This is a genomic window from Microbulbifer mangrovi, assembly GCF_002009015.1.
Classification (GTDB): Bacteria; Pseudomonadota; Gammaproteobacteria; order Pseudomonadales; family Cellvibrionaceae; genus Microbulbifer; species Microbulbifer mangrovi.
In genome coordinates this window covers 1-57,323 of record NZ_LZDE01000337.1, presented here as the reverse complement: position 1 = coordinate 57,323, position 57,323 = coordinate 1, and the positions used below count along the sequence as shown (strand labels likewise).

Genomic DNA, 57,323 nt, shown 5'->3' with positions numbered 1-57,323 from the left:
AGCGGTCCTGAAAAGCCGCACCCAGTGCTCCACCGCCACCGGGCCAGCTTCAGAACCCATTTTGCGAGCTTAATTTTTCTTGGTAGGGCGCTGCCAGCCACTGATATTGCGCTGCTTACCACGGGCCACGGCCAGTTCGTCAGCGCTCACTTCGCGGGTGATGGTGGAGCCGGCACCCACAGTGGCACCGGCACCGATTTCAACCGGCGCGACCAGGGCGGAGTTGGAGCCGATAAAGGCACCGTCGCCGATCACAGTCTTGGATTTATTCACGCCGTCGTAGTTGCAGGTAATGGTGCCGGCACCAATATTGACGCCTTCACCGACCTCCGCGTCGCCGATGTAGGAGAGGTGGTTTACCTTGCTGCCGAGACCGATTTTCGCTTTCTTGGTCTCGACGAAATTGCCCACCTTGGCCCCGTTGGCCAGCTCGGTACCCGGGCGCAGCCGCGCAAACGGGCCCACGGTACAAGCCTCGCCCACCATCGCATCCTCAACAATCGAGTTGGCCTCCAGCACCGTGCCCGCCGCCAGTTCGCAGTTCTTCAGCAGGCAGTTGGGGCCGATTTTGACACCGGCGCCGAGCTTCACCCGGCCCTCGAAGATGCAGTTGATATCAATACTTACATCGCTGTCGCATTCCAGCTGGCCGCGGATATCGATCCGCGCCGGATCCAGCAAGGTCACACCGGACACCATCAGCGCCTCGGCTAGCTCCCGCTGCAGTGCGCGCTCCAGCTCCGCTTGCTGGGCGCGGCTATTAACACCGGCGACTTCGTCGGGATCGTCGGCGATCACGCCAATAACGTCTATGTTCTCGCTTACCGAGCGGGCAATCACATCGGTCAGGTAGTACTCACCCTGGGCATTGTCGTTGGACAGCTCCGGTAGCCACTGGGTGAGCAAATCGGCGGGAGCAGCGAGGATCCCGCTGTTGATTTCGGTGATCCTGAGGGTCTCTGCATCAGCATCTTTCTGCTCGACAATCGCCAGCACCTTGTCGCTCTCATCACGGACAATACGACCGTAACCACTGGGATCATCCATCACAACTGACAGTAGTGCGGGACCGCTGCTGGAGGCCTTGAGCAGGTGCTGCAGAGTCGTGGCTTTCACCAGCGGCACATCCCCGTACAGCACCAGTACGGTGCTACCGGTGCGGAAATTCGGAATCGCCTGCGCCACCGCGTGGCCGGTACCGAGCTGTTCCGACTGTTCGACAAACTGCACGCCGCTGTCGGCAAAACGCTCGCGTACCAGTTCGGCACCGTGGCCAATGACCACAGTAATTGCCACATCCCCGAGCGATTTCGCAGTATCAATCACCCGTCCCAACATCGGCACACCAGCAATAGGGTGCAGCACCTTGGGAAGGTCGGAGCGCATACGGGTGCCTTTACCGGCGGCGAGGATAACTACATCTATGGTCATGGGGTGGCCCGAAAACTCGATTTCAAACTATAAGATAGGAAATTGGCGGCAATTCTGTGGGTAAGTCTCGGCAAACTCAAGGAAGCAGGAAGCAACCGAACACAAAAAACCCGGCCTGTGGCCGGGTTTTTCAAGCGAAAGCTTCCGTGGCTTAAGCGAGAGACTTACAGACCACCCTCGCCACAATCTTCTTGCAAATAAGAAATCATGGACTGGTAAAGGGTCTTCTGGTGATCGTAAAACAGGGTGTTGCTGAAGTGGTCGGCGCCATCCAGCTCTACGTACTTGTATACCTTGCCGCTCTTATCCAACGCCTTGCGGTAGCGTTCCGCATGTTCCGGCGGCACCCGCTGGTCAACACTGCCATGAATCAACAGGATTGGGACATTCACGTTTTCCGCCTGCTCGATAGGGGAAATACTGTCATCCCACATACCCAGCTGTTCGATCTTGCCAGCACCACGTAGACGATCACGGTAGTAGTTCACCTGCATCTGATTGTCGGATACCGCTGCACCCGCTATCACGCACTGATAAATCTGCTTTTCCCGAGCAGCGGCCACCAGGGCGGCGTAACCACCGTAAGACCAGCCAAACATGGCGAGACGATCCTTTTCTGCCAAGCCCTGCTCCACCAGATAAAGCATGCCATCATCTTTATCGTCCTGCATTTTATAGCCACCCTGACCACCATCTTTGAAGGCGGAGGTGTAGTGGTCAAGGCCCAGACCTTTTGAGCCGCGGTACTGGGGCTGCAGAACCAGGTATCCATTGTTAGCCAGGAATTGCGCCCACTCGTCGTAGATCACCAGTTCTGATACAAATGGACCACCGTGTGGCAGCACAATAGCCGGGAAGGGTGGTTCGCCATTGGGTACCGTCAGATAGGCAGGGATGGTACGGCCGTCGCGGGATTTGTATTTGATGTAGCGCACATCGGCGAGTTTCTCCGGCTCCAACAGCGGCTGACGGCTACCAACTTTTGTTAGCTTGCCCTTGTGCAGCAAGTAGTAGCTGCCGGGATCGCGGGGGCCAACATTGTAGATAGTCATGCTCGCGCCGTCGCGGGAGCGGCTGTTAATCCGCAGGTAGTGTGCGTTGGGAATGACCTGCTCCAGCTGTCGCTGGGTCGCCATTTCCACTTCATCAAAGTACTCCACTTCGACATTTTTTTCGGCGTAGACAACACCGGAAATCTGGTCGCGGTTTTCCCAGCTGTTGCTATGCTTGCGCACGCCACTGACGTCTACATCGGTGCGGAGATAAACCAACTCACCAAATTTTTTCGCTTTGACGTCGAACTCCCACAGGCCAACCTTGTCATTGCCATTATTGGCAGTGACAAAGAAAATGTTCGGCTTCTGGGTATCAAAACCCTGCACCGAAAACGTCTCGAAGCTGTCTTCACTCATGCGCTTGAACTCGGTCCAGCGCTTTTTGTCGGTGATACGTTCGTACCAGACGTACTCGCCTTTGGCGACATCGAATCCTCTAGCCAACCAAGGGTTGCCGTCCTCATCAAACTCGACCTGTCCCATTGCCAACTTACCGCGCAACAGCAGCTTCTTGGCGCCGCTTTTCAGATCTAGTTCGTAATAGGTGCGTGGGCGGAATGCCGCAGCGATTCGGCTTTTCTCACCACCAGGCAGGTAGGAGAAAATAATCCGGCGATCGTTGTTGGGCAGAGGGTGATCCAGCTCGGCACCGGCCTGATCATACTTTTTCAGCTTCTTGCGTTTGATATCCACTGAAGCGAGAAGATATTCGTAAACACCCTCGTTGAACCCCTCGATCTTGTCGCGCACTTTCTGGCGCAACTGCATGCCAATCACATCGTTGCTCAACCAGAAAAACTGCTGAATTTCCATCGGGTCAGAGTTGATGCGATAGGGTTCTGCTTCCAGATCCCCGGCTGGGTAGACTTCGATAATCGGGTCGCCATCTTTGGTAGGGATTTTCAACAGAGCCAGATGTTTGCCATCTGGAGAGATAGAGACATTACTGATCACATCGCGCAGTGCCCAGTAATCCAGGGGATAGGGCTTGGCTTCTTTGGCGATCACCTGTGTTGCGACGATCATCGCCAGCACCACGGCCAGACCTTTGATTATTTTCATTTCAAATTCCGCTAGTTTTCCTGCTATTACCTAATTTCCTTGGAAAAAAAAGCCCGCAGTAACTGCGGGCTTTTTCCAACCTGTGAGCGATCAGAAGTTCTTCTGAAGGTTCATGAACAGGGTGCGACCCTGCAGATCGTAGCCGTATCCGATCGGCGTGTTGTTGACCGCAGTAATTTCACTGCCATCTACTTGCGGAGGTGCTTCATTGAACACATTCCGTACACCGAGACCGGCCGTCCAGGTATCTGCGTAATAGTACAGAGATGCATGGTGAATCATATAGTCATCGGCAAAACCGACGTCGCGACAATCAACGCCACCGTTCGCAGCACCGATACAGGTATCGGAAAATACGCCGGTTCCATTGGTGTCGTAGATATCACTGAACTCGTCAATGTACTCATCCGCCTGCTCTACAGCACCCAGGTACTGGGTAGTCCAGGTAAAGCGGTACTTGTCGTATTCAACGCGGAATTCACCACGACCGTTCCACTCGGGGAAGCCGAAGGTGCCCTGATAACGCTCGACGTCCGGAGTACCGTCGTCAGCCACATAGGTCAGAGTGCGTTCCATAACACGGTTGAAGGTCAGGTTCGCGGACAGATCCACGGGCGCGCCGAATATGGTAACGGGCTGCTCGTAACGGATGTTGTAGTCGAAACCACGGGCCACTTCGTTATCACGGTTAACAAATGCCGCGTCGATGTTGTCCAAGAAACCTTCAGCATCACGAGAGAACATGGTGCAGAACGCGCTGTTACCGTTCGGGTTGTTGTAGCAGTCATTGACCAAGAACTGGGCGGACGGTTCGATGATCGAGTTTTCGATATCGATTTCGTAATAGGTCATACCCAGAGTCAGACCGAAACTTTCGAAGAATGGCTGCTCGAATGAGAAACCAAAAGTGAAGGATTCAGAAGTTTCTTCTTCCAGATCCAGGTTACCACCGCGAGCCACTTCCACACTGTATGTGTTAAAGCCACCGTTTTCGAGGGTTGTCGGATCGACACCGTTGGCAAGACAGTTGGACAGCACTTCTGGGGCACGGTTATCCAGTGCCGGGTTATAGCCGCCACTGATCGGATCCAGGGCAGCATCCGGAATCATGCACGGGTCAAAGATGTTATTGAACCCGGTCTGATTCATCAGGAAGTTTTCACGCAGGTTCGGCGCACGGTAAGAGGTACCGTAAGTTGAACGCAGCAGCAGAGATTCCACAGGACGGTAGGCAATCTTGGCAGAATTGGTCCAGGCACCACCGTAGAACTCGTCCTTGGTGTAACGGGCTGACACGTTGGTAGTCAGCTCTTCAGCCAGGAACTTGCCAGCCAGCAGCGGGATTTCCACTTCCGCAAATGCTTCTTTGGTGTCCTTGTTACCAGAAGCACCACCATCAGAGAAGTAACCGAAGAACAGGCCATCACGGGCAATATCATCTGGCAGCGACTTGATACGGTCGTCGCGAAGCTCTGCACCCACGCCAACCGTCAAATCACCCGCAGGCAGGGTTGCAACGGTACCGGTTGCGTAGGCAGAGAATATAGTCTGGTAGTAGGAGGTATCGAAGTCCCGGCTATCAAACAGGTAATCGCGCTCCGCCTGGGTAGCGAAATCGCCGATGACACCCTCGTACAGAGAAGCCGCAAACATATCGATCGGCACACAGGTAGACTCGCCCGGCAGCGGCTCACAGGTGAAAGTACCCGGGTTGTTTGGATCTTCTACGGTAGTAGCCAGAGACTGGGTCAGTCGATCACCGCGGATACCGTAGCGGCTGGATTTACCGTCGGACTTGGTGATGGAGCCAGAAAGCTCGAATGACCAGTCTGACATGGAACCGATATTCAGCATCGGCAGGTCACCGCGCAGACCGGTGACGAAACGCATCTGCGACACTTCCACGTCGGCAGTGGTGCGGTCGCCGCGCACAGATACGATTGGCTGGGTGCCGGCTGCACCGATAGCGCCTTCAAGCAGACCAAATTGCTCTGGAGTTCCACCGTAAACAGCAGCAACCTGTGCTGCAAATTCCGGATTGGTCAACAGCGCGTCATAGGCCAGACCACAGTCAACACCGCGTACGCCATCCGGGTTACAGATATTGAACGGGTTGGTACCGGGTACGGAGGGGAACAGCTGGAAAGCGCCCGAATCGATATAGTTTTCACGCTTGGCGTAACTTGCTTCAAAGAACGGCGTCAGGTTCATATCACCTTCGAAGGTGTATTCACCAAAGGTCATGATACTAGTGCGTTCCTGCTCCGGGAACAAATGAGCAAATGTGTCACGACCGTTGATGTCGTGGTCACGGAAATTGATATCTGTGACGCCATCACCATTTCCGTCTACACCGATACCATACAGGCTGGATTCAGAGAAACCATCCCAACCGCCGTTGGTGCTACCCGGGGTATAGTAGATACTTCCAGAGAATGGCACAGACACGCGGCCCGCAAGAGAACCCAGGGCACAGCCATCAGAGAAGTCCATACCGTAAACTTCACTGTAATAGGCATCCTGAGTATAGATCTTGCCGTCGGTGCCAATTTCCATATTCTTTTCGCATCCCGCGGTCCATTTGCGGTCGGCAAAAGTAACTGCCTGAGCTTCATAGTATTCCGCACCAATTCCGACAAAGCCGCGGTCAAAGTTTTTACCCCAGCTCAGGCTCATGGTGGTTTCTTCACCATTATCCTGTTGCGGACCGGTTCCAAAAACTTCGAAATCAAAACCGTCGAAATCTTTCTTCAGGATGATGTTGGTCACACCGGCGACGGCGTCAGAACCGTAAATGGAGGATGCACCGTCCAGCAGCAGGTCATACTGCTGTACCAGGGAAGACGGGATCAGATTCAGGTCCGCCGCGACCGGTGCACCTTCTACACCTGCCGGTGACAGGCGACGACCGTTCAACAGTACCAGGGTACGGCCAGCACCCAGACCACGCAGGTCTACGGTGGAGGCGCCCGGACCGTTGTCGAGCACGTAGCCGGAGAAGGTCAGGTCGATCTGCTGACCGGAAGCGGCGCCACTGCTCTGCAGGATGGTGGAGGTATCGATTGCACCGGCTTCACGGGCACCTTCGGCATCGATGATTTGCAGCGGTGCGATGCTGGAGAAGGTGTCGCGCTTCAGGCGGGAGCCGGTTACGACAACTTCTTCAACATCACTGTCATCTTCACTCCCCACAATGACAGGTGTCTGCTCTTCTTTAATTTCTACGTTGGTTTCAGTGATCTCGGATTCGCTTTCCTGTGCGAACACGACAGGTGACAGAACGGCTGCCAGCACTGCAGTGGAGACACTTGCCTTAAGTGGCGAGTAAGCGCTTCCTAACAGGTTGTTGAGCTTTATCAATTGGTAACCCCCCAAAGTGGTTGTTTTTTTGCTCTAGTCAAAGCGTAAAAAAGAATTTCTACAGATGCCTAACGAGCAGACAGGCACACCTCCTCAAAGGTAAATGAGACATTTATGACATAAAGTTAAATTTTCCCCGACTTCCTACTGTCATTAGGATAAAACCAGTTAATTATGTTGAATTTAGCGCCAAACTAATAACTACGCCGCTACTCTCATCAGGCTTTTGTACGTCGGACGCCCGAAATTGATACAAGCCCGTGATGTACCGAATGGCGCATGGAAATCGCATCTAGAATTTCGCTGATCCTATCTCTGAGACTCTTTGCAACGGGAACATTGGAACGATGGAAACACGCGGCCTGTGGCTATCAATTGTGGGTTGCCTGTTCATGGCGGGACTGGGATTTGGTTTCGCCCACTGGACCGGATCTACCGCGATCTTTCTAGATGGAGTTTTCTCACTGGTCAGCTTCGTCATGTCGCTGTTAATGCTGGCAGTTTCCCGGCTAATTCGTCGCCGTGCAGACCGTCGCTTTCCGTTTGGTTACGCCAGCTTCGAGCCTGCATTTAACGTCTTGCAGAGCATGGTGATCCTCGGCGTGATGCTGATGGCGCTATCCTCGGCGATTGCCGCTCTGTATCAGGATGGACGCACGCTGGACGCGGGAAGGGCGACGATTTACGCCGCTATCGCCAGTAGCGGCTGTCTTGCCGTGTTTTTAATCCTGCGTCGAATTGCGAAAAAGACCGGGTCAACGCTGATTGAAGTGGACTCATTTGCCTGGATGATGGATGGCATTCTCAGTGGATTGGTGCTGCTCGCGTTTACATTGATTTGGCTATTCGGAGAGGCGCTTGGGGACCAGTTACCGTATGTAGATTCCTGGATGGTCATCATCATGGTGATCATCATGTTGCCGGTACCGGTACGGCTACTGGTACGCAACCTAATGGAAGTACTGCTGGCCGCACCGCCGATAGAGGTACAGCGGAAAATCCGGCGCGCATTTCGCGATGCCATGTACGATATCCCCGGTGAAGACTGGTCTCTCAGCATCACCAAGGCCGGTCGCTCGGTCTATTTGCATGCGCGTATTTTGCTCAGCGAAGCGCACTACACTGCGGGGATTGAGCAGGCGGATGCCTGGCGGGAACAGCTCACCGAGCGTATGGCGGAATTTGTCGCCGAGCAGGAGTTTGACGTGGTGTTTACCACCGACGCCTCGTACATCGGCTGAAAACCCGGTCTCACTGGCCATTGCGCGGAGCGGTAAAGCTGTACTTCACCCGTCCCACAAATATTGAACCACCGATCGTATTCCCAACTGTCGCTATCGCGAGAAACTGCAGTACATCCACAAACCCCACGGTGGTGCTCTTGGCAAACCAGGCACAGAACATACCGACAGCACCAGCAATACAGTGGGGCAAGCCGCCGAGACCGATCACAAAAGTAATAATCGCCACCGCGGCAATACGGCTCATGGTCTCGGTAGACGAGGTCACCATCCACGCCAGCAGGCCCATTAGCCACCCAGCAAATATCGCCCCCAGAAACTGCCCGCTGATGCTATCGGCGGTCATTTTTTGTCCATAGTAGCCAAACACCGACTCATCGAAGCGATCGGTCATCCCCACAAACTGGACAAACAGCGCGCTGAATACGGCGGCGCCCAGCAGGTTGCCAGCGTAAATCAGCACCCAGACCCGCAACAATTGCGGTACCGACTTGCGGCCGTCGAGCACGGGCAGAATCGCGAGGGTGGTGTGCTCGGTGAACAGATCTGAGCGGCCAATGATGACCAGCATAAAGCCGACCGGATAACTCAGCGCCGCCAGCAGATACAACAGCTGGTGGGAAATACTGGCGTGGAAGTGGCTGTAAAAGGCCGCGATCAGGAAGATGCTGAAACCAATTTCCATGCCCGCAGACATCGACGAGAGTATCAGCGCCTTATTGTCGCGCTGATACTCGCGCAGGCTCTCATCCATCTGCTCGGAGAGAATCTGACGGTCACTCTTGGGGCGCGCTCGATCCTTGTGGTGGCTCATAGGTGGTCCGCAACTGGGAAGGTGTCCGGTTGCGGCACCTTTTATCCCAGTTTAGTCAGCGCCCACCGCGGTGCGTTGCCGCGCCCGCTAAGCGCCCAACAGGCAAATGTTCGGTGAGGTACAGATATCCCGATTTTTCTCCTGTTCGGCGCAGATTCGTTGTCTTTTGCCACAGTTGCGGTAATTTGGCGTAACAGTCATTTTTTAAACAGCGCGGCCTACCCCGGCTGTCGCGACCCAAGACAACTCCAGTAATCCAGGAGCCCTGAATGATAAAAACCAAAGTCAGCCAGCTCGCGCGCCTGATCGGCGGCGCCGGCCTCGCTCTGACCCTGCCGTTGGCCGCCACTGCAGAAGACGCCAAAAAAGAAGCGGACAAATGGGACGTCAACAAACCGCCGTACGAGTTCAAGTCCATCCCCCTGGACACCCGCGAGACCACCTGGAGCAACCTGGACATCAGCCCGGACGGCAAAACTATTATTTTCGATATGCTGGGCGACATTTATGCAATGCCGGTAAGCGGTGGTGAGGCCAGGGCTATCACCAACGAAATCGCCTGGAACACCCAGCCGCGCTTCAGCCCCGATGGCAAGTCCATTGTGTTTGTGAGCGACCGCGACGGCGCAGACAACGTGTGGATCATGGATCGCAATGGCGAAAACCTGCGCCAGCTCACTACCGAGCGCGAAAACCTGGTGCACGCCCCCAGCTTCAGCCCCGACGGCCAGTATCTGGTGGCGCGCAAGGGCTTTATGAGTGGCCGCAGTATTCCCGCCGGTGAAATCTGGATGTACCACTACGGCGGTGGTGAGGGTCGCCAGATCAAGGCGCGCCTGGGCGGCGATATCGCGCAGAAGAATATCTCCGATGCCGTCTTCTCCCCGGACGGCCGCTACATCTACTACACCATCGATACCACGCCGGGTACCGTGTGGCACTACAACAAAAACTCCACCCAGCAGATCTTTGCCATCAACCGCTACGACCTGAATGACGGCAAGGACGAGACCTTCGTGTCCGGCCCCGGCGGCTCCATCGCACCGATGCCATCGCCGGACGGCAAGAAACTGGCGTTTATCCGCCGCCAGGATTTCAACACCTCGCTGTTCGTGAAAGACCTGACCACCGGCCTGGAAACCCCGATCTACTCCGAGCTGGAGCGCGATCTGCAGGAGACCTTCGGTTCCCACGGCAACTATGTACAGTACGACTGGATGCCGGACGGCAAATCCCTGATCGTGTGGAGCAAGGGCAAGTTTCTGCGCATCGCCGCCGATGGCAGCAGCCTGGATAAAGGAGCGCGCGAAATCGTCGCGCACGTCAAAACCGACAAACAGGTAGCGGACGCGGTGCGCTTCCCGGTGGATGTGGCACCAGAGCAGTTCGATGTGAAGATGATCCGCTGGGCGCAGAAGTCCCCGGACGGCAAGCAGATCGCCTTCCAGGCCCTGGGCAAAATCTACGTTCAGGACGTGAACAGTGGCGAACGTCGCCGACTGACCCGCCAGGATGACCACTTCGAGTTCTATCCCAGCTGGTCCCGCGACGGCAAACAGATCACCTATGTGAGCTGGGACGATGAAAAGCTCGGCCAGGTCCGCGTGGTATCTGCGCGCAGTGGCCGCGGCAAAAACATCACCAGAGAACCGGGCCTGTATGTGGAGCCCAGCTTTTCTCCCGATGGTGAGCAGGTGACCTTCCGCCGCTTTACCGGCGGCTACCTGCTGAGCCCGGAATACTCCCTCGAACCGGGCATCTATCTGGCCGACGCCGACGGTGACTGGCAGCGCCGTGTCGCCAAGTCTGGCTACGAGCCACACTTTGGCGCCGACGGTGAGCGCATTTACTTCTCCGAGTTCGTTTACGGCGATGGTGGCAAACGCGTGTTCAAGAGCGTGGACACCAACGGCAAGGACGAGCGCGAACACCTACACGGTGCCGAGATCACCTCCTTCCGCCTGTCCCCGGACGGCCGCTGGGTCGCCTTTACCCAAGATTTCAAAGCTTACGCTGCGCCCTTTATGCACACCGGCAAGTCCGAGTCCATCGGCCCCAAGGCCTCTGCGGTGAAGGTTACCCAGGTTTCAGCCCGCGCCGGCGAAAACCTGCACTGGTCCGCCGACAGCAACACCCTGGGCTGGGCCCATGGTCCGAAACTGTATGAACGCGCCTTGAAGGATGCCTTTGATTTTGTCGCCGGCGCCCCCGAGCAGCTGCCGGAGCCGGTGAGCGAAGGGATCGACCTAGGCTTCAAGCAGAAATTCGCCCACTCCGACAAACTGGTGGCGCTGACCGGCGGCACCGTGGTGACCATGCGCGATGCCGAACAGGCGCAGGAAGTGATCGAAAACGGCGTGGTACTGTTCCGCGGCAACCGCATTGTTGCGGTGGGCACGACCAGTGAGGTGGAAATTCCCGTTGGCACCCAGCGTATCGATGTCACCGGCAAAACTGTTTTGCCCGGCCTGATCGACGCTCACGCCCACGGCGCCCAGGGGCGCGAGGAGATCATCCCGCAGCAGAACTGGAACCTGTATTCCAGCCTGGCATTCGGTGTCACCACCATTCACGACCCGTCCAACGACAGTAGCGAGATCTTTTCCGCTTCTGAAATGCAGAAGGCCGGTGTGATCAATGGCCCGCGCATCTACTCCACCGGTACCATCCTTTACGGCGCCAAGGGCCCAGGCTACCGGGCCAAGATCAACAGCCTGGAAGACGCTGATTTCCATGTGAGCCGCCTGAAGGAAATGGGGGCTATCTCGGTGAAAAGCTACAACCAGCCTAGAAGGGAACAGCGCCAGCAGGTACTGGAAGCGGGCCGCAAGCACGGCATCATGGTGGTGCCGGAAGGTGGCGGCAAATACCAGCACAACATGAACATGATTGTGGACGGCCACACCGGCGTGGAGCACTCGCTGCCGATCGCCAATATCTACTCCGACGTGCAGCAACTTTGGGGTCAGACCCAGGTGGGTTACACGCCGACCTTCGTGGTGGCCTACGGTGGCCTCACCGGTGAGTACTACTGGTACGACCACACCGAAGTGTGGAAAAACGAGCGCCTGACCCGTTTCACCCCGGACTTTATCGTGAACCCGCGCTCCATCCGCCGCGAGCGCGCGCCGGATCACCACTACAACCATTTCAATGTGGCCCACCACGCCAAGCAGCTGCGCGACAAGGGCGTTACCGTGCATATCGGTGCCCACGGCCAGCGCGAAGGCCTCGGTGCCCACTGGGAATTGTGGATGATGGAGCAGGGCGGTTTCACCCCGTGGGAAGCCTTCCGTGCCGGCACCATCGACGGCGCCCGCTACCTGGGTATGGATAAAGACCTGGGCAGCCTGGAACCCGGCAAACTGGCGGACATCATCGTGGTGGACGGCAACCCGCTGGAAAACCTGCGCCTGTCCGAGAACATCAAATACACTGTAATCAACGGCAAGGTGTTCGACGCCGCGACCATGAATACGGTGGACGGCGATGAGCGCCTGGCGTTCTTCCACGAGCGGTTACCGGTCAGCGCTATGCCGACGCCCACCGCCGAAGCCATTCAGGAGAAGCAAGAGCGCCACCACTGGGTGCACTGATTCCTCTATCCGCAATCGTTTACGACCCAAACAAAAAACCCGCGAGCTTTCGCGGGTTTTTTTATGGCTTTCCGAACCGGTTTTACTGGCCCGCCTTTCTTTGGCCTTCTGTCGTCTCCTGCGTCCACTTACTCTGGATTAGAGCCTTCCTCCTTACTACTCGTCGATTCATATGACTTTTTAACCTCGCAGCCGGTAAGTCGGAGAAGTAGTTGGGGTAGGCTCGGAAGCTATCGATGCTCATCGGACGAGCAGCTCCGCCGTTGATCTCGTTGAAGTCCCCCCTTCCTCCCGACTACTTTCTATAAAAAGGACGCACACGATGGAAACGCTCACTCCGGAAATGGAATCCGGAAATCAAACACCCGTTGTCGATTTCGAAAAAGTGGAAGAATTTGCCGGGCGTGTGCTCGGTGACCTGGCTGCGGCAAGCGCACATGCCCTGGTTTATGTGGGCGACCAGCTGGGGCTGTTTAAGGCCCTGGCCGAGGGACCGGCCACCGCCGAACAGCTGGCACGCCGCCGAGACCTGGACGCCCGCTATGTGCGCGAGTGGGCCAGTGGAATGGCAGCTATTGGCTATTTTGATTACGACCCTGAAAGAGGCACCTTCACACTTCCGGCAGAGCGGGCCGCGGTGCTGGCGGACGAAAATTCGCCCGCTTTTATGGCTGCGGCGGCTTCCGTAATTCGCACCATGTATCACTCGGCGGACGACATTGCCAAGGTTTTCCAAACCGGTGCCGGTTTCGGCTGGCACCAGCATCACCAGTGTTTATTTCGCGGCACCGAGCGGTTTTTCCGTCCGGGTTATCACACCTTCCTCGTGGATGACTGGCTGAAGCAGCTACCGGGTATTACCGAAAAACTGAACGCGGGGGGCGCGGTTCTCGATGTGGGTTGTGGCCACGGCGCTTCCACCATCATCCTCGCGCAGGCCTTTCCCGAGTCACACTTTGTCGGAGTCGACTATCACGAGGAATCCATCGATGCTGCAAGGCAGGCAGCGGAAGAGGCCGGAGTGGCCGAGCGGGTGGAGTTTCTCGTTGCCAATGCACAGTCTCTGCCGGAAGGACCGTTTGACCTTGTCTGCTACTTCGATTGCCTGCACGACATGGGCGATCCGGTCGGTGCCGCCCAGGCTGCCCACGGCGTCCTGAAATTCGATGGCAGTGTATTGTTGGTGGAGCCGCTGGCAGAGGATCAGCTGGAGAACAATCTCAACCCACTCAGCGCAATGTTCTATGCGGGATCCACTTTCCTGTGCACCCCTTGCTCAAAGTCTCAGAAAATCGGGCTTGCGCTCGGAGCACAGGCAGGTCCGGGAAGGCTCACTGGTGTACTGGAAAGTGCGGGCTTCAGTAATGTGCGCGTGGCGACCCGATCTATGGCGAACCTGATTATCGAAGCCAAGCTTTAAGCTTCAGCGTTAAATCGTTTGCGGGAAATCTGTCAGAAATTGACCCGCTTGCAGCGAGGCTATTTATTCACTTTTCGATCAGGGGGGCACTTTTGCCCTCCTGTAACAGTGATTGTGCGCGGGTCCGCATCTGATCGGAATGGCTCCAGGCAACCACTCGCTCGAGATATTCTCGGGCCAACGCATCCTTTCCCAGGTGCGCGAGATAGAAACCGATCGCCGCATTCAGGTTCAGGTGGTTAGGCTCCTGGTGATAGGCGCTCTGCATAATCTGCAACGCCGTGTCGCTTTCTCCTTTTAACTGATACGCGGTCCACAAACTGCGGTAGCCGGGCAGATAACCCGGCCCCGACTGCACAGCAATCTTTCCGTATTTTTCTGCCGCTGCGTAGTAGTCATCACTCCAGTCTCGTGTCAGGCTCAATGCCTGCAGTCGCAGTAGATAATAACGCGCAAGGTTCGCGGCAGTGATATAGCTCACCAGGCCGTATTCGCCGATTTCATCGGCAATTTTTTCACTCACTTTATAGTCTTTCTGCTCAGCTTTGATCACTGCCATCAAGGTCAGGTTTTCCTGCCAGCCGATACCCTGATTTTTACTCGCAGCCAGGTAGTTGATCGCGAGTTCGGGACGATCAAATTCCATTGCCTCACTTGCCAGCAGGAACAGGTGCTCGTTATCGGTGAGTGCACGACGGGGGATGGAATAGGTGTACGCGGCAATATCCAGCTTGTGGCGCTGAATGTCATCGCGCATATACGCGCGCACTTCCGTCTGTATTTCGCGGATACTTTTATTGAAGTGCGCTTCAAATACGCCCACCGGATCGTCGCCGGCAGCGATCGCTTTTAAGTAATTCTCGCTCGCGCCACGGTAATCCGGGTGTCCCGCATGATGCCCCAGTTGCAGGTAGTGCGTTAGCAGCCAGGCGCTGGCGTAGTAGTTATTCCAGTAACGGCTGCTGTCGGCCCCGTCCATACCGCTGATCTCTGGCGAACGCAGGAGCTGCTCAATCGTGAGGGGTTCTTCGCTGGCCCAGGCGCTCAACCGCCACTCCGGAATTCCGCCAACCACCACAGAGTTCTTGCGCAGCTCCGCACTCGCCAACAACTCGGAAAATCCCTCGGAGTACCAGCGTGGATAGGTCATTCCGCTGTGCTCGCGCATCAGGTGGTGCACATACTCGTGAAAGATCAGGCCAGAACCGGTGATACCGTGATCGCCATCGCGAGAAAAAATAACGGGTCCCCGCCAGGTCTCCCGGTAAAAGCCGGCGATTTTGCGGTCGCCGGAAAATTTTTCGAACTCGCTGGAATTGCGAAAGTGGAACACTCGCAGGTTGCGGTTTTCGGGGATTTCTTCCAGCCCGGTGAAGGCGAGTGCTGTGCGGCGAAAGCGCTCCAGGTCCCGCATCAGAGCGTTGACCCGGCGCTCGGGCACATCGGAGTAGACGGTGAAGTTTTCGGACTGGTATTCGAACCATTCGCCGCCACCATTCGCGGCAGTGCTCGCAGCAGGATGGAGCAGAAGCAGTGCGATACCGGCTGCCAGTGCGCGGATGAAACGGTTCAATTTCGGTACACCATATCTTCAATCCAGGTACGCAAGCGACAGGCTTCAGCTTCCCCCAGCTCAATCGCCTCTCCGGCGCGCGCGTACTCATTTCCGCCAATGCCACCCACTTTTGGCATGATCAGTACATCCGGTGGCGATCCCATCATGCGCGTACGCTTGTGGCGACGCTCGAGGATTTCCATGGCCTGGCGCATGGTGTCGAACATTCCGGGCGGCGTCGCCCGCGCCTCCCGACGAGAGCGCAGGCTATTCAACTGTTCGCGCCCCTGTTCAACCAGGCGGGTAAAACCATTGGCAACACCATGTTCTTCGCTGTGCTCGTGAGCCTCCGGTTCTGAGCCGGCGATCTGCTCGCGCTCTGCCTCGAGTTCCAGCTCTTCCAGTGAAGAAGAGCCCTCACTGATCACGCGACGCACCTCACCCTGTTCGCGAACCCGGCGCGGAGACGCATCTTCAGTCACATCTACCGCGATCACGGTGGTAGCCCCCATTGCGCGACACACATCCACCGGCACAGGGTTTACCACGGCACCATCGACCAACCAGCGGCCGGCCAGGGATTTCGGGGAGAGCAGACCCGGGATCGAGCAGGAGGCGCTGACCGCGTCCTGCAGGTTGCCCTGCTGTAGCCAGATTTCCTGCCCGCTGTGCAGGTCGGTAGCCACGGCAGTGAAGGGCAGGGGAAGCTCCTCGATATTGCGGAATTCAAAGTCTTCAAAGAATGTGCGGAATGGTTTGATACCGCCGATCACGCCACCGCTGAGTGACCAGTTGATATCCAGCAGGGAGAATACTTTCCAGTTATCCAGTTGGCGTACCCATTCCTCCATCTTGTCCAGGCACCCGGCGGAGTAGGCTGCGCCCACAAATGCGCCCATAGAGGTACCGGCGACAACACTGGGGCGAATCCCCATTTCATCCAGTACCTTCAGCACGCCAATATGCGCAAATCCTTTGGCAGCGCCGCTGCCCAGGGCGAGACCGATAACCGGTTGATCCGATGAATGCACTCGTTCGACTCCAAATTCCGGTGAGAATATTTTCCGCTGGCTAGCAAACCATATAGACAACAAAAAAGCAGCCTTGGCTGCTTTGTTCGGGCACAAAAAAAGCCCGCCGGAAAGGCGGGCTTTTTTTCAGGTGACCGACATCAATCAGTCATCGAGGTGTGCACAGCGGCCGAATTCGGCGCCATTCTTGACCTCAGCGATCAGTTGTTTCGGGAAGCTAACTTCGCGATCCTGACCGTTTTCGCACACAAAAGCCGTGTCCATATTGATATCGAAGGTGATGGTGGCACCAGCCAGGTTACCCATCATCTCGGAACCGTCGCCACTCAGCGCCAGCGGGTTATCTACCGGGAACTGGGAGGCCTCAACCACACCCTGCTTGGCAAAGAAGTCGCGGGTGTTGATCCAGCCGATTCCATCCAGATACACACCGCCGATAAAGCCGGTGAAGAAGCCGCCGGCGCGACCAACGATGACAGTACCGTCGTCATTCATATCCGTTGGCATTATCGCAATCGGCCCGAAATTGTTTTGCACGAATTCCGGTCCGTAAATCGGATTGGTACACAGGTTGCCCAGGAAGAAATGGTTGTAGTCCATATCCTCACACCAGGTCAGGCCACCGAGATTTTCGACTTCGTCGGTCTCGGTATTCCACAACTTCAAGCCGGAATCGGTATCCAGCGCGACGATACCGCCATCGCGGGTCATCGCTGTGCTGTTTTTGGCACCGAACTCGGTGTAGATGTCGCGGAATTCACCATTGACCCAGGCAACCTGCTTGTAGCTGCTGGAACCGGTAATCACGCTGCCATCGCCGGAAACGCGGTCCGCGCGCACCCACTGCACATAGCCCGGCAGGTCATAGGGAAGCTCTTCAATATTGCCGTGCTTGTCCCATTTGACCGGCACCATTTCATGACCACCGTTCTTCTGGCAGTTGCCATCGCCATCCAGGTCTTTGTAGCCGAGGCCGACCATGACTTCACCGTTGTCATCCATATCCCACACGGCTGCCGCCTGGGTGCCAAGTGAACCGCTGCCACCACAGGTGTTACCGTTCAGGTCCTGCATCGGCTTCAACTGGTTACTCGCAATATCCCACATCACCGGCTCGCGAATACCGTTGCCGTCGAGATCTGCGGTAGTCACCGCCTTGGTTCCGTTTTTGTTCATGCGCCCGCCGTTGGTACGCAGGTCAACGTTCGGATGCAGGGAGTAAGTCTTCTGTACCGCGTCGTAGATAAACGGAATGCCGTTGCCCACGGTACCGAATGCTTTCTTGCCGTTTTTGGCCAGATCGGTAACAAAAGCCTGCACCAGTGGGGTGTACTGGATCCCATCCTGGTAGCCGTTGAAGTACATATCGGCCTGCTTGGTTTCACCCGCCTGTACGGTAATCGGGGTGAAGTTACACGCGCGGTCTTCACCGGGGTTGGTGCTCTCACCGTCATTCCAGTACTCGGACTGGGATACGATGGAAGTCGGCGCAGTGGGGTAACCGCCGGCCTTGATCGTGTCTGTATACAGTACGTACCGTGCACCCGGCTGCAGGCCATTGATGGTGAAGGTACCGTCCGGACCAACCATACCCTGGGTCATATTGCCGGACTGCTGCGTGATCACGTCATACATCGGGTTGTCGATGTTGCGCGCCACCATATTGATGCCGGAGTATTCGCTGACGCCGTCTTTCAGGTACAGCTTGCCGGTGATGGAACCGTACTGGGTTTTGTAGGCATCGGTCGGGTACAGATCGGAAATGTTGACGATGTCATCGCGTACACTGATGCTCGCCTGCTGTCGACCCGCTTCGCCGCGCACATTGATGAACGGGAACATGGTTTCGATGGTGTCCTCGGAAGGACGCTGCGATCCGTTGAACAGAGTCGTTGAGTCACAGCCTGGTACACCGTCGTAGTACGGGCGGTAAGCGGCAGCCATATAGCTGAAGTGGCCGTTGGCCTGGGAGTGCGACATGTTCATCGCGTGGCCGAATTCGTGAGTGAACACGCCGGCAACTTTTTCGCCTTCGGTATCACTGATGTCCACAAACCAGCCATTCATTAATGCGGTGGCTTCGGTGATTTCACCGGTCTCTTCATTCGCCCACTCGGGGAAGGCAATACCGAGCACCTGGTTTTTTGGCACGCCGAAATACTGTTCGAGGATCTGGCCGTCGGTATCGTAGTTGACCCAGAAGCCGTAACCATTTTCCTTCGCGTAGATTTCACCAACGTTGGTTTCATTGACGTCGGCAATGCCGGTCTGCTCTTCGATGGTGCCCTGAATGGTCATCGACAGCGTGGAGGTTTCAACGTTCGACCATTCGGCAATTGCCTTGGCGGTGACCGCGTTCGCCTGTTCGATGCTCAGGAAAACATTGCCGTCGTAATTCACGGTAAACGCCTGTGCCTCGCCACCGTCTGCGGTGGGAGTCATGGGACCGCCATCGGTGTAGACCGGGATGTCTCCCTTGGAGGTATCCCACTTGTACGGTTGCATGGTGGGTTCGTGGATATACAGCGGACCACCAGCCTGTGCACCGGCAGATGCCAGCGCCAGTGCCATCGCGATATTGAGCTTTTTCATTTTCATTATTTGCTCTCCTCAGCCAGTTTCCCAACCAGTCCAACAAAAGTGGCGGCGCTCATGGAACCCGGGTTGGTAATCATGTTCTGCTCTTCGGCAGACAGGTTGGACGTGTCCATACCTTCGAACAGGCCGTGATTGTTGAACGCGTTGGTGACCATGTTGTTGCTAACGTTAAATTTGCCCTGGGCCATACCGGTGGTGGTCTGGAAGCCGGTCATTTCCGCTTTCTTGTACATGAATGCAACGACTTGCTCGCCTTCGTGCCACTTCGCAAAGCCTTCCGGGGTCACGCCCAGATAGACTTTTCCGTTACCCATGGAGCGGGGCTTGAGCAGGCCGAACTGGCGGAATGTGTATTCACTGTCTTCTTTGACTTTACCCTTGGCATCGCTGCCCACACGAATAGTGACCTCGGTGTAGGGCGCGCCGTTCTGGAAGCCGTCGGTAACGCTGGTGACCTGCCCCATGATGATGCTTTGGGAAGTGCTAACCAGCTGTTCCAGGTTTTGCTGTTTGATTTTCATGGCGTGCGCGGAAACCGACAGCAGGGCTGCTATCGTCAGCGTCGCCAGTAGGGATATGCGCGAGAACATTTTCGCGAGTGGCATGGAGGCCTCCTGACTGGGTTATTTTTATTTCAGGGCCGCTCTAGCGGTACTGCAGAGCGACGCCAGGCCTTCAAATAGATCACAAGTATTTTCGGCGCGGAGTAACACTGTGTAACAGAAACGCCTTAGGCAATTTTGGTCATTTACTCCCTCAAGGACACGTGATCGCAGTGATAGTGCGGGCTACAGGCCAGGGGAGGGGGATCGCGTACGATGTCGGACGGCGGGTCTGTGACATTTCCGCCGGAAAGCAGATTTATCTTTTGGGACACAGGGCACAAAGTGAATGTGCGGCGGGAGTTACTAGCCTTGTGAAGTTTTGTCGGTCTGGAATAAAAAAAAGCAGCCGAAGCTGCTTTTTTCGATTCCTGCACAGCGGCGGGAATTATTTGCCGGCCGCCCTGCGGATTGCCTGCAGGGTGCGCAGTCGCGCTTCGGCTTCGGCCAGTTGCGCGGAAACGCGGGTGTAGTCGATCTCCGCCGGGGCACTACGCAGGGCGTGCTCCGCCTCTTCGCGTGCCTTTTTGGCTGCCTCTTCGTCGATTTCGCGCTCGGCGATATCGGCGAGGATGGTCACCATGTTCGGCTGGATTTCGGCGTAGCCACCGCTCAGGAACAGCACCTCTTCATCACCATTGTCCTTGATGATGCGTACCGGACCCGGCTTGAGGTGAGTGAGCAGCTGCGCGTGGCCGTAGGAGATACCGAGTTCCCCTTCCACGCCGCTAACGATCACCATCTTCACCAGGCCGGAGAAGAGGGATTCCTCTGCGCTAACGATGTCGCAATGTACTGTCATAGCCATAAGGCTACCTCATTCTCAGCTGTTTGCCTTGTGAAGCCCGAAAAATTCCGGGCTTCACGCGCGTGCCTTACTTCTTGTTGGCTTTCTCGACAGCTTCGTCGATGGTGCCGACCATGTAGAAGGCCTGCTCAGGCATGTGGTCGTAGTCGCCGTTCAGGATGCCCTGGAAGCCACGAATGGTTTCTTTCAGGGAAACGTATTTGCCCGGAGCACCGGTAAATACTTCCGCTACGTGGAACGGCTGAGACAGGAAGCGCTCGATCTTACGCGCGCGGGCTACGATCTGCTTGTCTTCTTCAGACAGCTCGTCCATACCCAGAATCGCGATGATGTCTTTCAGTTCCTTGTAGCGCTGCAGTACGGACTGCACACCACGGGCACAGTCGTAGTGCTCCTGACCAATAACCAGCGGATCCAGCTGACGGGAGGTGGAATCCAGCGGGTCAACAGCCGGGTAGATACCTTTGGACGCGATATCGCGGCTCAGTACTACGGTGGAGTCCAGGTGCGCGAAGGTGGTCGCCGGAGACGGGTCAGTCAAGTCATCCGCCGGTACGTATACCGCCTGGATGGAGGTGATGGAGCCAGTCTTGGTGGAGGTAATACGCTCCTGCAGAACGCCCATCTCTTCCGCCAGGGTCGGCTGGTAACCTACCGCAGACGGCATACGGCCGAGCAGTGCGGATACTTCGGTACCGGCCAGGGTGTAACGGTAGATGTTGTCGACGAACAGCAGCACGTCACGACCTTCGTCACGGAACTTCTCGGCCATGGTCAGGCCGGTCAGGGCTACACGCAGACGGTTGCCGGGCGGCTCATTCATCTGGCCGTAAACCATCGCTACCTTGGACTTGGAAAACTCTTCAACGTTAACAACGCCGGCTTCCTGCATCTCGTGGTAGAAGTCGTTACCTTCACGAGTACGCTCACCTACACCCGCGAACACGGACAGACCGCTGTGCTCGGTGGCGATGTTGTTGATGAGCTCCATCATGTTTACGGTTTTACCTACACCGGCACCACCGAACAGACCAACTTTACCACCCTTGGCGAACGGACATACCAGGTCGATTACCTTGATGCCGGTCTCCAGCAGGTCGGTGGAGTTTGCCTGCTCTTCATAGGTTGGCGCCGCGCGGTGGATAGAGGAGCGCTCTTTCTCACCGATAGGGCCACACTCATCAATGGGGTTGCCCAGTACGTCCATGATACGGCCCAGGGTCTCGGTACCAACCGGTACGGAAACCGGTGCACCGGTGTTCTTCACCGGCAGACCGCGGGAGATACCCTCGGAAGAACCCATGGCGATAGCACGTACGATGCCGTCACCCAGCTGCTGCTGCACTTCCATGGTGAGGTTCTTACCCTCAACCACGAGTGCATCGTATACATTCGGTACGGCGTCGCGCGGGAATTCCACGTCGATGACCGCGCCGATAACTTGCACAATTTGCCCGTTACTCATTTCCCGATCCTCAAAGTTCAAATCTTTCTGCGGATGTCTGACCAGGGTCAAACCGCCGCGGCGCCGCCACAAATCTCAGACAGCTCTTGTGTAATCGCTGCCTGGCGCGCCTTGTTGTAAACCAGCTGCAGTGCGTCGATCAGCTCACCGGCGTTGTCGGTGGCACTCTTCATCGCAATCATACGTGCAGCCTGTTCACAGGCCTTGTTTTCAACTACTGCCTGGTACACCTGGGATTCGATGTAGCGAGTCAGCAGTCCGTCGAGAAGCTCGACCGGATCCGGCTCGTACAGATAGTCCCACTCGTGCTGCAGTTGCTCGTCTTCGTCTTTTTTCAACGGAAGCAGCTGTTGAACCTGCGGCTTCTGGGTCATGGTGTTCACGAATTCGTTGGACACCAGGAAAAGACGGTCGATGTCGCCACTGGCGAAACGATCGAGCATTACCTTGACGGAGCCAATCAGCTGCTTGGCCTGAGGCTGGTCGCCCAGGTCGCGCACTGCTGCTACGACGTTGCCGCCGATGTTGTTGAAGAAGCTGGCCGCCTTGTTGCCAACTGCGCAGATGTCCACGCCCACGCCCTGCTGATCCCAGGACTGCATCTCGCGGATCGCCGCCTTGAACACGTTAATGTTCAAGCCGCCGCAGAGACCGCGGTCGGTAGATACCAGGATGTAACCCACGCGCTTAACTTCGCGCTCCTGCAGGTAGATATGCTGGTATTCCGCATTGGCGTTGGCTACGTGGCCAATCACCGCGCGGATGCGGCTTGCATAAGGGCGCCCCAGTGCCATGCGATCCTGAGCCTTGCGCATCTTGCTCGCCGCAACCATTTCCATGGCCGAGGTGATCTTCTGCGTGCTCTTGATGCTGGCAATTTTTGTGCGTACTTCTTTTCCGCCTGCCATAGTGATTTACCTTGTTCGCTCGCGTTGTTTCGCCCCGCGTCTGATTAAAGAGCGCAGGGCGAAAGCGGATTACCAGCTACCGGTAGCGACGAATTTTTCGATCGCGGCCTTGAAGGCGCTGTCGATTTCGCCGTTGTAGTCGCCAGTGCTGTTCACTTTTTCCATCAGCTCTGCGTGTTCGCTATTCATGTAAGCGAGCAGGGCGGATTCAAAGTCCAGCACTTTGTTAACTTCTACGTCGTTCAGGTAACCCTTGTCAGCGGCGTACACGGAAACAGCCATCTCGGCGATAGACATCGGAGAGTACTGCTTCTGCTTCATCAGCTCGGTAACGCGCTCACCGTGGTCCAGCTGAGCCTTGGTGGCTTCGTCCAGGTCGGAGGCGAACTGGGAGAAAGCCGCGAGCTCGCGGTACTGAGCCAGTGCGGTACGGATACCACCAGACAGCTTCTTGATCACTTTGGTCTGTGCGGAGCCACCAACACGGGATACGGAGATACCCGGGTTGATCGCCGGACGTACGCCAGAGTTGAACAGGTCGGTTTCCAGGAAGATCTGACCATCGGTAATGGAGATTACGTTGGTCGGTACGAATGCGGAAACGTCACCCGCCTGGGTTTCAATGATCGGCAGTGCGGTCAGAGAGCCGGTCTTGCCTTTCACTTCACCGTTGGTGAACTTTTCTACGTACTCGGCGTTTACACGCGCGGCGCGCTCCAGCAGACGGGAGTGCAAGTAGAAAACGTCACCCGGGTATGCTTCACGGCCCGGGGGACGCTTCAGCAGCAGGGAGATCTGACGGTAGGCCCAGGCCTGCTTGGTCAGGTCATCGTAAATAATCAGGGCGTCTTCACCGCGGTCGCGGAAGTACTCGCCCATGGTGCAGCCTACGTACGGAGCCAGGAACTGCATCGCAGCCGGGTCGGCAGCGCCAGCGGCAACCACAATGGTGTGGTCCATAGCGCCGTGCTCTTCCAGCTTGCGTACAACGTTGGCAATAGAGGACTGCTTCTGGCCTACGGCAACGTAGATACACTTAATGCCGGTGCCTTTCTGGTTGATGATCGCATCGATCGCAACCGCAGTTTTACCGATCTGACGGTCGCCGATGATCAGCTCACGCTGGCCACGACCGATCGGAATCATGGTATCTACCGCTTTCAGACCGGTCTGTACCGGCTGATCAACGGACTGACGGGCAATTACGCCGGGGGCTACTTTCTCAACCGCGTCAGTCAGCTTGTTGTTCAGCGGACCTTTACCGTCGATCGGGTTACCCAGTGCGTCTACCACGCGGCCCAGCAGTTCCGGACCAACCGGCGCTTCCAGGATGCGGCCGGTACAACGGCACTTCTGACCTTCGGCCAGGGACTTATAGTCGCCCAGTACGATGGCACCAACGGAATCGCGCTCCAGGTTCAGCGCCATACCGTAGACGCCGCCCTCGAACTCGATCATTTCACCGTACATCACGTCGGCCAGGCCGTGGATGCGGATGATACCGTCGGATACGGAAACAATAGTGCCCTCGTTCTGGGCCTCGGTGCTCACATCGAGATTGTCGATGCGGCTCTTGATAATTTCACTGATCTCAGAGGGATTCAGTTGCTGCATGCTCTGTTCCTCGAATTCCCCTCCACCGCGTGCGGTAGAGGGGACGATAATTTAGGAGTTCATCGCCTCGGCGAGTTTGGCCAGTCGACCGCGCACGGTACCGTCGATCACCGTGTCGCCAGCGCGAATGATTGCGCCGCCCAGCAGGTTTTCATCCACCGCGCTGTGCAGGTGCACCTCGCGGGAGAACTTTTTGCTGAGAGCCTGGGTGAGCCGCTGGGACTGTTCGTCGCTGAGCGGGCGGGCAGAAATAACTTCCACTTCGAGAGTGGCTTCTGCCTTGGCCTTCAGGTCTTCAAACAGTTCGGAAATTTCCGGCAGCAGCGGCAGGCGGTGGTTTTCCGCCAGCAGCTTGATGAAGTTCTGCAGGGACGCATCAAAGTCGCCACATACAGTCAGGAATTTTTCCGCGCGCACTTCACTGGTCAGCTGCGGGTTATCCAGCAGCTCGCCAACTTTTTCGTTCTGACTGACCGCCGCTGCGGTTGCCAACGCAACGCTCCAACCGGAAAGGTTGGAGGCTTGCTGTGCGTGGGCAAAGGCCGCTTTCGCGTAGGGCCGGGCCAGAGTGCTGAGTTCCGCCATGGGTTCCTCGCTTACAGCTCGGCTGCCAGTTTCTCGATCATGTCATCGTGTGCCTTGGCATCGATGTTGACCGAGAGGATTTTCTCGGCGCCGGCAACAGACAGGGTGGCAACACGCGAGCGAAGCTGTTCTTTCGCACGGTTTACTTCCTGTTCGATTTCCGCCTGGGCGGCAGCTTTCAGGCGATCGCCTTCGCTGCGCGCAGCCTCTTTGGCTTCATCAACGATCTGATTGGCGCGCTTGTTAGCGCCATCGATGATTTCTGCAGCCTGGGCCTTGGCTTCTTTCAGTTGCTCGGCAGCTTTGCGCTGAGCCAGTTCCAGATCTTTTCCCGCGCGCTCGGCTTCTTGCAGACCGGTAGCAATTTTTTGCTCACGCTCTTGCATAACACCCAGCAGGGCCGGCCAGACAAACTTCCAGCAGAACCATACAAAGGCGAGAAAGGTGATCGACTGGCCGATCAGAGTCAGGTTGATATTCACACCGACACCTCTTGCTCTTTCAAAAATGGGTTAAAGGGCAATTGGAACGATGGAATTAACCAGCCAGACCAGGAGCAACCGCGAAAATCAGGTACATAGCGATACCAACACCGATCATCGGTACGGCGTCGAGCAGACCAGCCATCAGGAACATTTTGCCCTGCAGAGCGGGAGCCTGTTCCGGCTGACGAGCAGAACCTTCCAGCAGTTTGCCACCCAGGGTGCCGAAACCGATAGCAGTACCCAGTGCGCCCAGACCGATCAGCAGTGCAGCAGCTACGTATACCAGACCTAATGCTTCCATTGTTTTCTCCAAAGTAAAGTTAAAGAGTTGTTGAAGTTAAAAGTGAGTGAAAAAAGTCAGTAAACCGACAAAAACCGTTACATCCGGCACGACCATCACTGGTCGTGCGCGTGTTCCTCTTCCCGGTCGTGCGCCATCGCCATGTACACGGTAGTCAATACCATGAATACGAAGGCCTGCAGGGTGATCACCAGGATGTGGAAAATGGCCCAGCCCATTTGCAGCAGACCGGCACCGATAAAGCCGATAACACCTACACCAAACACGATGGCGATCAGGATAAAGATCATCTCACCGGCGTAGAGGTTGCCGAACAGACGCAAGCCCAGGGAGACCGGCTTGGCGATCAGGGATACCGCTTCCAGCAGGAAGTTAAACGGGATCAGGAAAATATCGATGTACCACTTGCCGGAGTGGAAGGGGTGCAGGGTCAGCTCTTTCACGAAGCCCATCAGACCCTTTTCGCGCACACTGAAGAAAATCATCAGTGCGAATACGGCCAGTGCCATACCCAGGGTGGCATTGAGGTCGGTAGTCGGTACCACCTTGAAGTAGACGTGATGCGGGTCCGCGCCAGTAATGGCAGAAGTACCGTGGGCAAAGGCCAGCGGCAACCAGTCCACCGGCACCAGGTCCATGAGGTTCATCAGGAACACCCAGGTGAAAATGGTCAGGGCCATCGGCGCAACCATGCTGTTGCGGTGGGGGAAGGTGTCCTTGACGACCTTGTCGACGAAATCGACGATCAGCTCAACAAAGCTCTGGAAACCGCTCGGCACGCCGGCAGTGGCTTTCTTCGCGGCGCGCGCGAACAGGAAGCAGAAAAGCATACCCAGGCCAATGGACCATCCCAGGGTGTCCAGGTGGACCGCCCAGAAGCCCATATCAGCAGCTTCCTGACTGCTGTGCGCAACAGTCCAGGTGGATTCAGAAAGCACGGTCCCGTCGGCACGGGTGTAACCCGCGGGAAGTTTACCGTAAGCCAGATTTTGCAGGTGGTGCTGGATATAACCCGTCGCGGTTTGTTCGGCAGCCATAGTTCCTCAACACGTTCTAAGATAAAAAACTTTTTCGGGAACCCCTGCCTGCGCGAGCCGTCTATCCTGGCGCAGTCACTCTTCGGGGTTCCGGGCCGCCGGCTATTTAATGCCTCGTTGCATGCAGGCGGGCCACTAGAATCCATTGCAAAATCACACACAAGCTGTAGCTGACAAACAGCACCGCTGCGTTCAGCGGTTTTACCGCGGCGAATACCGCCGCGAACCCAGCCAGGGTCATTACGAACTTGCCGGTTTCAGCGCGGTAGAAACTCGCCACCGTGCGCTGACTCGCGCGCGCTCCGCGCAATTTGCGTGCGCCCGGGCTCAGCAGCTCAAAGGCGCGCAGACCAAAATACAGATTGGGCAGCACACACAGGGCACCACCGAGCAAGGCGGAGAGGGCAACTACCCGACCGAGCGTCAGTTCGAGCGCCAGCGCAGCCAGCAAAACAGCTGCCAGCTGGATCAGCGAAATCTTTACTACCGGGGGATTACGCATAGGCGGGAACTGGCCGACCGGATTGTGATCTCCGCCCAAATTTTGGGCGTGCGAATTATGTCGGAACAGGCCAGCCGATTCAACTGGCAAATATCGTCAGTTGGTATGGCTTTCGCGTTCTTTTGTCACCCCCCGAGGCGATAGTGAACACTCACCTTTTTAAGGGAATGTGCGCCCCGGGTAGATCGGTTGTGCGACATTTGTGTGCACCAGTTTGGCGCACAGTTTGTGCAACCGTTGCAATCGTAACGGTTGTAGAGGAGATGACTCAGTCCTCGCTATATCCCAGATGCGCAAGGATACCGTCCAGCTCGTCGAGACTGGTGTACTTGAGCACCAGCTTGCCGGCGCCTTTTTCGCCGTGATCGATCGCCACCGGCACGCCAATTTTTTCGGCCAATCGCTCACTCAGGCGCCGAATATTCGGATCCACTTCCGGTTTTTTCGCTTTCGGCTTGCCGGCTTGTTCCTGAATACGGCGTACCAGCGCCTCGGTCTGGCGCACCGTGAGGCCCCGGTCCACCACCTGACGGGCCGCTTCACGCTGCCCATCGCCGGACAGCCCCAGCAGGGCCTTGGCGTGGCCAGTTTCGATATCACCGCGCTCGAGGAAAGTGCGCACTTCGTCGGTCAGGCTCAACAGGCGCAGCAGGTTGGTTACCGCGGTGCGGGATTTACCCACCGCTTCAGCCACCTGTTGCTGGGTGAGCTCGAACTCATCCTGCAGGCGCTTGAGAGCAACCGCCTCTTCAACCGGATTGAGATCTTCGCGCTGGATGTTCTCGATCAGCGCCATGGCGATGGCGGCTTCGTCTGCCACCTCGCGAATCAACGCTGGAACCTTGTCCAGCTCCGCTAGCTGAGCGGCGCGCCAGCGGCGCTCACCGGCGATGATCTCGTACTTGTGCTCACCGATTGGACGTACAACGATGGGCTGCATGATGCCCTGGGCGCGGATGGAGTCGGCCAGTTCTTGCAGGGACTCCTGCGGGAAGTCGCGGCGTGGCTGATAGCGGCCGCGCTGCAGAAATTCGATGGGCAGCTCTTTGAGCTCGCCGTCGACGCGCTCGACGATATCGCCATTGCGCTCACCAGTGGCGACCGCAATCGCCTCGCTGGCATTGTTGCTGATCAGATGGGAAAGCCCTTTCCCGAGGCCCTTGCGTTTCGCGGCCATAAGTCTTCTACCTCAGTCTTATACCGCTTCCGCTACCGGACGGGGTCCACTGTTTGAGTTGCTGTTGTTCTGGTTGGCTGCGGCATGGCGACGGGTGATCTCGCCGGCGAGCGCCAGGTAGGCGATGGCGCCCTTGGAGTTGCGATCGTATTCCAGTGCCGGCTTGCCGAAGCTGGGGGCTTCCGCCAGGCGCACATTGCGCGGGATACAGGTGCGGTACAGGCGATCGCCAAAGTATTCGTTGAGCTGCTCCGACACATCCCCGGTGAGACTGTTGCGCGGATCGTACATGGTGCGCAGGATACCCTCGATGCGCAGGTCCGGATTGGCGGCCTGCTGCACCTGGGTGATGGTGTCGATCAGGGAGGAAAGCCCCTCCAGCGCATAGTATTCACACTGCATCGGGATCAACACGCCACCGGCGGCACACAGCGCGTTGACCGTGAGCATGTTCAGGGACGGCGGACAGTCGATGATGATGTAGTCGTAGTCGTTGCTGATCTCTGCCAGTGCCTGGCGCAGGCGAGACTCGCGGCCATCCATTTCCAGCAGCTCCACCTCGGCGGCAGAGAGGTCGATATTTGCCGGCATCAGGTCGAAACCACTGGAGGTGGTCACAATTGCCTTGCGCGGCGGCAGCAGGCTGGCGAGCACGTCGTAACTGGACAGCTGCAGCTCGCTCTTGTCGACGCCGCTGCCCATGGTGGCATTCCCCTGGGGATCGAGGTCGATCAGCAGCACGCGTCGCTTGCTGGCAACGAGGGAGGCTGACAGGTTGACGCAGGTGGTGGTTTTCCCCACGCCCCCTTTCTGGTTGGCTACCGCAAAAATCTTGCTCAAGGTTCTGGTCCTGTTGTTCCCGGTGGCTCGGTATCCTGTGGCCGGCCGGGCTCGCCGCTGGGCCGGGGTCACCGGAAGGCGCGGCAGCAAAAGCGCACTCGCGAACATCGGCCCGGTGCGCAGGTGTCGAATTTCATTCGGATATCTGGCCACGCCAGACATTGTTTGCAGTGACGATTCCGTCGAATCGCCGCCTCAACCCTCGCGTACGAGGACGATCAGATGGCGCTCGGCATCGCAGCCGGGCACCTGCAGAGTGTGCAGCTGTTCGACCTTAATGCCTTTTGGCAATGCACTCAACTCATCTTCCGGGATCTTGCCCTTCATCGCATAGAATCGGCCTCCCGGAGCGAGTAAATGCTCACTACCGGCCACCATGTCCTGCAGTGAGGCAAAGGCCCGCGATACCACGCCGGCATAGGCATCCTGCGGCTGATACGCCTCAACCCGCTGGTTTACCACGTTGATATTCGCGAGCTTGAGCTGGCTCGCAACCTGGAATTGGAAGCGGGACTTTTTACCATTGCTGTCGAGCAGGCTGATGGGGCGCTCGGGGTGGATAATGGCCAGGGGAATACCCGGCAGGCCGCCACCGGAGCCCACATCGATTAGCGGTGAGCGGTCGCCAGGGCTTTCGCCACACAGGTTGACCACACTCAGACTGTCGATGATGTGGCGCTCAAGCATCTCTGACGGATCCCGCACCGCGGACAGGTTGTAGGCCGCATTCCAGCGCGCAAACAGATCCAGATAAGCCAATAGTTTGTCCTGCTGCTCAGCGGTCAGTGGCAGCGCTAACTGGTCTGCAGCCTGCTGCAGACGGGGGCGAAACTGTTCCATATCGTCAGACCGCCTTCTTGCGGCTCAACAGGCCGCGCTTCTTCAACTGGATCAGCAACAGGGACACCGCGGCCGGGGTCACACCGGGAACCCGCCCCGCGCGAGCCAGGGTATCCGGACGCGCGTCGCTCAGTTTCTGGATCACCTCGTTGGACAACCCGGAAACTCCCGAATAGTCGAAATCTGCAGGCAGCGGCGTGTCCTCGTAGGCCTGCAGGCGCTCGATCTCATCCCGCTGGCGATCGATATAGCCCGCGTACTTGGCGGCAATCTCTACCTGTTCCGCGACTTTCTCATCCGCCACCGGTTCACCCTTGAGCGACGCAACGTTGCTGTAGGTGAGTTCCGGGCGGCGCAGCAGGTCCTGCAGGCTGTACTCCCGTGCCAGAGGCTGCGGCAGCTTCTGCTCCACAATTTTGGCGGCATCACTGCCGGGCTGGATCCAGGTCTCCTTGAGGCGCTGCTGTTCGCGCTCCATGGACTCGCGCTTTTCACAGAACGCCTGCCAGCGGATGTCGTCCACCAGGCCCAGCTCGCGCCCCTTTTCGGTAAGGCGCAGGTCGGCATTGTCTTCACGCAGCAGCAGGCGGTATTCCGCACGGCTGGTGAACATGCGGTAAGGCTCTTTGGTGCCGCTAGTAATCAGGTCGTCCACCAGGACACCCAGGTAGGCCTCGTCGCGGCGCGGCGCCCAGGCGTCTTTGTCCCGGGCCAGCAGGGCGGCGTTGGCCCCGGCGAGCAGTCCCTGGGCCGCGGCTTCTTCGTAGCCGGTGGTACCGTTGATCTGGCCGGCAAAGAACAGTCCGCTGATGAACTTGGTCTCGAGAGACGGACGCAGGTCTCGCGGATCGAAGAAATCGTACTCGATGGCATAGCCCGGGCGGGTGATATGCGCGTTCTCGAATCCAGCAATGGAGCGCACCAGATCCATCTGTACATCGAACGGCAAACTGGTGGAGATACCGTTGGGATACAGCTCGTTGGTGGTCAAACCCTCGGGCTCGATAAAGATCTGGTGGCTGTTCTTGTCCGCAAAGCGGTGCACCTTGTCTTCGATGGAGGGGCAGTAGCGCGGACCGATGCCTTCGATTACACCGGAATACATCGGAGAGCGGTCGAGGCCGCCATGGATGATCTCGTGGGTGCGCTCGTTGGTGTGGGTAATCCAGCAGCACACCTGGCGCGGGTGCTGCTGGCGGCTGCCGAGGTAGGACATTACCGGCAGCGGCTCATCACCCCATTGCTCCTCGAGGCCGGAGAAATCCACGGAACGCGCGTCGATGCGCGGCGGGGTGCCGGTCTTGAGGCGCTCCACACGGAACGGCAGGGCGCGCAGACGCTCCGCCAGGGCGATGGAGGGCGGGTCTCCCGCGCGACCGCCGGCGTGGTTGTCGAGGCCGATATGAATGCGACCGCCGAGGAAGGTACCGGCGGTGATCACTACGGATTTCCCCCGGAAACGCAGACCGGCATTGGTGACGACCCCGGTGACGCGGTCATTTTCCACGATCAGATCGTCGGCTGCCTGCTGGAAGATGTCCAGGTTGGGCTGGTTCTCCAGAATGCTGCGGATTGCGGAGCGGTACAGGGCGCGGTCCGCCTGGGCGCGGGTGGCGCGTACTGCCGGGCCTTTGCGCGCATTGAGCACGCGAAACTGGATGCCACCCAGGTCGGTGGCGGTGGCCATTGCCCCCCCCAGGGCATCGACTTCTTTCACCAGATGGCTCTTGCCGATACCGCCGATGGCCGGGTTGCACGACATCTGACCGAGCGTCTCGATGTTGTGGGTCAGCAGCAGGGTGCGGCTACCCATGCGCGCAGCGGCAAGGGATGCTTCGGTACCGGCGTGTCCGCCGCCAATCACGATCACATCATATTGTGTTGGGAAGTCCATAGGGTCGAGCTCTGGCGGCCTGCGGCACGCTGTAGGGGGTGAATCCTGTTGGCACTGCTACTGGGCAGGCAAAAATTCGGCCGCACATTATAGGCACCTTCAGCTGTGCAAAAAAGCGGCACGGCGAAATTTACTTTTCAGTTTCTCTTCTTAACTACATAAATAAAGTTATACATACCTTACGTATAAGTACGTGTTTATATTTAATGTAATTATTAGAGGGGGCGGATTTGCTGTATAGATTGGAAAAGTTGTTTTAAAACAACGGGTTAGGGTAATGATAAGTACCCCCTGAACCCCTGCTTTTGCGGGGGTACAACCCATGTATGCGGGTGTGGACAGGCGGGATAACTTTGCCACCTATTGCCAACCTGCCAGGTTATCCCCGGATTCGTACCGCCTTTTGTGACTACTTTCCCAGTGATTCATCCACAGTCGTCCTGGATGCCATGCTGGATTCAGTCAACTGTGAATAACTCTGTGGGTTTCCGGGATAATTTGCTGTGTTGGGATCTTGGATAGGTGGTCCATCTGGATAACCTTGTGGATTGCTGTGAGCAACTCCTGTGTTTTATACGGGGAAGGGCTGTTGTCGGAATCTGGCCCGCTGCCTAAATTTTCGTTGTGGACAACTGGATCGGTTAAAACAGCGGCGGCGGTCGCTGGGCGATTGCCGGGTTTCCGATGATATTGGTGGGAATGGAGAGTGGGTCGCGGGCAGCTTGGGCGCTGCCCGCAGTCGTTTTCAGGGAGGGAACGGGCAGTTATTTGCCGATGCAGAAGCTGCCGAAGATTTTGCCGAGTAGCTCGTCGGCGGTCATGGCGCCGGTAATCTCTCCCAACGCTTGCTGGGCCTGGCGTAGATCTTCGGCGAGCAACTCCCCGGCACCACTGGCATTGAGCTGGGCGCGGCCCTCGAGAATAAACGTCCGCGCCCGTGCCAGCGCGTCCAGGTGTCTCCGGCGCGCACTGAATGCGCCTTCGTTGCCCGACTGGTAGCCCATGCATTGTTTCAGGTGTTGCTGCAGAGCGCCGATTCCGACGCCGGTTTTGGCGCTGATTGCGATGATCGGAATACCGTTGCTGTGCGCCTGTAATCCGGCGGTGTAGTCGGTCAGGTCTATCTTGTTGACCACGAGAGTGAGTTTTTCTGCGTCCGGAAGCTGGCGGGTAAAATCGGGCCAGGCCTGTTCCGGGTCCAATGAGGTGAGCTCGCGTGCATCTACCACCAGCAGTACCCGGTCTGCATGGCGGATCTCATCCCATGCCCGCTGCATACCAATCTGTTCCACCTGATCCGGGGATTCCCGCAAGCCAGCGGTGTCCGCGATGTGCAATGGCATGCCGTCGATATGGATATGCTCGCGGAGGACGTCGCGAGTGGTGCCGGCGATGTCAGTCACGATCGCGGTGTCTTTTCCTGCCAGAGCATTCAGAAGGCTCGACTTTCCGGCGTTGGGTTTACCGGCGATAGCCACCTGCATTCCCTCGCGCATGATGGTTCCCTGCCGGGCCTGGGCGTCCACGGTGTCCAGTTGTACCAGTAGGGCATCAATATCCGCTGCGATCTTGCCATCGGCTAGAAAATCGATTTCTTCTTCTGGAAAATCGATCGATGCTTCGACATAGATACGTAAAGCGGTCAGTTGTGTGGATAATTCTTCGATTTTTTCGGAGAAAACACCTTGCAGGGATCGCAGTGCATTCTGTGCTGCCTGGGCACTTCCCGCGTCGATCAGGTCCGCAACTGCCTCGGCTTGCGCCAAATCCATCTTGTCATTGAGAAAAGCGCGCTCGGAGAACTCCCCCGGCCGTGCCTGGCGCGCGCCCATTTCGATCAGCGCGGACATCAGGGTATCGAGTATCACCGGTCCGCCGTGCCCCTGGAGTTCCACCACGTCTTCGCCGGTAAACGAGTTGGGTCCAGGGAAGAACAGCGCCAGCCCCTGATCCAGCAACTGGTCGCCGCAGGCAAAATCGCAGTAGTGGGCAAAGCGCGGTTTGAAGCTTTTACCCGTCAACTTTTCACCGATTTCCCGGGCTTGGGCGCCGGACAGGCGAATCACGCCGATACCTCCGCGTCCGGGAGGCGTGGCGACGGCGGCGATGGTGTCTTTGCTGAGGCTTTGCTGGGACATGCTCTGAGTTTATCCAGATTTCTCAAATTTGTTGCAGATAAAAGAAGGGCCGCATTGAGCGGCCCTTAACTTTCGAGAGTGGATACCCGGTGCGAGTTCGCTACCGGGGTATCTGCAGCCTTACTTGCCCGCTGCCTCGACCTGTTTATTGATAAACCAGGTCTGGGCAATGGTGATCAGGTTGTTGGCGATCCAGTAGATAACCATGCCTGCGGGGAACCACAGGAAGAAGAAGGTCATCATCACCGGCATCAGCTGCATGATCTTGGCCTGTGTGGGATCGGTGGGCTGTGGGTTCAGCTTCTGCATAAACCACATGGACAGCCCCATGATGACGGGCAGGATAAAGTAGGGGTCCTTCACTGACAGGTCGTGAATCCATCCGATCCAGGGCGCGTGGCGGAGTTCGACAGTCTCCATCAGCATCCAGTAAAGGCCGATGAATACAGGCATCTGTAACAGGATCGGAAGGCAGCCCCCCACCGGATTGATCTTCTCCCGGCGGTACAGCTTCATGGTTTCTTCCGCCAGCTTTTGGCGATTGTCTTTGTACTGCTCCTGCAGTTTCTTCATCTGCGGGGCGAACTTGCGCATGCGCGCCATGGACTTCAGGCCCGCGGCAGACAGCGGGAACAGCAGAGCCTTGATGAATACCGTAAGCAGGATGATGGACCAGCCCCAGTTGTCCACGATGTGATCGTGGATCCAGTTCAGTACGCGGAACATCGGCTTCGCCAGCCACCATAACCAGCCGTAGTCTACGGTCAGGTCGAGGTAGGGGGAGATTTCCTCAAGGCGGTAAACGTCTTTCGGACCCGCGTAGAAAGAGGCTTCCACGGTACCTTGCTTACCCGGCTCGATACGCAGCTGCGGGCTGGTGAAGCCCATGCTGTAGAGGCCATTGCCAATGGGCTCCAGGGCAAAGGTGTTGTTTTCCTGCTGGTTCGGTACCCAGGCGCTCAGGAAGTAGTGCTGCACCATGGCAACCCAACCGCCCTGAAGGGTTTCAGTGGTGGGCTTTTTGCTGATGTCTTCAAAGTCCTGCTTGTAATAGTTTTCCTCGCTGGTGTGCAGTGCCGCGCCAAGGAAAGGGGACATGCCTATACCCACATCGACCGGTGGCTCAAGGCTGTCGCGCACGATCTCTCCGCACATGCCGGCCAGCAGGGGCTTGTCGCGTCCGTTGTCGACCAGGTAAGAAACCTTGATCAGATAGTCACCGCGGTTGAAGGTGAAGCGCTTGGTGAAGCCGATACCATTTTGGGTTTGCTTAAGGTCGACTGTGAGGGTGTCCTTGCCTTCCTGCAGGGCGTACTCGCCGGCGTCGCTGGTAAACACCGGACGGCCTGCAGAACAGTTGCCCTTGCCGCCAACCAGGCCGCTTTTCGCCACGTAGGTATGGCTGCGCGTCTGGTTGAGCAAGATCAGGGGACGGTCGGGCGTATCGATTTCTTCGTAATACTTGCGCAGCGCCACCTTGACGATATCGCCGCCATTGGGATCGATCAGCAGGCTCAGGGTGTCGGTATTGACGCTGATCAGTTTTGGCTGACTAGTGGAGCCCACTTCCGGGATGGCGCCGTCCGGCAGTTCGCCTTCGCTGCTTCCGGGTTGTGCCTGGCTGCTGGGCAGAGTTTCGGAACCCTGGGCCTGGTGGTGCACCACGGTTTTCTGGTCGGGGGCGGGGGTGTGCTGCTCCTGGAAAGCGTTCCATTGGTAAATCAGGGCCAGGAGGACCGCGGCGATGCCGCCGACCAGCGTGTAGCGTTGCCAATCCATTATTTCGATAGCCTTGTTGCGGTGGCGGAATCTAGTCTGCCGCCGGAGTTTTTGATTCTTTGCAGGCGGGGGGAACGTGATCCAGACCGCCGGGATGCCAAGGGTGGCATTTTATAAGGCGGCGCAGGGTTAAATAACCCCCTTTGCAGAATCCATGGGTTTTTAATGCATCTTCAGCATAACGGGAGCATGTGGGGTAGAAGCGACACTGGTTTCCTACCCATGGACTGGCGATCAGACGGTATAAATGAATAAGTTTGATCGCGAGCCATTTCACGGTTGATCTCCCGGTGAAGATGCTGCGCGTGGCTTGCCGCGGTTACTCCCGCTTTTTTTGCCATTGCGCTGGTTTCGCGGGCGTCTGGAACCGCCATTGTCTGGCTGGGGATTCTTTGCGCGCTCATCCAGCTTGCGCCAGAGTTTGCCGAAAATCTTGTGTAGCGCTGCGTTGTCCAGTTCCCCGGCACCGGCGCGCGCGAGGATCACGGCATCCAGTGGGAACAGTTCGTGTTGGCGCAGGCGGAAAGTCTCGCGAGCGATACGCTTGATGCGATTGCGGTCGGTAGCGTTGCGGACGTGTTTTTTGGCAATGACGAGGCCGAGCCTGGGATGTTCCAGCTCGTTGGGGCGGGCGAGGATCAGGAATTGAGGCTGCGCGGCGCGAACGGGCGCAGAATCAAAAACGGCGCGATACTGCGCCGCATTGAGCAGCCGCAGCGGCTTGGCGAATGCGAAGTCGCTGCGTGGGCACTGCATGATGATTCAGTGGCAAATATAAGGTTGCTCGCAGAGCGGCAATCTTATGCGCACAGAACCTTGCGGCCTTTGGCGCGACGACGAGCGAGTACTTTACGGCCGTTCTTGGTGGCCATACGGGCACGGAAACCGTGGTTGCGCTTGCGCTTCAAGTTGCTGGGCTGAAATGTGCGTTTCATGGTGTTACTACCTGGAGTTATGTCCCGGAGTTATGTCCTGGAAGTTTGCGTAATTCTGGGCCGCTTGCGGCAATAGCCCGTTGCGGCACGCCCTTTTGGGCTGACTTCGGAGCGGGCTATGCGCTGCGAAGGCGGCGGATTGTATAGAAACAAGCCAGCTAAAGCAACGGAATCGGAGGATTCCTGTGCAGTAAATTCGTGTTTTGCTATTTGCGTGTGGCATCTGTGCCCTGCATCCATCGGCGAGGGTGGGCCCGGGGCGTTGGAGTGCAGTCTCGGAGCTTCATTATAAGGATGGAGGTGGAAACTCGGTGCTCGCAATCCGGTCAAAGCCCGGGTGGAAAAACACGTAATTTCTACAAGCCGTTGTATTGGCTGCAGTATTCGCTGAAGTTCACCGGTTTACCCCAAGGTATCCACAGGTTGCTGTGGATAAGTGTTCCTTGTTTTGACCCGCTGTTCGGTTATTTTGTGCTCAAGCCTTTGATATTACAGGGCTTTCCGTGTGAAAAGTTGTCCCCATTTTCGGGTTATTTGTGGATAACCCAGGGAGCAACCGATATACTAGCCGCCTTCTTTTGAGGTGCTGCCCGGTGATTTCGGGGGCAGCTTTCTGCTGGCACTTTTTGGGCGCAGTCGCACCTCGATCCGTGTTTTAGGGGGTTCCTTGTCTGATTCCGTTTGGAAGCAGTGCGCTGCTTGTTTGCAGGATGAATTGCCACCACAGCAATTCAACACCTGGATTCGGCCGCTGCGCGTCAGTGACGACTGTTCCGATGGGGAGCTGCGTCTGGTGGCGCCTAATCGCTTTATCATCAATTGGGTAAGCGATAAGTTTCTCGACCGTATTCGGGAGCTCGTGCAGCAATTCGCCGGTCGTTCGTTGCCGGTGGAAGTCGTGGCCATGGATCGCCGTACCTCGCGTTTCCGGCGCAACCTGGGTGGCGCGGATACTCCGCAACACCAGGGATACCATCAGCCCCAGCCTGTGGCGGCGCGTTCATCTTCCTTCGGTGGCGGCAATGCTCACGGTAGTTCAGGTTTGGGCGCTCAGCATATTGAGTCTGTCCCGCCGGGTAGTACTCCCGGTTTTCCTTTCGGTAATGGCGACAGTGCCGGTGGGGAGGGCCTTGAGCGGCACTCTTCCAGCTTCGGCGATCGCGGTCACCGTCCTTCAGCACCTTCTATTCGCAACTCGTCCGGGGCGTCCCCGGATGCCCGCAATCTGGCGGCCGAGGAGGCCGGTGCTGATGCATTGACCGCGGCAGAGCGGTTGCCCGCAGATCTGCATTCCGGCAGCGAAGTGGTTGCCCCGGCAACGCAGAATACCGGTGGTGTTCAGCGCAAGGTTGAGGTTGAGGGGGCAATCAAGCACGGCAGCTCCCTTAATCGGGGTTTTACCTTCGCGTCGTTTGTAGAGGGTAAGTCCAACCAGCTCGGTCTCGCGGCTGCGCAGCAGATTTCTGACAACCCGGGCGGCGCTTATAACCCGCTATTTATTTATGGCGGTGTTGGCCTCGGCAAGACCCACCTTATGCATGCGGTGGGTAATGCGCTGGTAGATCGTAATCCCAATGCGAAGGTGGTGTACCTGCACTCGGAGCGGTTTGTGGCGGATATGGTGAAGGCGCTGCAGCTGAATGCGATCAGTGATTTCAAGCGCTATTACCGTTCCGTGGACGCGCTGTTAATCGACGATATTCAATTCTTCGCGGGTAAGGAGCGCTCCCAGGAGGAGTTCTTCCACACCTTCAACGCGCTTTTGGAGGGCGGTCAACAGATCATTCTTACCTGTGATCGTTACCCCAAGGAAATTGATGGTCTCGAGGAGCGTCTGAAGTCGCGCTTCGGCTGGGGGCTGACGGTGGCGGTTGAGCCGCCGGAGCTGGAAACCCGCGTTGCCATTCTGATGAAGAAGGCCGAGCAGGTGGGTGTAGACCTGCCGCATGATTCTGCATTCTTTATTGCCCAGCGTATTCGCTCCAACGTTCGTGAGCTCGAGGGTGCGTTGCGCCGGGTGATTGCCAATGCGCAGTTCACCGGCCGCGCCATTGACGATATTCTGGTACGTGAGGCGCTGAAGGACCTGCTGGCGCTGCAAGATCGCCTGGTGAGTATTGATAATATCCAGCGGGTGGTTGCCGAGTACTACAAGATCAAGGTGGCGGACCTCCTTTCCAAGCGCCGCAGCCGCTCTGTAGCGCGTCCACGGCAGGTGGCCATGTCGCTTGCCAAGGAGCTCACCAATCACAGTCTCCCGGAAATCGGTGATGCATTTGGTGGGCGGGATCACACCACGGTGTTGCACGCGTGTCGCAAGATCAAACAGTTGCAGGAGTCGGATGGTGATATCCGCGAGGATGTGCGCTTGTTGACCCGCTCTCTGACAACCTGAAGTTATTGATATATATAGAATTTTTCCATATCCCCGCGCGGGGTGCGGAATTACAAAAATGACCTAACAAAGATCAAGGCAATAATTATGAAATTCAGCGTTAGCCGCGATGCCCTGGTAAAGCCTCTGCAACTGGTTGCGGGTGTGGTTGAAAAGCGTCAGACCTTGCCGGTTTTGGCCAATGTGCTTCTGCAGCTGCAGGGGCAGGAGCTTTCGCTCACCGGCACCGATCTTGAAGTCGAGATTGTGGGCCGACTGCAGTTGGACCAGCCCGCTGAGATGGAGGGTGAGGTCACCGTTCCCGCGCGCAAGTTGTTGGATATCTGTCGCTCTCTGCCAGACGGCTCCGAGCTTAAGTTCGAGCGCGATGGCGAGCGCCTGGTGCTGCGCAGTGGCCGCAGCCGTTTCCAGCTTTCCACATTGCCTGCCAGTGATTTCCCCAACCAGGAAGAAACCACTGCCCAGAGCCGCTTCAGCATTTCGCAGCGAGAGATCCGTCGCCTGATCGAAGCCACCGGTTTTGCCATGGCGCAGCAGGATGTTCGCTACTACTTGAACGGTCTGCTGCTCGAGTGTCGCCCACAGCAGCTGCGCGCAGTGGCTACCGATGGCCACCGTCTTGCGCTGTGTGATCGCGATGCGCCTGGCCTGAATGTAGAGGCGCCTATTCAGGCGATTGTCCCGCGCAAAGGCGTGCTGGAGCTGGCGCGACTGTTGGAAGACACCGACGTGAGTGCGGATGTAGTGCTCGGCAACAATCATATTCGTGTGAATAGTGGGCCCTTCACTTTCACTTCCAAGCTGGTGGATGGCAAATTCCCGGACTACGAGCGCGTATTGCCGCGCGGGACCGGCAACGAAGTGTTTGCCGATCGTCTGATGTTGCGTCAGGCATTCCAGCGCGCTGCGATCCTTTCCAACGAAAAATACCGCGGTGTGCGCCTCCAGCTTTCTGAGGGGCTGCTGCAGATCGTGGCCAATAACCCCGAACAGGAAGAGGCGGAAGAGCAGCTGATGGTGGATTACCACGGCGACCCGCTGGAGATCGGCTTCAATGTTGGATACCTGCTGGACGTGACTGCGGCAATTCACAGCGACCAGATCCGTATTGGCCTGGGCGATGCCAACAGCAGCGCGTTGCTACAGCAGCCGGAGCAGGGGGATTCTGTGTACGTGATCATGCCGATGCGGCTTTGATCGGGCGCTTTATCAAGGGCTTGTCGGTTTATTACTTTGATCTTCTGCCTTGTTGAATCCCGCATTTCGCAAAAGACCGCCACCCTGATCGGGTGGCGGTCTTTTCGTATCTGTATGTCGGCGGTTTTTGTCGGGGTAGTGCTGTGGCGTTAACCAGGCTGGCCTTGAGTCACTTTCGTAACATCGTTTCTGCAGATTTGCAGCTCGCACCGGCGGTCAACCTGTTCTGTGGTGCCAATGGCAGTGGTAAGACCTCGTTACTAGAGGCGGTGCATATGCTGGCGAGTGGGCGTTCATTCCGCTCCCGTCAGAGTCAGACGGTCATCCGGCACGAGGCCGAGACACTGGCGGTGTTCGCGCGTTTAGCTGCAGGTACCACGCTCGGTGTGGAGAAACGTCGGGACGGGCAGGGCAGGATTCGGATCAATCAGTCGCCGGCGGAAAGCAGCTCCCAGCTGGCTTCCTGTCTGCCACTCCAGGTGATCAATAGCGAGAGCTTTGCCGCGCTGGATGGTGGCCCCGGGGTGCGACGGCAACTGCTGGACTGGACAGTGTTCCACGTGGAACATGGGTTTGCATTGCAATGGAAGGTGTATCAGACGGCATTGAAGCAGCGCAATGCGCTGCTTCGTCGTGGTAAAATTGACTCCAAATCATTGGCCCCATGGGAACAACAGCTAGTAAAAAGCGGGGAGGCAGTGGATGCACTTCGTAAAGAGGTTTTCTCGAGGCTGAATGTCCAGTTCAACCGCCGCCTACAGGACCTCCCTGAGTCCGTATTCGGCGCGCTCGATCTCCACTACAGAAGTGGTTGGAAGAAGGAGTTGAGCCTCGGGGATGCTTATCAGGCTTCCCGCGAGGGGGATCTGGCTCAGGGATTTACCCGGGTGGGGCCACACAGGGCGGATTTACGCTTCGTGATCCACGGCCAGCCAGCCCATGCCGTACTTTCGCGGGGGCAGCAGAAGATGGCTGTCTGCGCATTGCGCACAGCCATGGCATCGGTCGTTGAAGGAGCACAGAAGGCGGTTTTCCTGGTCGATGACCTGCCCTCGGAGTTGGATGAGGTAAATCAGGCGTTGTTCGCCCGCTGGGTAAGTGACTGTGCCAGCCAAGTCCTGGTTACCGGGATCGAACACCCCGTCACGGCGCGACCATGGTTACAGCTACCTGCACCATGGAATACGCCTAAGATGTTCCACGTGGAACATGGGGTCGTGACTGCGGTAGAGGATTGAATGCTTCCGGCCAGTCAATGGGCCCGGTAGCGGGGTGCGATTGCGCACCAAACGATTGTCAGACTGAAAAGAATTTCAAACTCAGAGTGCCGGGCACACGCCGGGCGTGAATGGAGCAACAGAATGTCGGAAGAGAATAACTACGATTCCAGTAGCATCAAGGTGCTCAAGGGCCTCGATGCAGTGCGCAAACGCCCCGGGATGTATATTGGTGATACCGATGACGGCACCGGCCTGCACCACATGGTATTCGAGGTGGTGGACAACTCCATCGACGAAGCACTGGCGGGCCATTGCGACGAAATTCGAGTAACCATTCACCCGGATGAGTCCGTCAGCGTGTCTGATAACGGCCGTGGTATTCCGACGGAAATGCACCCGGAAGAGGGGGTATCCGCAGCGGAAGTGATCATGACCGTTCTCCACGCGGGCGGTAAGTTCGATGACAATACCTACAAGGTATCCGGTGGCCTGCACGGTGTTGGTGTGTCCGTGGTAAACGCACTGTCAGAAGAATTGAAACTGACCATCCGTCGTGCCGGCAAGATTCACGAGCAGGTATACCGTCACGGTGTCCCGGATGCGCCCCTGGCCGTCGTCGGAGACTCCGATACAACCGGCACTACAGTGCATTTCAAGCCCTCTGCGGACACCTTTACCAATATCGAATTCCACTTCGAACAACTGGCCAAGCGCCTGCGCGAGCTGTCGTTCCTGAATTCCGGTGTTCGTATCGTGCTGCGTGACGAGCGCAGCGGTAAAGAAGAAGTGTACGAGTACGAGGGTGGTCTGCGCGCCTTTGTGGAGTTCCTCAACCAGAACAAGACGCCGATCAACAAGGTCCTGCATTTCCAGAACCAGCGCGAAGACGGTATCGCGGTTGAAGTCGCGTTGCAGTGGAATGACTCCTTCCAGGAGAACATCTACTGCTACACCAATAATATCCCCCAGCGCGATGGTGGTACCCATCTGGCCGGCTTCCGTGCAGCCCTGACCCGTGGACTGAATAACTACATCGAAAAAGAGGGTGTGGGCAAAAAGGACAAGGTCAGTACTACTGGCGATGACGCCCGTGAAGGCCTCACCGCGATCATTTCGGTAAAAGTGCCGGATCCCAAGTTCTCGTCCCAGACCAAAGATAAGCTTGTTTCGTCGGAAGTTAAGCCCGCGGTCGAGCAGGAGATGGGACACTCCTTCAATGACTATCTGCTGGAAAACCCGCAGGAAGCCAAGGCGGTTGTGGGCAAGATGATCGACGCCGCACGTGCCCGGGAAGCGGCGCGCAAGGCGCGGGAAATGACCCGCCGCAAAGGCGCCCTGGATATCGCGGGTCTGCCCGGTAAGCTGGCAGACTGCCAGCAGAAAGACCCGGCGCTTTCCGAACTGTATCTGGTGGAGGGTGACTCCGCCGGTGGTTCTGCCAAGCAGGGCCGCGATCGCCGCACCCAGGCGATCCTGCCACTGAAGGGTAAAATCCTGAACGTGGAGAAAGCCCGCTTTGACAAGATGCTTTCCAGTGCCGAGGTTGGCACCCTGATTACCGCCCTCGGTTGTGGAATCGGCAAGAGCGAGTTCAACCCCGACAAGCTGCGCTATCACTCCATCATCATCATGACTGATGCCGACGTGGATGGTGCGCACATCCGGACCCTGCTTCTGACCTTCTTCTTCCGGCAGATGCCGGAACTGATCGAGCGCGGACACGTGTTTATCGCCCAGCCGCCACTATATAAGATCGGCAAGGGCAAGCAGGAGCAGTACCTGAAAGACGAGGCAGCACTGACTCAGTTCCTGACCAACGCTGCCCTGGAAAGCGCCACTCTGTACGTGAATCCGGAAGCACCGGGACTGTCCGGTACCGCGCTGGAATCCCTGGTGAAAGAATACCGCGCGGTGATGGCCACCATCGATCGCCTGTCACGTCTGTATCCGGAAGAGGTGCTGCAGAGCATGGTCTACCTGCCAAGCCTGAAGCCGGAAGAGTTGCAGTCTGAAGCACAGATGGATGAGTGGGCACAGAAGCTACAGGAGCTGCTGGAGCGGGAAGGTGAGGGCGGTGGTCGTCGCCACACCGTGAGCATTTCGGAAGACAGTGAGCGCAACCTGTTCCTGCCCACCATCGATATCGTCGCCCATGGTGTGAGCAGTCGCTACACGGTCAGCCACGAGTTCTTCGAGTCCGCAGAGTACCGCTCTATCTGCCAGTTGGGCGAAAAGATGCAGGATCTGCTGGAAGAGGGCGCCTTTATCCAGCGCGGAGAAAAGCGTCAGCCGGTGAACAGCTTCCCGGAAGCCCTGGCCTGGCTGATGAACGAGAGCCGTCGCGGCTACAGCATTCAGCGCTATAAGGGGCTGGGTGAGATGAACCCGGAGCAGCTGTGGGAGACCACCATGAATCCGGAGAGCCGCCGTATGCTCCAGGTGACCGTGGAAGATGCGATCGCTGCCGACCAGATCTTTACCACCCTGATGGGGGACCAGGTAGAGCCGCGTCGGGAATTCATCGAGAGCAATGCGCTGGCAGTGGAAAACCTGGACGTCTAACGCTTCCAACATGTGGGGAAGGGTAAAACGCTTACTTTTACCCCAGATAAAAAGCCCGATCAGTGAAAGCTGATCGGGCTTTGTCGTTTCTGGACTTCCTCAGGCGACACGGCAATTCATCACAATCTCATCCTGGTTTGCGGCCAGGTTGTATGCCCGCTCGGTTTCCGCGAAGCCGTGCTGTTGCAGGAAGTAGCGTCCCCGCAAGTTTTCTTCCAGTACACGCATCTCGAGCTGGATACGGCCAAATTTTGCCTGTGCCATCAGTTCGCTACCCACACCGCGTCCCTGTTCTCCGGGGGAAACAAAGATGGTCTCCACATGTATGTTATCGGTGATGGTCACCAGGCCCTCAGCGATGTCGCTACCCGGCCGGGTATACACCCAGTGGCTAACACCACTTGCGGTCGCCTGGCCGGCGAGATGTTGGGCGGTGAGCTGGCTGCGCAGTGCGCGCGCTTCTGCCATCCAGAACTTCACCGGGATGCTTGGATGGCTACTGCATGCGAGGTGTAGCCACAGTTGCGACAGACGCTCTATATCGGATTCCTGAAGCGGTCTCAGCATAGATTCCCCACCTAACGGAATAGATGTAACTGGCAATCCTAGGCTCGGTGCACGATCCCTCCAAGAAGCACCGACAGGGTGCAAAAAAGGCGCACAGATCATGACACGAGATGTATAAAGAAATATAATCAATCTCATTAACAAATTTGATAACAGATAAATCTCTCAAAGGAGAACGAACCTGTGCGCCGTTTTGCCCTGCACCCCATTTCCCTGTCACTGGCCATCGCTATGGGCTGCAGCCCGGCTTTTGCCGCTGAAAATAAGGAAAACCAGGACACTCTGGAAACCGTTTCCGTACTAGGGAACACCCAGACCCTGCACAAATTGCCGGGCTCTGCGCACCTGGTAAGTGCCGAGGAGCTTGAGAAGTTCGAGTTTGTGGATATCAACCGCATGATGCGCAGTGTCCCGGGTGTGTATCTGCGCGAGGAAGACGGTTACGGCCTGCGTCCGAATATCGGTATCCGCGGCGCCGACGGTGGCCGCTCCGGCAAGATCTCGCTGATGGAAGATGGCGTGCTGGTGGCCCCAGCGCCGTATTCTGCGCCGGAAGCGTATTATTTCCCCACCGCCGGTCGCCTGAACAGTATCGAAGTTTTGAAAGGGCCGGGAACCCTGAAATATGGCCCGTTCACCGTCGGTGGCGCTGTGAACATGCTGAGTACCCCGATTCCCGAGGCCAGCGCCGGTAGCGTACAACTGGAAGCCGGACAGTACGGTGAAAACCGTCTGCACACCTACTATGGCAGCAGTACCGAGACCACGGGTTGGCTGGTAGAAACCCACCAGCAGCAGGCCGATGGTTTCCGTGATATCGATCGCGCCGGTAGTGCCGACATTGCCAAAGAAGATTACCTGGTAAAAGGACGTCTCAAGTCTGCGGCGGGCGCCGCATATGCCCAGCAACTGGATATCAAGCTGCAGTACTCCGAAGAGGAGTCCGGCATGAGCTATCTGGGCCTGACCGACGCAGACTTCGCCGCCGACCCCAACCGTCGCTACGGAATCAGTGCCCTGGATGAAATGCAGAACCGTCACAGCACCGTGCAGCTGAACCACAGCATCGCGCTGAGCGACAGCTTCAGTGTGAATACCCAGGCCTACTACAACAAATTCAAGCGCGACTGGTTCAAAACCAGCCTCGGTAGCCTGATCAATGACGCCAACGACGGTGACAGCGATGCCCAGGCGGTGCTCGACGGCACTATGGACTACGAATTCGGCATCAAGCACAACAACCGTAACTACGTGTCTCGCGGTGTGCAGGTGAGTGCCGACTGGGCGCTGCAGACCGGCGATATTGCGCACGAACTGGAATTTGGTGTGCGCCGTCACTGGGACGAGGTAGACCGTTTCCAGCCGGTTGAAAACTACAGTCAGGTCAACGGTGCACTGGTGTTCAATGAGATCGTCGCACCGAGCTCCAGTAACAATCGCGTTGAGGATGCGAGTGCCAAATCCCTGTTTATCTACGATCAGGTACAGATGAGTGACGCGCTGGCGCTGACCGCTACCCTGCGCTATGAGGACGTGGACACCACGCAACAGCGCTACAACGACGTCGAGCGCACCGAGAAGGGCAGCAGCACGTCCAACTCCGTGAGCGAGTGGCTGCCGGGCCTGGGGCTGACCTACCAGCTGAACGGCGACTGGACCCTGCTTGCCGGTGTCCACCGCGGCTTTGCGCCTCCCGGCGGCGGTTCCAGTGACGGCGAAGCCGGCGACCTCTCCACCAACTACGAGTGGGGTGCCCGTTTTACGGCTGACACCCTGCGTGGTGAAGTGATCGCCTTCTACAGCGATTACGAAAGCTCGGTGCAGAACTGTTCCGTGGCTGCCCCCTGTGCCAATGGTGCCGAGAGCGGGAATTACGCCCTGGGCGAATCCGAAATTCGCGGCATTGAAGCGTCTTTGGGATCGGAGTGGGTGCTCGCTAACGGCTGGACCCTGCCTCTGACGGCGAGCTTCACCTGGACCGATGCCGAGATCAGCAAGGACAGCGATGAATACCTGGACAGCGATGGCGAAAACGGACTGGCTGCCGGCGACAACTTCGCCTACCTTCCCGAGCAGGTATTCGCTGTCACCACCGGAATCGACAGCGGTGCCGCCTGGCGGGTAAACCTTACTGCTGCCTATCAGGACGAGATGTGCGTAAACAACAGCTGTAACCGCGGTGGCAGCACTCGCTTTGATCACACCGAATCCCTGTGGGTTGTGGATGCTGCGGCGCACTACGATTTTACCGACGATTTTGTCGGCTACCTGAAGGTCGATAACCTGCTGGACGATCAGGCCATCGTGAACCGTGCCCCGGACGGCGCCCGTGCGAACCGACCGCGCACTGCCTCGGTGGGTATGACCTATCGCTTCTGATCCGCATTCGCGGTACAAGAAACAAAAAACCCGGCTATGCCGGGTTTTTTTTGTTATGCAAAAAGAACTGCTTCAGACCGTGACCGTACCCGAGAGATGCGCGAAGTGCGCTTTTAGATAGCGAGTCTCGGGAATAGAGGGGTGTATCGGGTGATCTGCACCCTGGCCGCCACTGCCGATGATGCTGATCGATTTATCCAGGTGGCGACCCGCTCCGCGCAGAATCTCCAGCAGCGTATCCGATTCCAGATGCATGGAGCAGGAGGCGCTCACCAGCAAGCCGTTCTTTTCAAGCAGACGCAGAGCCAGCTCGTTGATGTGGCGATACGCGGCCTCACCGGATTTCTGGTCCTTGCGACGTTTGATGAATGCGGGCGGGTCGAGGACGATGGCATCGTAGCGCTCGCCGGCGGCAATTAGTTCCTTCATCGCATCGACGGCTTTGCCCTGGATGGTAATCAGGTCCGCCTGACGATTGTTAAGGGCCGCATTCTCGTCGCACCAGTCCAGCGCCTGGCCAGACACATCCACGCAGGTAACCTCCCTGGCCCCGTTAGCGAGTGCTTGCACACCCCAGCCGCCAGCGTAGGAAAACAGATCCAGTACCCGCTGCCCTTTTACCCACTGATTCAGGCGCGCGCGATTCTCGCGGTGATCGTAGAACCAGCCGGTCTTCTGCCCTTCATACACCGGCGCGAGCAGGGGCACCCCGTTTTCCTCGAACGGCGCCATCTGCGGCACTTCTCCGTGGGCCACTTCGCACAGGGCCGGCAATTCCTCCACCTTGCGACCCTGGTGATCATTGCGCAGCAAAATACCTTTTGGCTTAACCAGCGCTACCAGCGCATCGACAATGTCCTGCACCAGGTTTTCCATGCCCCAGCTGCTGATCTGCACCACCAGATAATCGCCGAAGCGATCTACCACTAGGCCGGGCAGGCCATCGGAATCTCCGTACACCATCCGGTAACTGGGATGCGGGAAGTAGCGTTCGCGCATGGCGAGTGCACTTTCCAGGCGGCGCTTCAACATCTTGTCGGTAAACGGACCCTTGCGCGAAACCAGTCGTGCACAGATCAGCTGGTTGGGATTCACCAGTGCATAGCCGAGGCTTTTTTCCTTGCTGTCGAGAATCTCGCACTGGGTCCCCGGCTCGAGACCTTTCAGCGGGCTGCGCGCTGTGTCCACTTCGTTGCTGTAAATCCACAGGTGGCCGAGTTTAAGCCGACGTTCGGCGCGGGGGTTAAGGATCAGTTGTTGCACGGTGGAACTCCGGAAAGAAAAGGGTGCGCCACCGGCGAATATGAAGTGCGCGCGATGACAGGAAACAAATCGAAAATGGAGAAAGCTGTAGATCTATTGCAGCACAAAGTCCGCAAATTGAGAGAGGTCTGCAAATACTGCGGTTGTGGCCAATCCGGGGTCCGGGTTTTCTAGCAGTGAAGCCAGGGTCTGCTCACCGCGTCCGCTCTGTACCAGTGCGGGCTTACACCCTTTGGCAACTGCGCACTCCAGGTCCTTGCGCTGGTCACCCACAAAATAGCAGTCGTGCAGACTGGTATCGAATTCCGCCTCGATGGCATCCAGCAGACCGGTGTTCGGTTTGCGGCAGCGACAGTGGTCCTCATCCGTGTGCGGGCAGTAGAAAATTCCCGCCACTTCGCCGCCGGCGTCTTCCACCAGGGCACGCAATTTAGCGTGCATGGCTTCGAGGTCGTCCAGGTCGAATAAACCGAGGGCGAGACCGCTCTGGTTGGTAGCGATTACCAGTTGGTGGCCCGCCCGACTGAGACGCGCCATGGCCTCGATGCTCCCGGAGATGGGATTCCATTCGTCGACACTGGTCACGTGACCATCGGGCTGATGGTTGATGACACCGTCGCGGTCGAGAATGATGATGGCCATGGCGTTTCTACTACTTCGCGGGAGCCAGCAGGGAGATGTCCGCCGCTTCGAGGAACAGGGCGCGCAGCTGTGCCAGCAGTGCCAGGCGGTTGTTGCGCAGTTGTTCGTCGTCGGCCATCACCATCACACTATCGAAGAAGTTGTCCACGGTTTCGCGCAGGCCGGAGAGGCCAGCAAGACCCTCTTCAAAACGCGCCTCTGAATACAGTGGCGCCACCGCTTCTTCCGCATCGCGGATGGCCAGGTACAGCGCTTTTTCCGCATCTTCCTGCAGTAGTGCCTGATCGACCTGACTCGGCGCTTCGCCATCGAGTTTCGCGAGAATATTGGATACCCGCTTGTTGGCGGCGGCGAGCGCTTCGGCCTCTGGAAGCTGGCTGAAGCTGTGTACGGCCTTGACGCGGTTGTCGATATCCAGTGGACGGGACAGCTTGCGCGCGGAAACTGCGAGGAAGACTTCCGCCTTGATACCGGCATCTTCGTAGCGGGCACGGAATCGCTCGATCATATACGCGAGGGTCTGGTCGACCACGGTATCGTGTTCTGCCAGCGCGGTGCGCGGATAACCATCGCGTGCCAGGGTGAGCAGCTCGCGCAGATCCAGATCGATATTCTTTTCCACCAGGATGCGCAGCACGCCGAGGCTGGCACGACGCAGTGCGAACGGATCGCGGGATCCGCTGGGGGGCTGACCGATACCAAAGATACCCACCAGGGTATCGATACGATCTGCCAGCGCCACGATGGTGCCGGTTTCACTGACCGGCAGCTCGTCGCCGGCGAACTTCGGCATGTACTGCTCGTACATCGCCTTGGCCACGTCCAGCGGTTCGCCATCGTTCTCGGCGTAGTAGTAGCCGGCGATGCCCTGCATATCCGCGAACTCGAACACCATTTCGGTGACCAGGTCGGATTTGCACAGTTGCGCAGCGCGTTGCGCCAGTGCGGTATCACCGCCGGTTTTTTCCGCGATCGCCGCAGCGAGTTTTGCCAGGCGCTCGGTCTTGTCGTACACGGTACCCAGCTTCTGTTGGAACACGATGGACTTGAGCTTTTCGCGACGGGCTTCGAGGCTGGTCTTCTTGTCGGTATCGAAGAAGAAGGCGGCATCGGACAGACGCGGGCGGATCACGCGCTCGTTGCCCTCGATTACCTGCTTGGCGTCGGTGCTTTCGATATTCGATACGGTGACGAAGAACGGCAGCAAGTTACCGTCTTCATTTACCACGTGGAAATATTTCTGGTGTTCCTTCATGGAGGAGATCAGAGCTTCCGCGGGCACGTCCAGGAAACGCTTCTCGAAGCGTCCGGTCAGCGCCACCGGCCATTCCACCAGCGCGGTGACTTCATCCAGCAGATCGTCGTCGATCACGGCTTCACCGTTGACGTTATTGGCTTCTGCCTGCACCTGTTCGCGAATCATTTCGCGGCGCTCGGCAAAATCCACCACCACGTAGCCCGGATCACGCAGCTTTTGTACGTAATCGTTGGCGGAGGCCACCGCCAATTCCTGATTGCAGTGGAAGCGGTGTCCGCGGGTTGTGTTGCCGGACTTGAGGCCCAGTACTTCTGCATCCACCACTTCGTTTCCGAACAGCATCAGCAGCCAGTGTACCGGACGGACAAACTCTTCCTTGCGTGCGCCCCAGCGCATACGCTTGGGAATTGGCAGCTGGGCCAGGGAGCTGGCAACGATATCGCCCAGCAGGTTTTTGGTGGCTTCACCTTTCTGCTCGCTGATAAATGCCAGGCGTTCACCTTTGTCGGTCTGAACGCGCGCCAGCTCTTCGACGCTGACACCGGCGCCGCGGGCAAAGCCCTGCGCGGCCTTGGTGGGGTTGCCGTCCTTGTCAAAGGCAGCGGCTACCGCCGGACCGTGTTTCTCGACTTGTTTGTCCTGCTGCTGCTCTGCCAGATCGCTTACTGCAACCGCCAGGCGGCGCGGGCTGGCGTAGGCTTTGACCGCACCGAATTCTAGCTCGGCGTCTTTCAGGCCTTTTTCAATACCGTCGGCAAAGGCCTGCATCAGGGTGTGCAGGGCTTTCGGGGGCAGCTCTTCGGTGCCCAGCTCAACCAGAAAATCCTGAGCCATTACTTCTTCTCCTTCTTCGCTTTGCCTTTGCTTTCGGCTTTTTCAGCCTGGGCCAGCACTTCGTTGCGAACCTTCTCATCGGCAAGCGGGAAACCGAGCGCTTTGCGCGCGTCGAAATAGGCCTGAGCCACCGCGCGCGCCAGGGTGCGTACACGCAGGATGAAACGTTGGCGCTCGGTGACGGAAATCGCGTGACGCGCGTCCAACAGGTTGAATGCGTGGGAGGCTTTCATTACCTGCTCGTAGGCGGGCAGAGGCAGGCCGAGGTCGATGAGTCGCTGACTGTCGCGTTCACAGTGATCGAAAGTAGCGAACAGGAACTCCACATCGGCGTGTTCGAAATTGTAGTGGGACATCTCCACTTCATTCTGGTGGAAGACATCGCCGTAGGTGACCGGGGTGCCGTCCGCATTGCGGGTCCATACCAGGTCGTAGATGGATTCGACCCCCTGCAGGTACATGGCGATGCGCTCGATACCGTAGGTGATCTCACCTGTGACCGGGTAGCACTCGATACCGCCTACCTGCTGGAAATAGGTGAACTGGGTCACTTCCATACCGTTGAGCCAGACTTCCCAGCCGAGGCCCCAGGCGCCCAGGGTCGGGGATTCCCAGTTGTCCTCAACAAAGCGGATATCGTGCACAGTGGGATCAATGCCCAGTGCGCGCAGGCTGTCGAGGTACAGATCCTGGATATTACTGGGGGAGGGCTTCATTACTACCTGGTACTGGTAGTAGTGCTGCAGTCGGTTGGGGTTCTCACCGTAGCGACCGTCGGTGGGGCGGCGGCAGGGCTGCACATAGGCCGCATTCCAGGTTTCCGGACCGATGGCGCGCAGGAAGGTAGCGGGATGAAAGGTGCCAGCGCCCACTTCCATATCCAGAGGCTGTAGAATGACGCACCCTTGGCGCGCCCAGTATTCTTGCAGGGTAAAAATCAGTCCCTGGAAGGTGCTCAGGTCCTGCGCCGGGGCAGAACTGCTGGTTTGTTGCTCGGACACCACAATCTCCGGTTTCAGCTGGGTGAAAAGACAAGGGGCGCAATTATAGCGGCAGCGGGTTGCGCGCTAAACAGCGCACACAGCATAGAAGGTAAATTGATGGCCATAAAACGGCCATACTGCTAAGAATTTGAAGCTCCCAGTGAGTTTCTGGGGCGGCAGCCCCACAGAGAAGGATGTAACGCTTGGATATCAAAGGGCAATTGGCCGCGGGCACCCTGAAACTGATTGGTGGCCTGCCGTTAGACTGGTCGCGCCGGCTGGGCAAGCTGGCCGGGTACGGCACAGTGTTTACCCGCGGAGACGGCCTGCGCATCAGCCGTATCAATCTGGCGCACTGTTACCCGGAAATGGCGGCGCAGCAGCGCGAAAAACTGGCGCGCGCCAGCGTGGTAAGCACTGTAACCACGGGCTTCGAAATGGCGACATTGTGGCGCAAGCCATGGAGTCACGCCGAGGACCATATCGTGCGTGTGCGCAATCAGCAGCTGCTGACGGACGGTGTAGAAGAGGGTAAAGGGGTACTGGTGCTCGCGCCGCATATCGGCAACTGGGAAATCTTTGGCCAGTTTCTGGCCACCGTCGGCCCCACTACCAGCTTGTACGCGCCCCCCAAAATCGAAGCCCTGGACCCGGTCATTCGCGATGGCCGCGAGAAAACTGGCGCCAAACTGGTACCTACCAATGTGCGCGGTGTGCGCGCACTGCTCAAGGCATTGAGGGATGGCGGTATCGTCGGCGTGTTGCCGGATCAGGAACCGGATCTCTCCGGCGGTGACTTTGCCCCGTTTTTCGGCCATCCCACCCTTACCATGACGCTCGCCTATAACCTGATCCAGCGCACCGGCTGCAAAGCCGTATTCGGTTTCGCCAAGCGCGTGTCGGAAGGCTTTGAACTGGTGCTTTTACCCGCGGAGCAGGCGATTTACAGCGAAGAAGTAAAAGTCTCCCTCGCCGCCCTCAATCGCGGTGTCGAATCCTGTATTGCTGAAGCGCCGGAACAGTATCAATGGGAGTACAAACGTTTCCGAAAAATTCCCGATGGGAAGAGTCGAATGTATAAAAAGCGCTGAGCCGAAAGTAGCTGCAGACATTAAAAATTTTCGATTTTTGAAATCAATTTCATGATTCACGAGCTTTAAAGCTCGTGCAGTTTTAGTGCGTAGATCAGAGCCTTGGACCATAGCTGGACCGGCTTCGTTTAAATGTACCAGCCACCGTGGCGGCCAACGCCACGGCTCGGCCGCCTCGCCAAATATCTATTAAGCTCAAATGTACGCGTGATTGACACCGACGTACCATGAGCCGAAGAAAGTACAAGATAAAACCTGCACCGGCTGGCGGAGAAAACTCTCCGTGGCGGCTTCTGCCCAATGGGATTACGCTATCCAGGGTGGTTCTGATACCGGTAATTTTCTGGCTGTCCCTGTCCGGTCACAATCTGGCGGCGTTGATTGTGTTTTGCGTGGCCGCCGTCAGCGACCTGCTGGACGGTTGGTTGGCGCACAGGTTTCACTGGCAAACCCATTTCGGCTCGGTGCTGGATCCGGTGGCAGACCGGCTTTTTATCCTTTCCCTTATTCCCCTGTTGTGGAGCTACGGATCGATCAGCGGCGTCTATACCGCGCTGGTTATTTTCCGCTTCTCAATTCAGTTGAGTGTGGTGCCGGTGTTGTTATGGTGGTTGAAGAAAGAGGTGACGATCGCGCCTGGATTGCTCTCCAAAGCGGCCATGGCGCTGGCATTTCTGGTACTGGGGATGGGGTTTGCGGAACAGGTTGCGATCGAGCACTTTCCGGAGACTTCCGGGGCGGACAAGCTCTTCGAGCAGAGCCTGGACGCACTGACCCTGTTGGGGTCATTGCTGGAGATCTGGGTGCTGGTGAAATTCGTACCGCGCTACTGGCATATCATTCGCGGCGAGAAAGATCTGATTGAATAAAAATCAGTGACGCCAGAATGCGGGGGTCAGCAGCACCAGCAGCGTGAAAATTTCCAGGCGTCCCATCAGCATTGCCAGGATCAGAAAACACTTGGCTATCTCGTTGACCTCTCCATAGTGCGCCGCGGCGTCCCCCAGCGCGGGACCGATATTGCTCAGGCAGGAGGCGACAGTGGAAAACGAGGTTACGAAATCCTCGCCGGTTGCCATCACCACAATGGTGAGCAGGAAGAACGACAGGATATAAATCGCGAAAAATCCCCACACGGCGTCAGTCACCCGCGCCGGTACGATTTTCCGGTTTACCTTGATCGGCACCACGGCATTGGGGTGTACCAGCCGGTTCAGCTCCCGCAGGCCGGATTTCACAATCAGCATCACCCGCACCGCCTTGATACCACCGGAGGTGGAACCCGCACAGGCGCCCATGATTCCCAGCAGCAACAGGATATACGGCAGGAACGCGGGCCACAGGGCAAAGCTTTCCGAACCGAACCCGGCGGTGGTGCCGATCGAGACTACCTGAAAAGCGCCGTGCAACATGCTGCCGCGCATATCAAAGGTGCCCGACATGTACAGATAGCCGATGATGATGGCGCTCGCCCCAAGGGTAACCAGTACATAAAAGCGGAATTCAGAATCCTTCCAATAGTGATGCACGGTCCTGTTGCTGAGTGCGTAAAAGTGCAGGCCGAAGTTGATCGCCGCGGTCAGCATGAAAATGATGGCAATGGCCATGATCGCGTTGTTGTGGGCGTAAAAACCCATACTGGCGTCGTGCGTAGAGAAGCCCCCGTTGGCGACGGTGGAAAATGCATGGCCCACCGCATCGAACACACTCATGCCGGCCCACCAGTAACCGATACCGCACAGGACAGTGAGCACGATATAAATCACGAACAGGGCGCGTGCGGTTTCCGCGATCCGCGGTGTCAGCTTGGTGTCTTTGACCGGCCCGGGCATTTCCGCCTTGTACAGCTGCATCCCCCCGATGCCGAGCATTGGCAGAATGGCGAGCGCGATGACAATTACCCCGATACCGCCAAACCACTGCAATTGCTGGCGGTAATACAGAATCGCCGGGGGCAGGGTATCCAGCCCGACAATGGTAGTGGCACCGGTGGTGGTGAGCCCGGAGATGGACTCGAAAATGGCGTTGACCACGGTCAGGTCCGGCTGGGTGGAAATAATCAGTGGCAGGGCACCGAAGCTGCCGAGAATCAGCCAGAACAGTGAGGTCACCACGAAGCCGTCGCGAGTACGCAGGTCTTGCTTGAGGTCGTGTACCGGCAACCACATAAACAGGCCGGTGAGCAGGGTGATGCCAAAGGCCACGGTAAACGCGACGTGGGTACCGTCCTCGTACCACAGGGATACGCCGATGGGCGGCAGCAGTGTAAGGCTGAAAACCGTCAACAGTATGCCGAATACCCGCGCTATGACCGCAAATCGCATCTATTCGCTTCCCGCCGTCAGAAAAAGCTGAAGCCGACCTGGAACAATTGTTCCACGTGGCGGGTATGGCGGCGGTCGACCAGGAACACGATGACGTGATCGTCGGACTCGACAACGATATTGTCGTGGGCGATCAGAACCTGGCTCTCACCATCCCGTTCGCGCACGATGGCGCCGATCGCGGCGCCCTCCGGCAGGTCGATATCCTCGATCTTTCTTCCCACGACCTTTGAGGTGCGTTTGTCGCCGTGGGCGATGACCTCAATGGCTTCCGCCGCGCCGCGGCGCAGCTGGTGCACATTGACCATGTCGCCGCGGCGCACATGGGTGAGCAGGCTGCCAATGGTGTTCTGCTGGGGCGAGATGGCGATATCGATTTCGCCGCCCTGTACCAGGTCGACGTAGGCGCGGTTGTTGATCAGGCTCATCACCTTGCGGGTGCCGAGGCGCTTGGCCAGCAGGGACGACATGATGTTGGCTTCGTCGTCATTGGTCAGCGCGAGGAACACGTCGGTATCTTCAATATTCTCTTCCAGCAACAGGTCCTGGTCGGAGGCGCTGCCGTGGAGCACGATACTGTTGCTGAGTTCTTCGGAGAGGAAGATACAGCGGTCGTGGTCCTGTTCGATGATTTTGACCGAGTAACGGTTTTCCAGCTTGTGTGCAAGACGCAGACCGATATTGCCGCCGCCGGCGATGGTGATGCGCTTGTAGCCCTGTTCAAGTCGCCGCAGTTCACTCATCACGGCGCGGATGTCCTGTTTGGCGGCGATGAAGAAGACTTCGTCACCGGCTTCGATAACGGTGGAGCCCTGGGGAATGATGGGGCTGTTACGCCGGTAGATGGCGGCGACCCGGGTATCCACTTTGGGCATGTGTTCGCGCAGGTAGCGCAGCTGGTGGCCTACCAGTGGCCCGCCCTGTACGGCGCGCACGGCGACGAGCTGTACGCGGCCGTCGGCAAAATCCAGTACCTGCAGCGCGCCGGGGTGCTCGATCAGCCGGGCGATGTACTCGGAGACGATCTGCTCGGGGCTGATAAGGACGTCGATGGGGATCGATTCGGTGGCGAACAGTTCCGGGTACTGCAGGTAGGCAGAGGCGCGTACGCGGGCGATCTTGGTGGTGACCCGGAACAGGGAGTGGGCGATCTGGCAGGCGGCCATGTTGGTTTCGTCGTTGTTGGTGACGGCTACCAAGATGTCGGCGTCTTCGATGCCGGCTTCCTGCAGGATGTCCGGGTGCGAGGCGTGGCCGGTGACCACGCCGATGTCGATGCGGTCGCGCAGCTCGCGCAGGGTTTTCTCGTTGCTGTCCACAAGAACGATGTCGTTGCGTTCCGAGGCCAGGCTTTCTGCCAGGGATCCACCGACCTGGCCGGCGCCGAGAATGATGATTTTCATAATTGGGTTTCGGGGCCTGTGTTATCTGGCCATTGTGCCACTCTTTGCTTTTTGAGCAGGTAGTGTGGCGGCCGAGTACCGGGGGCGAGCTTTCAGGACCGCTGTGAATACGTCCCTGTACGCTGCGTCGGC

The 57,323-nt window shown here is 57.5% G+C and carries 43 protein-coding genes; 10 read left to right on the top strand and 33 right to left on the bottom strand.

The window, feature by feature from the left end:
• Positions 1–69: 69 nt before the first annotated feature.
• The 3 genes from glmU to B4U49_RS15055 form a co-directional block, all read right to left on the bottom strand.
• Complete coding sequence (gene glmU, locus B4U49_RS15065) at positions 70–1,431, bottom strand: bifunctional UDP-N-acetylglucosamine diphosphorylase/glucosamine-1-phosphate N-acetyltransferase GlmU (RefSeq protein WP_078085429.1); 1,362 nt, start codon at positions 1,429–1,431, stop codon at positions 70–72.
• Positions 1,432–1,595: 164 nt separating this feature from the next.
• Positions 1,596–3,548, bottom strand: coding sequence for an alpha/beta hydrolase family protein (locus B4U49_RS15060; RefSeq protein ID WP_078085428.1), 1,953 nt, complete (start codon positions 3,546–3,548; stop codon positions 1,596–1,598).
• 90 nt (positions 3,549–3,638) lie between these two features.
• Positions 3,639–6,908 (bottom strand): TonB-dependent receptor domain-containing protein, encoded by a 3,270-nt coding sequence (locus tag B4U49_RS15055; protein ID WP_158078636.1) that lies wholly within the window; start codon positions 6,906–6,908, stop codon positions 3,639–3,641.
• A 347-nt stretch (positions 6,909–7,255) separates the two neighbouring features.
• On the opposite strand from B4U49_RS15055, the gene B4U49_RS15050 reads away from it, so the two are divergent.
• Positions 7,256–8,149, top strand: coding sequence for a cation diffusion facilitator family transporter (locus B4U49_RS15050; RefSeq protein WP_078085427.1), 894 nt, complete (start codon positions 7,256–7,258; stop codon positions 8,147–8,149).
• Positions 8,150–8,159: 10 nt separating this feature from the next.
• Here the strand turns inward: B4U49_RS15050 and B4U49_RS15045 are convergent, their stop codons facing one another.
• Positions 8,160–8,963: a formate/nitrite transporter family protein gene (locus B4U49_RS15045; RefSeq protein ID WP_078085426.1), complete on the bottom strand. Its 804-nt coding sequence runs from the start codon at positions 8,961–8,963 to the stop codon at positions 8,160–8,162.
• 269 nt (positions 8,964–9,232) lie between these two features.
• Here B4U49_RS15045 and B4U49_RS15040 point away from each other — a divergent pair, with 269 nt between their 5' ends.
• Positions 9,233–12,559 (top strand): amidohydrolase family protein, encoded by a 3,327-nt coding sequence (locus tag B4U49_RS15040; RefSeq protein WP_078085425.1) that lies wholly within the window; start codon positions 9,233–9,235, stop codon positions 12,557–12,559.
• 322 nt (positions 12,560–12,881) lie between these two features.
• Positions 12,882–13,979 carry a class I SAM-dependent methyltransferase gene (locus tag B4U49_RS15035; RefSeq protein WP_204903057.1) on the top strand — a complete coding sequence of 366 codons (1,098 nt, stop codon included), beginning with the start codon at positions 12,882–12,884 and terminating at the stop codon, positions 13,977–13,979.
• Between the two features lie 67 nt (positions 13,980–14,046).
• Here the strand turns inward: B4U49_RS15035 and B4U49_RS15030 are convergent, their stop codons facing one another.
• From B4U49_RS15030 to rpmH, 22 genes are all read right to left on the bottom strand, one after another.
• Positions 14,047–15,552, bottom strand: a complete 1,506-nt coding sequence (locus B4U49_RS15030) for a tetratricopeptide repeat protein (protein WP_078085423.1) — start codon at positions 15,550–15,552, stop codon at positions 14,047–14,049.
• Positions 15,549–16,565, bottom strand: coding sequence for a patatin-like phospholipase family protein (locus B4U49_RS15025; RefSeq protein ID WP_078085422.1), 1,017 nt, complete (start codon positions 16,563–16,565; stop codon positions 15,549–15,551). The genes B4U49_RS15030 and B4U49_RS15025 overlap by 4 nt, the downstream gene beginning before the upstream one ends.
• 144 nt (positions 16,566–16,709) lie before the next feature.
• Entirely contained in the window at positions 16,710–19,163 is a 2,454-nt protein-coding gene (locus B4U49_RS15020) for a zinc metalloprotease (protein ID WP_078085421.1), read from the bottom strand.
• Positions 19,163–19,768, bottom strand: coding sequence for a hypothetical protein (locus B4U49_RS15015; protein ID WP_078085420.1), 606 nt, complete (start codon positions 19,766–19,768; stop codon positions 19,163–19,165). Before B4U49_RS15015 ends, B4U49_RS15020 begins: the two co-directional genes overlap by 1 nt.
• A gap of 385 nt (positions 19,769–20,153) precedes the next feature.
• A complete protein-coding gene (locus B4U49_RS15010; protein ID WP_078085419.1) occupies positions 20,154–20,573 on the bottom strand; it encodes a F0F1 ATP synthase subunit epsilon in 420 nt (139 codons plus the stop codon).
• A gap of 67 nt (positions 20,574–20,640) precedes the next feature.
• A complete protein-coding gene (gene atpD, locus B4U49_RS15005) occupies positions 20,641–22,038 on the bottom strand; it encodes a F0F1 ATP synthase subunit beta (protein WP_078085432.1) in 1,398 nt (465 codons plus the stop codon).
• Positions 22,039–22,085: 47 nt separating this feature from the next.
• Positions 22,086–22,946, bottom strand: coding sequence for a F0F1 ATP synthase subunit gamma (atpG, locus tag B4U49_RS15000; RefSeq protein WP_078085418.1), 861 nt, complete (start codon positions 22,944–22,946; stop codon positions 22,086–22,088).
• 69 nt (positions 22,947–23,015) lie between these two features.
• On the bottom strand, positions 23,016–24,560 hold the full coding sequence (gene atpA, locus B4U49_RS14995; RefSeq protein WP_078085417.1) for a F0F1 ATP synthase subunit alpha: 1,545 nt from the start codon (positions 24,558–24,560) through the stop codon (positions 23,016–23,018).
• A 51-nt stretch (positions 24,561–24,611) separates the two neighbouring features.
• The gene (locus tag B4U49_RS14990) at positions 24,612–25,145 is read right to left on the bottom strand and encodes a F0F1 ATP synthase subunit delta (RefSeq protein ID WP_078085416.1); all 534 of its coding nucleotides are present in this window, start codon (positions 25,143–25,145) and stop codon (positions 24,612–24,614) included.
• Positions 25,146–25,156: 11 nt separating this feature from the next.
• Positions 25,157–25,627 (bottom strand): F0F1 ATP synthase subunit B, encoded by a 471-nt coding sequence (locus tag B4U49_RS14985; protein WP_078085415.1) that lies wholly within the window; start codon positions 25,625–25,627, stop codon positions 25,157–25,159.
• A gap of 55 nt (positions 25,628–25,682) precedes the next feature.
• On the bottom strand, positions 25,683–25,931 hold the full coding sequence (gene atpE, locus B4U49_RS14980) for a F0F1 ATP synthase subunit C (protein ID WP_010131056.1): 249 nt from the start codon (positions 25,929–25,931) through the stop codon (positions 25,683–25,685).
• Between the two features lie 95 nt (positions 25,932–26,026).
• On the bottom strand, positions 26,027–26,968 hold the full coding sequence (gene atpB, locus B4U49_RS14975) for a F0F1 ATP synthase subunit A (protein ID WP_078085414.1): 942 nt from the start codon (positions 26,966–26,968) through the stop codon (positions 26,027–26,029).
• Positions 26,969–27,074: 106 nt separating this feature from the next.
• Positions 27,075–27,470, bottom strand: a complete 396-nt coding sequence (locus B4U49_RS14970; protein WP_078085413.1) for an ATP synthase subunit I — start codon at positions 27,468–27,470, stop codon at positions 27,075–27,077.
• 268 nt (positions 27,471–27,738) lie between these two features.
• Complete coding sequence (locus B4U49_RS14965) at positions 27,739–28,647, bottom strand: ParB/RepB/Spo0J family partition protein (protein WP_078085412.1); 909 nt, start codon at positions 28,645–28,647, stop codon at positions 27,739–27,741.
• A gap of 18 nt (positions 28,648–28,665) precedes the next feature.
• Positions 28,666–29,487: a ParA family protein gene (locus B4U49_RS14960; RefSeq protein ID WP_078085431.1), complete on the bottom strand. Its 822-nt coding sequence runs from the start codon at positions 29,485–29,487 to the stop codon at positions 28,666–28,668.
• 195 nt (positions 29,488–29,682) lie between these two features.
• Positions 29,683–30,327 (bottom strand): 16S rRNA (guanine(527)-N(7))-methyltransferase RsmG, encoded by a 645-nt coding sequence (rsmG, locus tag B4U49_RS14955; RefSeq protein ID WP_078085411.1) that lies wholly within the window; start codon positions 30,325–30,327, stop codon positions 29,683–29,685.
• A 4-nt stretch (positions 30,328–30,331) separates the two neighbouring features.
• Positions 30,332–32,221, bottom strand: a complete 1,890-nt coding sequence (gene mnmG, locus B4U49_RS14950) for a tRNA uridine-5-carboxymethylaminomethyl(34) synthesis enzyme MnmG (protein ID WP_078085410.1) — start codon at positions 32,219–32,221, stop codon at positions 30,332–30,334.
• Positions 32,222–32,985: 764 nt separating this feature from the next.
• Positions 32,986–34,359 carry a tRNA uridine-5-carboxymethylaminomethyl(34) synthesis GTPase MnmE gene (gene mnmE / locus B4U49_RS14945; protein WP_078085409.1) on the bottom strand — a complete coding sequence of 458 codons (1,374 nt, stop codon included), beginning with the start codon at positions 34,357–34,359 and terminating at the stop codon, positions 32,986–32,988.
• 120 nt (positions 34,360–34,479) lie between these two features.
• The gene (gene yidC / locus B4U49_RS14940) at positions 34,480–36,138 is read right to left on the bottom strand and encodes a membrane protein insertase YidC (protein ID WP_078085408.1); all 1,659 of its coding nucleotides are present in this window, start codon (positions 36,136–36,138) and stop codon (positions 34,480–34,482) included.
• A 31-nt stretch (positions 36,139–36,169) separates the two neighbouring features.
• Positions 36,170–36,415, bottom strand: a complete 246-nt coding sequence (gene yidD, locus B4U49_RS14935; protein ID WP_078085407.1) for a membrane protein insertion efficiency factor YidD — start codon at positions 36,413–36,415, stop codon at positions 36,170–36,172.
• Positions 36,412–36,894, bottom strand: a complete 483-nt coding sequence (gene rnpA, locus B4U49_RS14930; protein ID WP_078085406.1) for a ribonuclease P protein component — start codon at positions 36,892–36,894, stop codon at positions 36,412–36,414. Before rnpA ends, yidD begins: the two co-directional genes overlap by 4 nt.
• A 44-nt stretch (positions 36,895–36,938) precedes the next feature.
• Positions 36,939–37,073 (bottom strand): 50S ribosomal protein L34, encoded by a 135-nt coding sequence (rpmH, locus tag B4U49_RS14925; RefSeq protein ID WP_078085405.1) that lies wholly within the window; start codon positions 37,071–37,073, stop codon positions 36,939–36,941.
• 667 nt (positions 37,074–37,740) lie between these two features.
• Here rpmH and dnaA point away from each other — a divergent pair.
• The 4 genes from dnaA (at position 37,741) to gyrB (ending at position 44,447) form a co-directional block, all read left to right on the top strand.
• A complete protein-coding gene (gene dnaA / locus B4U49_RS14915; protein ID WP_078085430.1) occupies positions 37,741–39,468 on the top strand; it encodes a chromosomal replication initiator protein DnaA in 1,728 nt (575 codons plus the stop codon).
• A gap of 87 nt (positions 39,469–39,555) precedes the next feature.
• Positions 39,556–40,665, top strand: coding sequence for a DNA polymerase III subunit beta (gene dnaN / locus B4U49_RS14910; protein WP_078085403.1), 1,110 nt, complete (start codon positions 39,556–39,558; stop codon positions 40,663–40,665).
• A 92-nt stretch (positions 40,666–40,757) separates the two neighbouring features.
• Positions 40,758–41,903, top strand: coding sequence for a DNA replication/repair protein RecF (recF, locus tag B4U49_RS14905; protein ID WP_338036838.1), 1,146 nt, complete (start codon positions 40,758–40,760; stop codon positions 41,901–41,903).
• A gap of 123 nt (positions 41,904–42,026) precedes the next feature.
• Positions 42,027–44,447, top strand: a complete 2,421-nt coding sequence (gyrB, locus tag B4U49_RS14900; protein WP_078085401.1) for a DNA topoisomerase (ATP-hydrolyzing) subunit B — start codon at positions 42,027–42,029, stop codon at positions 44,445–44,447.
• 99 nt (positions 44,448–44,546) lie between these two features.
• Here the strand turns inward: gyrB and B4U49_RS14895 are convergent, their stop codons facing one another.
• A complete protein-coding gene (locus tag B4U49_RS14895; protein ID WP_158078635.1) occupies positions 44,547–45,014 on the bottom strand; it encodes a GNAT family N-acetyltransferase in 468 nt (155 codons plus the stop codon).
• Between the two features lie 183 nt (positions 45,015–45,197).
• Here B4U49_RS14895 and B4U49_RS14890 point away from each other — a divergent pair, with 183 nt between their 5' ends.
• A complete protein-coding gene (locus B4U49_RS14890) occupies positions 45,198–47,393 on the top strand; it encodes a TonB-dependent receptor family protein (protein WP_078085399.1) in 2,196 nt (731 codons plus the stop codon).
• A 72-nt stretch (positions 47,394–47,465) separates the two neighbouring features.
• Here B4U49_RS14890 and B4U49_RS14885 read toward each other — a convergent pair whose 3' ends face one another.
• The 4 genes from B4U49_RS14885 to glyQ form a co-directional block, all read right to left on the bottom strand.
• The gene (locus tag B4U49_RS14885) at positions 47,466–48,656 is read right to left on the bottom strand and encodes a class I SAM-dependent rRNA methyltransferase (RefSeq protein ID WP_078085398.1); all 1,191 of its coding nucleotides are present in this window, start codon (positions 48,654–48,656) and stop codon (positions 47,466–47,468) included.
• Between the two features lie 93 nt (positions 48,657–48,749).
• Complete coding sequence (gene gmhB, locus B4U49_RS14880) at positions 48,750–49,298, bottom strand: D-glycero-beta-D-manno-heptose 1,7-bisphosphate 7-phosphatase (RefSeq protein ID WP_078085397.1); 549 nt, start codon at positions 49,296–49,298, stop codon at positions 48,750–48,752.
• Positions 49,299–49,308: 10 nt separating this feature from the next.
• Positions 49,309–51,390, bottom strand: coding sequence for a glycine--tRNA ligase subunit beta (gene glyS, locus B4U49_RS14875; protein WP_078085396.1), 2,082 nt, complete (start codon positions 51,388–51,390; stop codon positions 49,309–49,311).
• Positions 51,390–52,391 carry a glycine--tRNA ligase subunit alpha gene (gene glyQ / locus B4U49_RS14870; RefSeq protein WP_143735687.1) on the bottom strand — a complete coding sequence of 334 codons (1,002 nt, stop codon included), beginning with the start codon at positions 52,389–52,391 and terminating at the stop codon, positions 51,390–51,392. The genes glyS and glyQ overlap by 1 nt, the downstream gene beginning before the upstream one ends.
• A gap of 185 nt (positions 52,392–52,576) precedes the next feature.
• Here glyQ and B4U49_RS14865 point away from each other — a divergent pair, with 185 nt between their 5' ends.
• Both B4U49_RS14865 and B4U49_RS14860 read left to right on the top strand, forming a co-directional pair.
• On the top strand, positions 52,577–53,464 hold the full coding sequence (locus B4U49_RS14865; protein WP_078085394.1) for a lysophospholipid acyltransferase family protein: 888 nt from the start codon (positions 52,577–52,579) through the stop codon (positions 53,462–53,464).
• Between the two features lie 227 nt (positions 53,465–53,691).
• Positions 53,692–54,333, top strand: coding sequence for a CDP-alcohol phosphatidyltransferase family protein (locus B4U49_RS14860; RefSeq protein WP_078085393.1), 642 nt, complete (start codon positions 53,692–53,694; stop codon positions 54,331–54,333).
• A gap of 3 nt (positions 54,334–54,336) precedes the next feature.
• Here the strand turns inward: B4U49_RS14860 and B4U49_RS14855 are convergent, their stop codons facing one another.
• Together B4U49_RS14855 and trkA are read right to left on the bottom strand one after the other, a co-directional pair.
• Positions 54,337–55,788, bottom strand: coding sequence for a TrkH family potassium uptake protein (locus B4U49_RS14855; RefSeq protein ID WP_078085392.1), 1,452 nt, complete (start codon positions 55,786–55,788; stop codon positions 54,337–54,339).
• Positions 55,789–55,805: 17 nt separating this feature from the next.
• The gene (gene trkA, locus B4U49_RS14850; RefSeq protein WP_078085391.1) at positions 55,806–57,191 is read right to left on the bottom strand and encodes a Trk system potassium transporter TrkA; all 1,386 of its coding nucleotides are present in this window, start codon (positions 57,189–57,191) and stop codon (positions 55,806–55,808) included.
• Positions 57,192–57,323: the final 132 nt, after the last annotated feature.

Coding starts and splice junctions, on each gene's coding strand:
- glmU (WP_078085429.1), bottom strand. CDS start 1,431: ATGACCATAGATGTAGTTATCCTCGCCGCCGGTAAAGGCACCCGTATG.
- B4U49_RS15060 (WP_078085428.1), bottom strand. CDS start 3,548: ATGAAAATAATCAAAGGTCTGGCCGTGGTGCTGGCGATGATCGTCGCA.
- B4U49_RS15050 (WP_078085427.1), top strand. CDS start 7,256: ATGGAAACACGCGGCCTGTGGCTATCAATTGTGGGTTGCCTGTTCATG.
- B4U49_RS15045 (WP_078085426.1), bottom strand. CDS start 8,963: ATGAGCCACCACAAGGATCGAGCGCGCCCCAAGAGTGACCGTCAGATT.
- B4U49_RS15040 (WP_078085425.1), top strand. CDS start 9,233: ATGATAAAAACCAAAGTCAGCCAGCTCGCGCGCCTGATCGGCGGCGCC.
- B4U49_RS15035 (WP_204903057.1), top strand. CDS start 12,882: ATGGAAACGCTCACTCCGGAAATGGAATCCGGAAATCAAACACCCGTT.
- B4U49_RS15020 (WP_078085421.1), bottom strand. CDS start 19,163: ATGAAAATGAAAAAGCTCAATATCGCGATGGCACTGGCGCTGGCATCT.
- B4U49_RS15015 (WP_078085420.1), bottom strand. CDS start 19,768: ATGCCACTCGCGAAAATGTTCTCGCGCATATCCCTACTGGCGACGCTG.
- B4U49_RS15010 (WP_078085419.1), bottom strand. CDS start 20,573: ATGGCTATGACAGTACATTGCGACATCGTTAGCGCAGAGGAATCCCTC.
- atpD (WP_078085432.1), bottom strand. CDS start 22,038: ATGAGTAACGGGCAAATTGTGCAAGTTATCGGCGCGGTCATCGACGTG.
- atpG (WP_078085418.1), bottom strand. CDS start 22,946: ATGGCAGGCGGAAAAGAAGTACGCACAAAAATTGCCAGCATCAAGAGC.
- atpA (WP_078085417.1), bottom strand. CDS start 24,560: ATGCAGCAACTGAATCCCTCTGAGATCAGTGAAATTATCAAGAGCCGC.
- B4U49_RS14990 (WP_078085416.1), bottom strand. CDS start 25,145: ATGGCGGAACTCAGCACTCTGGCCCGGCCCTACGCGAAAGCGGCCTTT.
- atpE (WP_010131056.1), bottom strand. CDS start 25,931: ATGGAAGCATTAGGTCTGGTATACGTAGCTGCTGCACTGCTGATCGGT.
- atpB (WP_078085414.1), bottom strand. CDS start 26,968: ATGGCTGCCGAACAAACCGCGACGGGTTATATCCAGCACCACCTGCAA.
- B4U49_RS14970 (WP_078085413.1), bottom strand. CDS start 27,470: ATGCGTAATCCCCCGGTAGTAAAGATTTCGCTGATCCAGCTGGCAGCT.
- B4U49_RS14965 (WP_078085412.1), bottom strand. CDS start 28,647: ATGGCCGCGAAACGCAAGGGCCTCGGGAAAGGGCTTTCCCATCTGATC.
- rsmG (WP_078085411.1), bottom strand. CDS start 30,327: ATGGAACAGTTTCGCCCCCGTCTGCAGCAGGCTGCAGACCAGTTAGCG.
- mnmG (WP_078085410.1), bottom strand. CDS start 32,221: ATGGACTTCCCAACACAATATGATGTGATCGTGATTGGCGGCGGACAC.
- mnmE (WP_078085409.1), bottom strand. CDS start 34,359: ATGTCCCAGCAAAGCCTCAGCAAAGACACCATCGCCGCCGTCGCCACG.
- yidC (WP_078085408.1), bottom strand. CDS start 36,138: ATGGATTGGCAACGCTACACGCTGGTCGGCGGCATCGCCGCGGTCCTC.
- rnpA (WP_078085406.1), bottom strand. CDS start 36,894: ATGCAGTGCCCACGCAGCGACTTCGCATTCGCCAAGCCGCTGCGGCTG.
- rpmH (WP_078085405.1), bottom strand. CDS start 37,073: ATGAAACGCACATTTCAGCCCAGCAACTTGAAGCGCAAGCGCAACCAC.
- dnaN (WP_078085403.1), top strand. CDS start 39,556: ATGAAATTCAGCGTTAGCCGCGATGCCCTGGTAAAGCCTCTGCAACTG.
- gyrB (WP_078085401.1), top strand. CDS start 42,027: ATGTCGGAAGAGAATAACTACGATTCCAGTAGCATCAAGGTGCTCAAG.
- B4U49_RS14895 (WP_158078635.1), bottom strand. CDS start 45,014: ATGCTGAGACCGCTTCAGGAATCCGATATAGAGCGTCTGTCGCAACTG.
- gmhB (WP_078085397.1), bottom strand. CDS start 49,298: ATGGCCATCATCATTCTCGACCGCGACGGTGTCATCAACCATCAGCCC.
- glyS (WP_078085396.1), bottom strand. CDS start 51,390: ATGGCTCAGGATTTTCTGGTTGAGCTGGGCACCGAAGAGCTGCCCCCG.
- B4U49_RS14860 (WP_078085393.1), top strand. CDS start 53,692: ATGAGCCGAAGAAAGTACAAGATAAAACCTGCACCGGCTGGCGGAGAA.
- B4U49_RS14855 (WP_078085392.1), bottom strand. CDS start 55,788: ATGCGATTTGCGGTCATAGCGCGGGTATTCGGCATACTGTTGACGGTT.
- trkA (WP_078085391.1), bottom strand. CDS start 57,191: ATGAAAATCATCATTCTCGGCGCCGGCCAGGTCGGTGGATCCCTGGCA.